At 32.5% G+C, this 57,671-nt stretch carries 57 protein-coding genes and 1 riboswitch (1 of these 58 running past the window's edge); of the genes, 16 read left to right on the forward strand and 41 right to left on the reverse strand.

Going from position 1 to position 57,671, the window contains the following annotated elements:
• The 3 genes in view from AST02_RS03535 to AST02_RS03545 are tightly spaced (at most 28 nt apart) and all read right to left on the reverse strand, a layout consistent with a single transcriptional unit that may run on beyond the window.
• A protein-coding gene (locus tag AST02_RS03535) for a toxic anion resistance protein (RefSeq protein ID WP_046465314.1) crosses the window boundary here: on the reverse strand, positions 1-1,062 show its 5' portion. Its footprint begins 72 nt before the window's first position; 1,062 of the gene's 1,134 nt are visible here — the first part of the coding sequence; the start codon lies at positions 1,060-1,062; its stop codon lies off the left edge, out of view.
• A gap of 28 nt (positions 1,063-1,090) precedes the next feature.
• Entirely contained in the window at positions 1,091-1,711 is a 621-nt protein-coding gene (locus AST02_RS03540) for a 5-bromo-4-chloroindolyl phosphate hydrolysis family protein (RefSeq protein WP_046465313.1), read from the reverse strand.
• Positions 1,712-1,724: 13 nt separating this feature from the next.
• The gene (locus AST02_RS03545; protein WP_046465312.1) at positions 1,725-1,994 is read right to left on the reverse strand and encodes an acylphosphatase; all 270 of its coding nucleotides are present in this window, start codon (positions 1,992-1,994) and stop codon (positions 1,725-1,727) included.
• 350 nt (positions 1,995-2,344) lie between these two features.
• On the opposite strand from AST02_RS03545, the gene msaA reads away from it, so the two are divergent.
• Positions 2,345-2,653 (forward strand): regulatory protein MsaA, encoded by a 309-nt coding sequence (msaA, locus tag AST02_RS03550; protein ID WP_002507638.1) that lies wholly within the window; start codon positions 2,345-2,347, stop codon positions 2,651-2,653.
• 182 nt (positions 2,654-2,835) lie between these two features.
• Positions 2,836-3,036: a cold shock protein CspA gene (gene cspA, locus AST02_RS03555; protein ID WP_002507639.1), complete on the forward strand. Its 201-nt coding sequence runs from the start codon at positions 2,836-2,838 to the stop codon at positions 3,034-3,036.
• Positions 3,037-3,516: 480 nt separating this feature from the next.
• Here the strand turns inward: cspA and lysA are convergent, their stop codons facing one another.
• The 10 genes from lysA to AST02_RS03605 form a co-directional block, all read right to left on the reverse strand.
• Positions 3,517-4,782 carry a diaminopimelate decarboxylase gene (gene lysA, locus AST02_RS03560; protein ID WP_069815665.1) on the reverse strand — a complete coding sequence of 422 codons (1,266 nt, stop codon included), beginning with the start codon at positions 4,780-4,782 and terminating at the stop codon, positions 3,517-3,519.
• Positions 4,783-4,785: 3 nt separating this feature from the next.
• On the reverse strand, positions 4,786-5,859 hold the full coding sequence (locus tag AST02_RS03565; RefSeq protein ID WP_046465310.1) for an alanine racemase: 1,074 nt from the start codon (positions 5,857-5,859) through the stop codon (positions 4,786-4,788).
• The gene (locus tag AST02_RS03570; RefSeq protein ID WP_046465309.1) at positions 5,856-7,013 is read right to left on the reverse strand and encodes an amidohydrolase; all 1,158 of its coding nucleotides are present in this window, start codon (positions 7,011-7,013) and stop codon (positions 5,856-5,858) included. The genes AST02_RS03565 and AST02_RS03570 overlap by 4 nt, the downstream gene beginning before the upstream one ends.
• A gap of 299 nt (positions 7,014-7,312) precedes the next feature.
• On the reverse strand, positions 7,313-8,032 hold the full coding sequence (gene dapD / locus AST02_RS03575) for a 2,3,4,5-tetrahydropyridine-2,6-dicarboxylate N-acetyltransferase (protein WP_046465308.1): 720 nt from the start codon (positions 8,030-8,032) through the stop codon (positions 7,313-7,315).
• Positions 8,033-8,054: 22 nt separating this feature from the next.
• Positions 8,055-8,777 (reverse strand): 4-hydroxy-tetrahydrodipicolinate reductase, encoded by a 723-nt coding sequence (gene dapB, locus AST02_RS03580; protein WP_046465307.1) that lies wholly within the window; start codon positions 8,775-8,777, stop codon positions 8,055-8,057.
• Positions 8,774-9,661 (reverse strand): 4-hydroxy-tetrahydrodipicolinate synthase, encoded by an 888-nt coding sequence (dapA, locus tag AST02_RS03585; protein ID WP_046465306.1) that lies wholly within the window; start codon positions 9,659-9,661, stop codon positions 8,774-8,776. The genes dapB and dapA overlap by 4 nt, the downstream gene beginning before the upstream one ends.
• 1 nt (position 9,662) lies before the next feature.
• Complete coding sequence (locus AST02_RS03590; RefSeq protein ID WP_069815667.1) at positions 9,663-10,652, reverse strand: aspartate-semialdehyde dehydrogenase; 990 nt, start codon at positions 10,650-10,652, stop codon at positions 9,663-9,665.
• Positions 10,653-10,707: 55 nt separating this feature from the next.
• Positions 10,708-11,910 (reverse strand): aspartate kinase, encoded by a 1,203-nt coding sequence (locus AST02_RS03595; RefSeq protein WP_069815670.1) that lies wholly within the window; start codon positions 11,908-11,910, stop codon positions 10,708-10,710.
• An 86-nt stretch (positions 11,911-11,996) separates the two neighbouring features.
• A riboswitch (Lysine riboswitch) is annotated at positions 11,997-12,175 on the reverse strand.
• A gap of 181 nt (positions 12,176-12,356) precedes the next feature.
• Positions 12,357-13,187: an aldo/keto reductase gene (locus tag AST02_RS03600; RefSeq protein WP_046465303.1), complete on the reverse strand. Its 831-nt coding sequence runs from the start codon at positions 13,185-13,187 to the stop codon at positions 12,357-12,359.
• Between the two features lie 245 nt (positions 13,188-13,432).
• Positions 13,433-15,034, reverse strand: a complete 1,602-nt coding sequence (locus AST02_RS03605) for an ABC-F family ATP-binding cassette domain-containing protein (protein WP_069815671.1) — start codon at positions 15,032-15,034, stop codon at positions 13,433-13,435.
• Positions 15,035-15,191: 157 nt separating this feature from the next.
• On the opposite strand from AST02_RS03605, the gene AST02_RS03610 reads away from it, so the two are divergent.
• The 6 genes from AST02_RS03610 (at position 15,192) to phoU (ending at position 21,067) form a co-directional block, all read left to right on the forward strand.
• On the forward strand, positions 15,192-16,091 hold the full coding sequence (locus AST02_RS03610) for a CvfB family protein (RefSeq protein WP_046465301.1): 900 nt from the start codon (positions 15,192-15,194) through the stop codon (positions 16,089-16,091).
• A 398-nt stretch (positions 16,092-16,489) separates the two neighbouring features.
• A complete protein-coding gene (locus AST02_RS03615; protein WP_046465300.1) occupies positions 16,490-17,440 on the forward strand; it encodes a PstS family phosphate ABC transporter substrate-binding protein in 951 nt (316 codons plus the stop codon).
• A 145-nt stretch (positions 17,441-17,585) separates the two neighbouring features.
• On the forward strand, positions 17,586-18,515 hold the full coding sequence (gene pstC / locus AST02_RS03620) for a phosphate ABC transporter permease subunit PstC (RefSeq protein ID WP_046465299.1): 930 nt from the start codon (positions 17,586-17,588) through the stop codon (positions 18,513-18,515).
• Position 18,516: 1 nt separating this feature from the next.
• Positions 18,517-19,428, forward strand: a complete 912-nt coding sequence (pstA, locus tag AST02_RS03625; RefSeq protein WP_002507653.1) for a phosphate ABC transporter permease PstA — start codon at positions 18,517-18,519, stop codon at positions 19,426-19,428.
• Positions 19,429-19,531: 103 nt separating this feature from the next.
• Positions 19,532-20,413: a phosphate ABC transporter ATP-binding protein PstB gene (pstB, locus tag AST02_RS03630; RefSeq protein ID WP_069815673.1), complete on the forward strand. Its 882-nt coding sequence runs from the start codon at positions 19,532-19,534 to the stop codon at positions 20,411-20,413.
• A gap of 3 nt (positions 20,414-20,416) precedes the next feature.
• On the forward strand, positions 20,417-21,067 hold the full coding sequence (gene phoU / locus AST02_RS03635) for a phosphate signaling complex protein PhoU (RefSeq protein ID WP_046465297.1): 651 nt from the start codon (positions 20,417-20,419) through the stop codon (positions 21,065-21,067).
• A gap of 113 nt (positions 21,068-21,180) precedes the next feature.
• Here phoU and pepF read toward each other — a convergent pair whose 3' ends face one another.
• Positions 21,181-22,989 (reverse strand): oligoendopeptidase F, encoded by a 1,809-nt coding sequence (gene pepF / locus AST02_RS03640; RefSeq protein WP_069815675.1) that lies wholly within the window; start codon positions 22,987-22,989, stop codon positions 21,181-21,183.
• A gap of 249 nt (positions 22,990-23,238) precedes the next feature.
• Here pepF and AST02_RS03645 point away from each other — a divergent pair, with 249 nt between their 5' ends.
• Complete coding sequence (locus AST02_RS03645; protein ID WP_069815677.1) at positions 23,239-23,586, forward strand: hypothetical protein; 348 nt, start codon at positions 23,239-23,241, stop codon at positions 23,584-23,586.
• 982 nt (positions 23,587-24,568) lie between these two features.
• Positions 24,569-25,090, forward strand: coding sequence for a DUF308 domain-containing protein (locus tag AST02_RS03650; protein WP_069815679.1), 522 nt, complete (start codon positions 24,569-24,571; stop codon positions 25,088-25,090).
• A gap of 353 nt (positions 25,091-25,443) precedes the next feature.
• Here the strand turns inward: AST02_RS03650 and AST02_RS03655 are convergent, their stop codons facing one another.
• The 11 genes from AST02_RS03655 to AST02_RS03705 all read right to left on the reverse strand — a co-directional run bounded on the left by AST02_RS03655 (position 25,444) and on the right by AST02_RS03705 (position 36,145).
• Entirely contained in the window at positions 25,444-26,703 is a 1,260-nt protein-coding gene (locus AST02_RS03655) for an aminoacyltransferase (protein ID WP_069815681.1), read from the reverse strand.
• Between the two features lie 30 nt (positions 26,704-26,733).
• Entirely contained in the window at positions 26,734-27,996 is a 1,263-nt protein-coding gene (locus AST02_RS03660) for an aminoacyltransferase (RefSeq protein WP_069815683.1), read from the reverse strand.
• Positions 27,997-28,290: 294 nt separating this feature from the next.
• Entirely contained in the window at positions 28,291-28,950 is a 660-nt protein-coding gene (locus AST02_RS03665) for a type 1 glutamine amidotransferase domain-containing protein (protein WP_069815685.1), read from the reverse strand.
• 132 nt (positions 28,951-29,082) lie between these two features.
• Complete coding sequence (trpA, locus tag AST02_RS03670) at positions 29,083-29,820, reverse strand: tryptophan synthase subunit alpha (RefSeq protein ID WP_069815687.1); 738 nt, start codon at positions 29,818-29,820, stop codon at positions 29,083-29,085.
• Positions 29,813-31,027 (reverse strand): tryptophan synthase subunit beta, encoded by a 1,215-nt coding sequence (gene trpB, locus AST02_RS03675; protein WP_069815690.1) that lies wholly within the window; start codon positions 31,025-31,027, stop codon positions 29,813-29,815. Before trpB ends, trpA begins: the two co-directional genes overlap by 8 nt.
• A complete protein-coding gene (locus AST02_RS03680) occupies positions 31,024-31,659 on the reverse strand; it encodes a phosphoribosylanthranilate isomerase (RefSeq protein ID WP_069815692.1) in 636 nt (211 codons plus the stop codon). The genes trpB and AST02_RS03680 overlap by 4 nt, the downstream gene beginning before the upstream one ends.
• Positions 31,656-32,438 (reverse strand): indole-3-glycerol phosphate synthase TrpC, encoded by a 783-nt coding sequence (gene trpC, locus AST02_RS03685; protein WP_069815694.1) that lies wholly within the window; start codon positions 32,436-32,438, stop codon positions 31,656-31,658. Before trpC ends, AST02_RS03680 begins: the two co-directional genes overlap by 4 nt.
• A complete protein-coding gene (trpD, locus tag AST02_RS03690; protein WP_069815696.1) occupies positions 32,422-33,438 on the reverse strand; it encodes an anthranilate phosphoribosyltransferase in 1,017 nt (338 codons plus the stop codon). Before trpD ends, trpC begins: the two co-directional genes overlap by 17 nt.
• Positions 33,407-34,003, reverse strand: coding sequence for an anthranilate synthase component II (locus AST02_RS03695; protein WP_069815698.1), 597 nt, complete (start codon positions 34,001-34,003; stop codon positions 33,407-33,409). Before AST02_RS03695 ends, trpD begins: the two co-directional genes overlap by 32 nt.
• Positions 34,000-35,406, reverse strand: coding sequence for an anthranilate synthase component I (locus tag AST02_RS03700; RefSeq protein ID WP_069815700.1), 1,407 nt, complete (start codon positions 35,404-35,406; stop codon positions 34,000-34,002). The genes AST02_RS03695 and AST02_RS03700 overlap by 4 nt, the downstream gene beginning before the upstream one ends.
• Positions 35,407-35,935: 529 nt before the next feature.
• Positions 35,936-36,145, reverse strand: a complete 210-nt coding sequence (locus AST02_RS03705) for a hypothetical protein (RefSeq protein ID WP_069815702.1) — start codon at positions 36,143-36,145, stop codon at positions 35,936-35,938.
• A gap of 239 nt (positions 36,146-36,384) precedes the next feature.
• Here AST02_RS03705 and AST02_RS14190 point away from each other — a divergent pair, with 239 nt between their 5' ends.
• Together AST02_RS14190 and AST02_RS03710 are read left to right on the forward strand one after the other, a co-directional pair.
• The gene (locus AST02_RS14190) at positions 36,385-36,480 is read left to right on the forward strand and encodes a type I toxin-antitoxin system Fst family toxin (protein WP_141714410.1); all 96 of its coding nucleotides are present in this window, start codon (positions 36,385-36,387) and stop codon (positions 36,478-36,480) included.
• A gap of 722 nt (positions 36,481-37,202) precedes the next feature.
• Positions 37,203-38,390, forward strand: a complete 1,188-nt coding sequence (locus AST02_RS03710) for an MFS transporter (RefSeq protein ID WP_069815704.1) — start codon at positions 37,203-37,205, stop codon at positions 38,388-38,390.
• 178 nt (positions 38,391-38,568) lie between these two features.
• On the opposite strand, the gene AST02_RS03715 is transcribed toward AST02_RS03710, so the two are convergent.
• The 5 genes from AST02_RS03715 to AST02_RS03730 all read right to left on the reverse strand — a co-directional run bounded on the left by AST02_RS03715 (position 38,569) and on the right by AST02_RS03730 (position 43,487).
• Entirely contained in the window at positions 38,569-39,606 is a 1,038-nt protein-coding gene (locus tag AST02_RS03715) for a M42 family metallopeptidase (protein WP_069815706.1), read from the reverse strand.
• 574 nt (positions 39,607-40,180) lie between these two features.
• The gene (locus AST02_RS03720; protein WP_069816475.1) at positions 40,181-40,438 is read right to left on the reverse strand and encodes a hypothetical protein; all 258 of its coding nucleotides are present in this window, start codon (positions 40,436-40,438) and stop codon (positions 40,181-40,183) included.
• 16 nt (positions 40,439-40,454) lie between these two features.
• Entirely contained in the window at positions 40,455-42,167 is a 1,713-nt protein-coding gene (locus AST02_RS14030) for an ABC transporter ATP-binding protein (protein WP_081333007.1), read from the reverse strand.
• A 39-nt stretch (positions 42,168-42,206) separates the two neighbouring features.
• Positions 42,207-42,347: a hypothetical protein gene (locus tag AST02_RS14285; protein ID WP_176721568.1), complete on the reverse strand. Its 141-nt coding sequence runs from the start codon at positions 42,345-42,347 to the stop codon at positions 42,207-42,209.
• Between the two features lie 207 nt (positions 42,348-42,554).
• Positions 42,555-43,487, reverse strand: a complete 933-nt coding sequence (locus AST02_RS03730; RefSeq protein ID WP_069815708.1) for a D-2-hydroxyacid dehydrogenase — start codon at positions 43,485-43,487, stop codon at positions 42,555-42,557.
• Between the two features lie 236 nt (positions 43,488-43,723).
• Here AST02_RS03730 and AST02_RS03735 point away from each other — a divergent pair, with 236 nt between their 5' ends.
• A complete protein-coding gene (locus AST02_RS03735) occupies positions 43,724-44,815 on the forward strand; it encodes a prephenate dehydrogenase (RefSeq protein ID WP_069815710.1) in 1,092 nt (363 codons plus the stop codon).
• A 238-nt stretch (positions 44,816-45,053) separates the two neighbouring features.
• Here AST02_RS03735 and AST02_RS03740 read toward each other — a convergent pair whose 3' ends face one another.
• Genes AST02_RS03740 through AST02_RS03755 form a run of 4 tightly spaced genes read right to left on the reverse strand, consistent with a single transcriptional unit; the run spans position 45,054 to position 47,800 of the window.
• A complete protein-coding gene (locus tag AST02_RS03740; protein WP_069815712.1) occupies positions 45,054-45,509 on the reverse strand; it encodes a hypothetical protein in 456 nt (151 codons plus the stop codon).
• Positions 45,510-45,529: 20 nt separating this feature from the next.
• Complete coding sequence (locus tag AST02_RS03745; RefSeq protein WP_069815714.1) at positions 45,530-45,757, reverse strand: non-oxidative hydroxyarylic acid decarboxylases subunit D; 228 nt, start codon at positions 45,755-45,757, stop codon at positions 45,530-45,532.
• Between the two features lies 1 nt (position 45,758).
• A complete protein-coding gene (locus tag AST02_RS03750; RefSeq protein ID WP_069815716.1) occupies positions 45,759-47,189 on the reverse strand; it encodes a non-oxidative hydroxyarylic acid decarboxylases subunit C in 1,431 nt (476 codons plus the stop codon).
• 17 nt (positions 47,190-47,206) lie between these two features.
• The gene (locus AST02_RS03755; protein ID WP_069815718.1) at positions 47,207-47,800 is read right to left on the reverse strand and encodes a non-oxidative hydroxyarylic acid decarboxylases subunit B; all 594 of its coding nucleotides are present in this window, start codon (positions 47,798-47,800) and stop codon (positions 47,207-47,209) included.
• 107 nt (positions 47,801-47,907) lie between these two features.
• Between AST02_RS03755 and AST02_RS03760 the strand changes: the two genes are divergently transcribed.
• On the forward strand, positions 47,908-48,792 hold the full coding sequence (locus AST02_RS03760; protein ID WP_069815720.1) for a LysR family transcriptional regulator: 885 nt from the start codon (positions 47,908-47,910) through the stop codon (positions 48,790-48,792).
• 304 nt (positions 48,793-49,096) lie between these two features.
• On the opposite strand, the gene AST02_RS03765 is transcribed toward AST02_RS03760, so the two are convergent.
• Positions 49,097-50,359 carry a Y-family DNA polymerase gene (locus AST02_RS03765; RefSeq protein ID WP_069815722.1) on the reverse strand — a complete coding sequence of 421 codons (1,263 nt, stop codon included), beginning with the start codon at positions 50,357-50,359 and terminating at the stop codon, positions 49,097-49,099.
• A 150-nt stretch (positions 50,360-50,509) separates the two neighbouring features.
• Between AST02_RS03765 and AST02_RS03770 the strand changes: the two genes are divergently transcribed.
• Entirely contained in the window at positions 50,510-50,695 is a 186-nt protein-coding gene (locus AST02_RS03770; protein WP_002507674.1) for a 2-hydroxymuconate tautomerase, read from the forward strand.
• A gap of 420 nt (positions 50,696-51,115) precedes the next feature.
• Here AST02_RS03770 and AST02_RS03775 read toward each other — a convergent pair whose 3' ends face one another.
• Positions 51,116-52,096 (reverse strand): LCP family protein, encoded by a 981-nt coding sequence (locus tag AST02_RS03775; protein ID WP_069815724.1) that lies wholly within the window; start codon positions 52,094-52,096, stop codon positions 51,116-51,118.
• A gap of 139 nt (positions 52,097-52,235) precedes the next feature.
• On the opposite strand from AST02_RS03775, the gene msrA reads away from it, so the two are divergent.
• Positions 52,236-52,739, forward strand: coding sequence for a peptide-methionine (S)-S-oxide reductase MsrA (gene msrA, locus AST02_RS03780; RefSeq protein ID WP_069815726.1), 504 nt, complete (start codon positions 52,236-52,238; stop codon positions 52,737-52,739).
• A 111-nt stretch (positions 52,740-52,850) separates the two neighbouring features.
• On the opposite strand, the gene AST02_RS03785 is transcribed toward msrA, so the two are convergent.
• Genes AST02_RS03785 through AST02_RS03805 form a run of 5 tightly spaced genes read right to left on the reverse strand, consistent with a single transcriptional unit; the run spans position 52,851 to position 57,649 of the window.
• The gene (locus AST02_RS03785) at positions 52,851-53,765 is read right to left on the reverse strand and encodes a D-ribose ABC transporter substrate-binding protein (RefSeq protein WP_069815730.1); all 915 of its coding nucleotides are present in this window, start codon (positions 53,763-53,765) and stop codon (positions 52,851-52,853) included.
• 17 nt (positions 53,766-53,782) lie between these two features.
• Complete coding sequence (locus AST02_RS03790; protein ID WP_069815738.1) at positions 53,783-54,724, reverse strand: ABC transporter permease; 942 nt, start codon at positions 54,722-54,724, stop codon at positions 53,783-53,785.
• A complete protein-coding gene (locus tag AST02_RS03795; RefSeq protein ID WP_069815739.1) occupies positions 54,711-56,204 on the reverse strand; it encodes a sugar ABC transporter ATP-binding protein in 1,494 nt (497 codons plus the stop codon). Before AST02_RS03795 ends, AST02_RS03790 begins: the two co-directional genes overlap by 14 nt.
• A 12-nt stretch (positions 56,205-56,216) precedes the next feature.
• The gene (gene rbsD, locus AST02_RS03800; protein WP_069815741.1) at positions 56,217-56,606 is read right to left on the reverse strand and encodes a D-ribose pyranase; all 390 of its coding nucleotides are present in this window, start codon (positions 56,604-56,606) and stop codon (positions 56,217-56,219) included.
• Positions 56,607-56,650: 44 nt separating this feature from the next.
• Positions 56,651-57,649 (reverse strand): LacI family DNA-binding transcriptional regulator, encoded by a 999-nt coding sequence (locus AST02_RS03805; RefSeq protein ID WP_069815743.1) that lies wholly within the window; start codon positions 57,647-57,649, stop codon positions 56,651-56,653.
• Between the last annotated feature and the right edge of the window lie 22 nt (positions 57,650-57,671).

Here is a 57,671-nt window from a genome sequence, read left to right on the forward strand (position 1 = left end):
TTGTTTACGTTTAGTACGGCCTTGTTCTTGGATTTGAAGTGTCTGTTCAATTGTTTCAATAATATCATTTTGTGTTGTTTTGAGTGTCTCGATATCAACGACACCACGTTCATTTTCAGTAGCTGTTTCTAACGCGTTTTGTTTTAATAATTCAGAGTTTTTTAATAGTAAATCATTTGTAGTATCTGTAACTGCCTTTTGAGCTGACACAGCATTACGTTGTCTCATCAATGTTAATGCAATAGACATTTGGTTTTTCCATAATGGAATACTCGTTAAAATTGAACTTTGAATTTTCTCAGCAAGTGCTTGGTTTACGTTTTGAATCATACGTATTTGAGGTGCTGTTTGAATTGCAATCTGTCTTGATAACTGCAAATCATAAATTCGTTTATCTAAACGATCTATAAATTGTTCCATATCAGATGCTGCTTGCACATCCATTTGGTTACCTGTCGTTTTTGCTTGTGTTCTTAGTTTAGGTACTTCAGTCTGTTGAAGTGCATGCTGTTTCTTTTTAGCTGCTTCAATATATAAAGACAATTCTTCAAAATAATCTTTATTCATATTGTATAATTCATCTAACATGTCTATATCTTTTTTTAAGTTATTTTTATGCTTATCTAACTCAATAGAGATACGATCAATCTGTGAACCTACAGATTGCATTTTAGAAAAGATTTCATTAACAGATGCTTTCGTACGTTTAAATATGCGTTTCAACTTAGATTGGTTTTCTGGATTAAGTTCTTCAGGATTAACTGACTTTAATTTACTCATTAAACCATTCAGAGACTCACCCACAGGGCCAACATCTGTTGTGTTAACTTCATTTAAAATACGGTGTGAGAACTGTGACATATTTGATTGTGCTTGTGTACCATAATTCAGTAAACCATCATTATCCATTGGCTTTATTTGTTCGCTCAACTTATCGATTTTTTGTTGTTCCTCTTGAGTATATTGCGTTTTATTATTGATTATTTCATTTTGATTAGCTGACTGTTCATCAATATATTTGTCCAATGGATGTGAACTTAAAAAGTCTTGTTCTTTAGCCATTCAATTTCTCTCCATTCTTAATTCTATGTTATTTATTTCTTTTTTGTTCCATTTTGTTTAATTCCATCTCTATATCTAACTGGCTATAGTCTTCGTTATTAATTCTCTTCAAGTCAGCAACTAAAGTTCTTTTCACTTCGTCTAAAGTAATTCTTGTTTGTTCTAATTTTTGTTTTTCTTCTTTAGATTTTTTAGGTGACTTAGATAATCTTGTATATGCTTCAATTAAATTTAATGCATTATCAATATGTGAATAGAAGAAACCTTCTACTTTGAAAAATGAACCTGGTTGTTGTTTCACTGCAAAATAAATTGCGCGAGAAATTCGGTATATTTCATTCACTTGTCTAAAATCTTTAATCGATCTCACATTTACAAATGTTTTCAAAATTCTTCTAATCTTATCTTGTGCATTGTTTAACTGACTATTTACAAAATGATAATCACGACGTGATAGACCAATTTCATTTAAATATTTTCTAGAAGTTAAACGTTGAGTAGGGAAGTAAATTGCCAAGAACGTTACCGCAGAAATAAGAAAATCAAATATAACATAAATATCAAGAGCAAAAACACTAGTAAACCATGCGATAACTGCTACTGGAAAAGCTATGATTGTCCCAAAAATACGTGAAATAGTATATCTCAAACTTCATCTTCCTTTATATAGTTTTAAAATCCTTTAATGATTCATCAATATTCAATTCTTCTATAGTATAATCTTCAACATGCGAGGCAGGTGACGCACCGTCTATAACTGCATTTAAAAATGGAGTTAATGCTTTTTCATTTCCTTGCGCATAAATATCAACATAATTATCAATATTTTCAACTGTGCCTACAATATTATACTTTCTAGCTATCTTCTGTGTATAGTATCGGAAACCTACACCTTGCACCATTCCAAATACTTTAACGTGTTTGCACTGCATATTATCACCTCTTAGTAGTATTATACGAAATTTTAGGCCACAAAACTAATATTTACGTTTGAGCAACGTATGTATATAGGCCAAAAGTATGAGTCAGATAACTTGATTTTGTATATTATCTAGTTAAAATATTACACATAGACAAATTGTGCGACTCTAATTAAATTATATAAAGTATATAACTAGTTCTATTCATATCTATTTATAACCGTGGGGGATTTTATTTAGAGTGGATGTATGAAGACCATACATAAGTATAATCAACTTGTTCTATTAAGCTTAAAATTTAGAACACGCTATTTAAATGTTTTGAAAATATTTTTGAGCTGACTATGAAAGGGTGAAATGAAATGTGGACAGTTGCAAAAATTCGGGCTGACTATGAAGGCTGGTGGTTATTTAGTGACTGGACTGATCATATCGTAGAACAACATAATTTTGAGACTTATAACGAGATGTTAAGCCAATATCAATCAATCATTTTAAAATGTAAAAAAGATTATGATAACTATTTAGTTGGAAAATATAATATTCATGCGTTTTATAATAATTGCGATTTAGGATTTTGTGAAGATTGCGATGAAGATTTACAAATATTCTATAGTTTTATTGTTTTAAATAATAATGAAGTATATTATAAATTACCTATTGTTGAATAAACAGTTTATTCAGATTTGTATTGCAATTTTATTTAAATTGCTTTATACTGTTAGTCAAGCAATAGTTTTATTCCATATTGCAAAGAATATTGTACTAACAGACTTGAACTGTGAAATTGTATTTTTTGTAATATGCGAATAACGCATATTGAATGAATATTAGTCTTGGAGGTTTCACAGTTATGAAACAAGGTACAGTAAAATGGTTTAACGCCGAAAAAGGTTTTGGTTTTATCGAAGTTGAAGGAGAAAACGACGTGTTCGTACACTTCTCAGCAATTAACCAAGAAGGATACAAATCATTAGAAGAAGGTCAATCAGTTGAATTTGAAGTAGTTGAAGGCGACCGCGGTCCTCAAGCTGCAAACGTTGCTAAACTATAATATAGATTTCTATATTGACTTTATTTAAAAAGAACCTTGTCAAAGGTTCTTTTTTTATATATAGGTGCCTTTACATTTTAAATATGTTAGGGCGCCTTAATGCATGCGACAAGCATGTAATCCTCTATTTCCGTCGATGAAATCGAGTTAGGCTTTCTTAATTCTTGCGACAAGCATGTAATCCGCTAATGCTTCTTAGATTACATTTTAATTATGTTAGGGCGACTTAATGCGTGCGACAAGCATGTAATCCTTTATTTTCGTCGATGAAATCGAGTTAGGCTTTCTTAATGTGTGCAATATACATATATTCATTCAATATAGGCATTTAAAGAGCTTTCAATTATAATCATGACCAATTAACCCAGAACTTTATATTGTTTGTTTAACACGCTTAAAACACCATTTTAAAAACATTAAAAAAGGTTGTTAGCATGCCCAGTAGGGAATAGCTAGCAACCTTTTTTCTTATATAGTCATTTATTTTGTATCATTAATGATTAATTGACGTAATGATTGACGCTTAATAACTTCTCTTGCTTTTCCATCTTTCAAGAAAAATACGGACGGTTTCTGCATTTGGTTATAATTTGATGCCATTGAATAATGATAAGCACCAGTTGATAAAATAGCTAAATAATCGCCACGTTTAACTGTACTTGGTAATTGTGCATCTTTGATAATAATATCTCCAGATTCACATAATTTACCTGCCAGTGTTACAGTTTCATCCTTTGGATCATTTCTATTAACCAGTAGAGCTTCATACTTCGCATCATAAAGAGAGGTACGAATATGATCACTCATGCCACCATCGATTGACACATATTTATTCACATTAGGAATATCTTTAATTGTACCTACTTCATATAAAGTAATACCTGCTTCTCCTACAATTGAACGTCCAGGTTCAATACCAATTTCTGGAATAGGGTAATCAGCTTCTTGTGCTATCGTTTTAATTGCTTCAGTTATTTCTGCAATACCATCTTCGATAGGGAAGCTCACATCACCTTCGACATACTTAATACTAAAGCCGCCACCTAAATTGATCAATTCTATCTGAATGTCATTTTCTTTCAGCCATTGGATAACTAATTTAGTAGTTTCAATCATAGCTTCAGTACCTTCAATTTGCGAACCTACATGGAAGTGAACACCTTTAAGATTTAAGCGCTTAGCATCTTTAACTTTTTTGACACCTTCAATCGCCAAACCATGTTTGATAGACAAGCCAAATTTACTATCTTCTTGTCCAGTTTGAATAAATTCATGTGTATGTGCTTCAACTCCAGGATTTAACCTTAACACTACATTCACTTCTTCACTTGCATAACGGTTAATAAGATCAATTTCTTCTAAAGAGTCAATCACAATATAACCCACTTTACTTTCTAAGGCATATTGTATTTCACGTTTTGTCTTATTATTACCATGAAAATGTATGTGCTGTGCATCAAAACCAGCAGCTAATGCTGTGTATAATTCACCTTCAGATACTACATCTAATTCGAGTCCTTCTTCTTCTACTAATTTAACCATTTGTAAACAAGTAAATGCTTTAGAAGCATATGAAATATTATAGTTTAATCCGCTCTTTTGAAAAGCTTCATGAAAACGTCTCATTTGTGTTCTGATTTGCGTTTCATCATAAACAATCGTAGGCGTCCCAAAACTTTGTGCTATCGTTTTAAGACTTGTACCTCCAATTGTAAGCTCTCCTTTATCATTGTATTCTACTACCATAATTTATCTATACTCCTTTATTAGTGAGTCATGATTCATCGCGCTTAATTGTTCAGAATTCGCGCCCACACCTTTAAATGTGAACTCATCTACGCGTATATCGTTATTATATAGTATCACTTCATCTTGTGCACGAACATTGCTATCTACTTCCACAAACATATGACTCATCATTAACGCACGTATAGGATAACGTTTACCGTTAATCAATGCTTCGTGTTGTGCTCTTGATTTAAGTATACCATCGCCGTAACCAACATCTACGACTGCTAACCTTGTTTCATCTTGTGTAGCTTCATAAGCAAAACTATACCCACAATAATCTCCTTGATTAACTTCACGCACTTGGATGACATTACCTTTAACAGTCAATGATTGTTTAATTGCTGTTTCCTCTACATGACTGTATGGTCTTGAACCATACAATGCAATGCCAACACGTGCGTGTGTATGATGGGGGAAAACACCATTTTCTCGATAATAACTCGCACTATTTTGAGCATGAATTAGATCAAACTGATAGCCCTCAGTCAATAAAGTATCTACAACGTCTAACCATGCTTTTCGCTCAATTTCATAATCAGGAACATCAAATTCGTCTGCATATCCAAAGTGTGTCCATAAGCCAGTTATTATCATGCGCTGTTCATTTTTATTTTGCGCATGATGTATAAGGACTTCTCTCATTTCTGCAATTGATTTCAATCCTGAACGATGTAATAAATTTTCATATTCTAAATGAACTTGAATATCATATAAATCTTCTACATGTTCATAATAGAAGTCTAGAGAAGGTAAAGTCATCTGAATATGATAGGCACGTAGTTTATCGAATTCATAAACTGCATTCATTAAAAATATCGTAGCGTCGGGTGCAAGTTTACGAATTCGGATTGCTTCTCTCAAAGAAGTTGTACTAAAAGTTTGGATACCAGCTTTTTTAAATTGTTGAACAGCAAATTCCAAACCGTAATGGTAAGCATTATTTTTAACTACAGCCATGAGTTGGTTATCTTGCGCTACATTTACTGCATTTTCATAAAATTTCTCTGTATCTACTGACCAAATGGCTGTCATTGTACACGCACCTCACTATAGGATTTTAGAAGTTGTTCATAATAATCTGCAATACGTATGAGCATATATTCATTGAAATTTAAATGAGAAGTGTGTAAGCCAGTTACATAACCCTTCTCCTCATCGCGTACACCAACAAATACAAAATAACTCGGCGCAAGTTGACTATAAAAGCTGAAATCTTCGCCAAATAAATAAGGTGTAGGTTTATCAATAATTTCAAAATCTGCATTTTCCAATCCATGTTCAACATGTTTACGTAGTAATGGATCATTATAAGTAGGTGGGTAACCTTCTTCAAACTTCACTTCACATTCTACATTAAATAATAAGCTGACACTTTCAGCAATTTTGGCCATTTGTTGTTTCACGATTTCTAAGTCATGAACATCATATGTTCTGATTGTACCTTCTAGATAACCATGACTAGGGACAGTATTAATCGCTTCTCCAGCTTCAAAATGACCCATATGGACAATATTTCGTTTTAAACCGTTCAAATGATATTGTTGAATTTGTCCTACTTGGCTTAATACATGTTGTAATGCTTCTCCACAAGAATGTCCTTGTTCTTTATCCGCAACATGACTAGAAAGGCCATTTAGATAAAATCTATATTCAGTAGCACTTGCCGTTATTTCTTCATCTCGTATAACAACTTTACCTTCATTTTCAAAGGGCATAACATGAATACCAAATACTGCTTCAATTTCATAATTTTTAAAGGCACCAGCACGAATTAATCGATTTGCACCGCCACCTGTTTCTTCAGCAGGTTGAAATATAAAAACGATACTTTGCGGTAACGTTCCTTGATCAGCCATCGCTTTACATCGTTTAACAAACAGCATTAACGCAGTAGTGTGCCCATCATGTCCGCAAGCATGCATCACATTATCTGTTAAACTTTTGTAAGCTACATCGTTTTCTTCAAAAATAGGCAATGCATCAATATCTGCACGATAAGCTATCGTATGCTCACCGTTCCCAGGTAAATAAGCAACCAACCCTGTATCAAGAGGGCGTTCATAACTGATACTTAATTCATCTAAGAAAGAAGCAATATAGGTAGTAGTTTCATATTCATGTAGACTTAGCTCTGGGTTTTGATGCAAATGACGTCTATGTGTTGTTACGAATTCTAATTCATTCATTTTAAATCAAATCCTTTTAGTTTTATTAATTAACTTCAGATTTTAATCTAAAGCACTTTGTTTATATGTATAAAAAATCGAAAACATAATATTAAAAAAATGAGGAGGTAAGACCGATTCATCAATGTATAATGGATAGCAACTTTTTAAAAGTTATAAACGCCATCATTAATTACATCTTGTCTCGTCTTAAACCTCCTACATTAATATTTATGGATGTTCATATTAAGAAGCATAGTTCTGATTATTCTAGAACCATAACTAACTTAGTAAAAGTGGAAATTGCATGAAATTAAGCTTTAGTCATTCAATTTTCTTAAAGCTGAAACGATTTCACGTTTCGAATCTTCAACTTCACTTGTCTGTTTAATCACTTTAGCAGGTGTACCTGCAACAACTGATCCAGCTGGCACATCTTGCGTTACGATTGCACCTGCAGCCACAATAGAGCCTTTGCCAACACGAACACCTTCAAGAATAACTGCATTCGCACCAATAAGTACATCATCTTCGATTACTACTGGTGAAGCACTAGGTGGTTCAATGACACCAGCTAATACTGAGCCTGCACCAACATGTACATTTTTACCAGTAGTTGCACGGCCGCCAAGTGTTGCATTCATATCTACCATTGTACCTTCACCAACTACAGCACCAATATTAATTGTTGCGCCCATCATAATCACTGCGCCATCTTCAATAATAGCTTGTTCACGGATGAAAGCGCCTGGTTCAATACGTGCATTTGTGTTAGTTAAATCTTTTAATGGAATAGCCGAATTACGACGATCCATTTCAACTTCTATAGTTTCAATACTAGATTGATTCGCTTCATAAAATGTTTTCCATTCATCAGCTTCACAGAAAATAACTTTTGAATCAGGTGAACCAAACACTTTGAAACTATCAGGGAAGGTTACATTTTCAAAATTCCCATTAATATAAACCTTTAGGGGTGTAGATTTCTTTGCATCACTTATATATTTAATAATTTCTTCTGCCGTTAAATGTTGTACCATAATTTAATACGCTCCTTAGTTTTTATAGGTTATCAAATGTATAATAATCATTTGCCTTGTTGATTAATTTTTCTGCTGCACCGATTGCACCATTTGCAAAAATATCTTTTGACTGTGCTCGATGCGTAATCTCTATTGTCTCATCAGTACCAGCAAATAGCACGTCATGTTCTCCTACAATCGTGCCGCCACGAATGGAATGGATACCAATTTCATCTTGTGTGCGTTTTTCAGTATGCTCATGTCTGTCATATACCGGTGTAGATTTTTCTCGCAAGTCATCAATCACATCATATAATTTTACTAATGTACCACTTGGCGCATCCACTTTTTTATTATGATGTGCTTCCGTAAGTTCAATGTCGAAATCTTGTAATAGAGGCACTGCTGCTTCTAAAATTTTTGTTAAAGCATGTACACCATAACTCATATTCGCACTGAAAAAGACTGGCATTTGATCACTTAATGCTTTAAGTTTATTGATTATTTCTTCTTTTTCACCAGTCGTTGCTATTACTAATGGTAAATTAAAGTCTTCATCCAATAATGGTAATAACAGTTCTGGGTTGGAGAAATCAATTGCAACATCTGCTTCTTTAGCATCTGCTATACGTTCAAAAGTAGGGTACGGGTAATCCTTGGTAGCATCTCGTACAATAACACCAATTATTTCATGTCCTTTTGCTTCAGCTAATCTTGCGACACGTTGGTTCATTGCACCATAGCCTATTAATACTATCTTCATACTTTGTCACCTACTTTAAATTGTTCATACGCTTTTTCTAATGTTCGACGGTCTTCATCTTCTAAAGTTACAAGTGGTAAACGCACCTCGTAATTTCCGAAGCCTTCTACCGCTGTGAGTGCCTTCACTGGAATAGGATTAACATCAACTGCTAATGCATCTAACAATTTTTGAATCGGTTGGAATTGTTTTTCAATATCTTCTCCATTTTGTTTAGCATCATATAACGCTTGAAAAGATTTAGGAATCACGTTAGCTACTACTGAGATAACACCATGTCCACCTTTATTAAAATACTCAACTACATTGTCGTCATTACCACTATAAAGTGTAAAGTCATTTAAGTTGATACGTGCTTTTACTTCTTCTAAATAATCAAAATCGTTGGTCGCATCTTTTAATGCAATAATATATTCATTCTTACTTAAAGTTTCAACAGTATCTGGTTCTATAGTCATATTTGTACGAGAAGGCACATTATATAATATGACTGGTAATTTAATCGCATCTGCTATTTTCGTAAAATGAGCAATTAAACCACGTTGATTCGTCTTATTATAGTAGGGCGTGATTAGCATAATTGCATCTGCACCAATTTCTTTAGCACGAACTGAAGCTTGAATTGATTTTTGGGTGTTATTCGTACCTGTGCCAGCAATTACAGGAATGCGTCCATTTACATAATTTACGACTACTTCTAATATTTGATCTTTTTCGTCATCAGTTAATGCCGGATTCTCAGCTGTAGTACCATTTACAACAATCGATTTCACATCATTTTCAATTAAGTATTTCAAATGTCTTCTAAGTGCATCATAATCTACTTCATTGTGTGTAAAAGGTGTTGTTAGAGCGACACCTACGCCTTCAAAAATATGTCCCATATTATTTTACTCCTTTCAAGCTCATAACTTGTTCAAGTATTTGCACTGCATTCAATGCCGCACCTTTCAATAAGTTGTCAGAAGTACACCATACATGGAATGTATTATCTAATGTTTCATCACGGCGAATACGTCCTACAAATATTTCATCTCTGTCTGTAGAATTAATAGCTAATGGATATACATTATTTTGTGGATCATCTTCAAGTACCACACGGTCATCATTTTCAAATAATTCTTGAATTGCACTCACTGTAGCTTCTTTTTCTAACGTTACACTCATGTGTACACTATGACTGTCTTGAACTGGCACACGTACACAAGTAGCTGTAACTTTCAATTCATCATCTTTTAAGATTTTACGTGTTTCGTCTATCATTTTTTGTTCTTCTTTTGTATACCCATCTTCAAGGAAAGAATCAATATGAGGTAATACATTATTATAAATAGGGTGAGGGTATGCTTCAGGGGCCTTACCATTTGCTCCCTCTGCTAAATCTTGTTTCCCTTTTACCCCAGAACCCGAAACTGCTTGGTATGTCGTATATGCAACACGTTTCAAACCAAATTCCTCTTGTAATGGTTTAAGTGGTACAACTGATTGTATTGTTGAGCAATTTGGATTTGCAATAATTTTTCTATCTAATACAGGTTCGTTAACTTCTGGAACGATTAAGTCTACACCTTCAGTCATTCTCCATTGACTTGAATTATCAATGACAATTGCACCCGCTTGTTCAAAAATAGGGGAGAAGTGTTCACTTGTACTTCCACCAGCACTCATTAATACATAATCAAATGATTCCTTAGCTGCTTCTTCTGTTAATTCTCTAACTGTATAGTTTTTACCTTGAAATTCAATGTTTTCACCTGCTGAGCGAGCTGAAGAGAACAACACTAACTCATCAAAGGCCACACCTTTGCGATCTATTGTTTCTAACATTTTTCTTCCTACTAAACCTGTTGCGCCTGCCAATGCTAATTTTGTCATATACCATACACTCCATTTTTATTATTTTAATAAATCTTAATTATATTCCGAAAATTCAGATATCAAAAGCTTGATAAAGGGTTCGAACAGCTCGTTCGCCATTCTCAGCATCTATCACACATGAAATACTTATTTCTGATGTTGTAGTTTGATAAAATGAAATATCGTTTTCAATTAAAGTAATGAATGCTTTTGAAGCTACACCAGAAATATCACGCATACCAGAGCCAATTAAAGAGATTTTAACGTATGCTTCATTAATTTTGAAGTCTAATGCATTAAACTGTTCTTTTAAAGTTTCTAATATGGTTGAAATCTGAAAAGCATCTGTATCTTTAATAGTAAAGGACATTTGTAATCCTTCCAAGTTAATAATCTGAGAAATCATATCAACATTAACTGAACCTTCTTCCAATTGAGTAAAGAGCTCAGTAAGTAATCTATTATCTGGTAGGGGATAACTAATTGTAACGTGCATCATATGTGTATCTAACGCCACACCTGTGACTGCTTTTTTTTCTAATAATTCTGCTTGTGACATAATCCATGTTCCTTTCACATTTGATAAAGTTCTTCCTAAATAAAGCGGGATATGATAGTTATTTGCTAATTCGACGCTTCTTGTTTCTAATACGCCTGCACCTAATGCACTCATTTCCATCATTTCTTCATAAGAAACGTATTCAAGCCGTTTTGCATCTTTATATAATCTTGGATCTGTAGCATAGACACCATCGACATCGGTGTAAATCTCACATGCCGTGTCATTACTTGCAGCTAAGGCAACAGCAGTAGTATCTGAACCACCTCGACCTAATGTCGTTACTTCAAGTGATTCATTAATACCTTGAAAACCAGCAACAACTAAAACATCATTTTCTGTAAATGCGATTTCGAATGTATCAGGGTTAATTTCTGCTATTCGACTTTTTAAATGATGTCCAATTGTCTTAATACCCGCTTGATATCCGGTCATCGCTTTGGCGTTCACCCCGATATCATTTAAAACCATAGATAAGTAAGAAACTGTCTGTTGTTCACCGGTTGTTAATAATAGTGCAAGTTCTTGATCTTTAGGGCTTGTAGTCAATGCAGAGACATTAGCCATAAGCTCATCTGTGGTCTTGCCCATGGCGCTAACAACAACAATAAGTTGTTCACCTTGATCAACTCTCATTTTCAACATTTCCGCTATATTTTTTATTTTTGTAAAATCACTTACTGAAGAACCTCCAAATTTCAAAACACTTCTGTTCAATTCTATATCCTCCTCAATCAATAGGGGAGAATCACAGTATTAAAAAAAGAACAAGTTCGGGATGCGAACTTGTTCTATAATTTATATACAAGTGATGCACTCCATTATCTTACAATAATGACAGACTCTTAGCTCTTAACCATAAAGTCCAACGTGTTATAAGCTGCTATTATAACTATTTCGGCATCTCACCCTTTCAAAATTAGCTGCTAGCAGGCAGGTTCTTCTAATATTTACTAATGATTGATGCGCCTCATCAAAACCATATTTAATTTTTGTTTGTTTATGATTCATATTATACATATGCTTATATGTACTGTAAACCGCTTTTATCAAGTTTTTTAAATTTACTGAAAAATACAACATTATATTTATACATTTTACGTTATAAGTGTAAATATAATTAAATCTGTTTAATGACAATCATTTTTCTATATTTTCAATTTTTAAAACTCTTCATATGTTGCAGGGTCTTGACCTTTTAATCTACCATCTTTTTGAGATAAGTTGTTTATTTTTTCTACATCTTCAACTTCTAAGTTAAAATCAAAAACATTTAGATTCTGAATTTGTCTCGTGATAGATGTAGATTTTGGAATTGGCACTACACCTAATTGAACGTGCCATCTTAATATAATCTGAGGTATTGTTTTATTATATTTTTCGGCAATTACAGCGATATCTTTATCTTTTATTACTTCAGATGCACGACCCAACGGACTCCATGCTTCTGTTATAATTCCTTTTGTATTATTATATTCAACCATATCTTGTTGATTAAAGTACGGATGTAATTCAATCTGATTCACAGTAGGTAAGACACCAGTTTCTTTTTCTAATTTTTCTATATGTTCTGGTAAGAAATTACAAACACCAATAGATTTAATAAGTCCCGCTTTTTGAGCATCAATCATCGCTTGCCAAGCTTCAACATATTTATTGTGTCTTGGGTTTGGCCAATGAATTAAATATAGATCAATATACTCAACATTTAATCGATAAATAGATTCTTGTATAGCTGTTAATGCTGCATCATAGTCTTGATAACGACCTGGTAATTTCGAAGTTACAATGATTTGATCTCTTGAAACATGACTTCTTTCAATTGCTTTACCCACTGTACCTTCATTTTCATAGTTATAAGCTGTATCTAATATTCTGTACCCTTGATTTAACGCATTAACGATTGCATGTACACCTTGCGCACCATTTAATTTATATGTACCGAAGCCGATTTGTGGTAAAAGTTGTCCATCAATCATATTTAAATTTTCCATTAAAATTACTCCTCCGTTCATTTGAATTAATTATGATTATATAATTCAAAAATTTATTTTGAAAGTAATTAGCCCAAACAGTGGGGCGCTTCACTCTAAATCAGATGAATAAAGCAAATGAAAAAGACACCTCTAATGCTTTTACAGCATTAGAGGTGTCCACATTTTAAGAGGAGTACACTACATATTAAATAGAATACGCTTCTTATTTATTGCGTTATATTTAAATCAATAACACATGGTTATTATTTTAATACACCAGTTTCTTCTAAATAAGCTCTATAAGTCGTTTCTTTAGAAAGACCACCAGTTGGATTTAAATCAATGACACGGTTTGCAATCGTATTGATGAATTCAAAGTCATAAGATGTAAAGATAATAGAACCTTTGAATGATTTCAAGCCATCATTGACTGCAGTAATACTTTCTAAGTCTAAATGGTTTGTAGGTTCATCCAGTAGTAACACGTTAGAACTTGATAACATCATTTTACTTAGCATACAACGTACTTTCTCTCCACCAGATAAAACACTCGCTTTTTTCTTAACTTCTTCACCGCTAAATAGCATACGTCCTAAGAAACCACGTAAAAATGTCTCAGTTTGTTCGTCCTCAGGTGCGTATTGACGTAACCAGTCAACTAAGTTTGTATCTACACCTTCGAAGTAGAATGAGTTATCTTTAGGTAAGAAACTTTGAGAAGTTGTTACGCCCCATCTTACTGTACCTTCATCTGGTTCCATTTCACCAGCTAAGATTTTAAGTAATGTTGATTTAGCAAATTCACTATCACCAACTAATACAGCTTTATCGTTAGGATCCATAGAGAATGAAATATTATCTAATATTTTCACACCGTCGATTGTTTTAGAAACATTGTCGACATGTAATAAATCATTACCAATTTCACGTTCAGGTGTGAATTTCACAAAAGGATAACGACGAGAAGAAGGTTGAATATCATCAATCTCGATTTTTTCTAATTGCTTCTTACGACTTGTTGCTTGTTTTGATTTAGAGGCGTTTGCAGAGAAACGTGCCACGAAATCTTGTAATTCTTTAACTTTCTCTTCTTTTTTCTTGTTTTGATCTTGAGCCATTTTCATAGCAAGTTGACTTGATTGGTACCAGAAATCATAGTTACCAACAAACAATTTAATTTTCCCATAATCTAAGTCAGCAATATGCGTACAAACATTATTTAAAAAGTGTCTATCATGAGACACAACAATAACTGTATTTTCAAAATTAATTAAGAAATCTTCTAGCCAGCTTATTGCAGGGATATCTAAACCATTGGTAGGCTCATCTAGTAATAATACATCAGGTTTACCAAAAAGACTTTGTGCTAATAACACTTTAACTTTTTGATTGTTTTCTAATTCAGACATTGTTTTATCTTGGAGGTCTGCTTTGATACCTAGACCAGAAAGTAGGGTACCCGCATCTGCTTCAGCATTCCAGCCGTCCATTTCAGCAAATTCGCCTTCTAGTTCTGCAGCTCTAATACCATCTTCATCGCTGAAGTCTGGTTTCATATAGATTTCATCTTTTTCTTTCATTACTTCATATAAACGTTCGTGTCCTTTAACAACAACATCAATTACACGTTCATCTTCAAATGCAAAGTGATCCTGTTTTAAAACTGCTAAACGTTCGTCTTTACCCATAGAAACATGACCAGTTTGAGCATCTAATTCACCTGATAAAATCTTTAAGAACGTTGATTTACCTGCGCCATTAGCTCCTATTAATCCATAACAATTGCCATCTGTAAATTTAATATTTACATCTTCAAATAGTTTACGATCACCAAATCGTAAACTTACATCAGTAACTTGTAACATGCATTTACTCCTTTTCGTTATCCTTTTCGTTAATCTACCGGACAAATTATAACACACTTATCAACTTGTTTCGACCATTCTCGATGTAGTGATGCTAGTTTCTTCATAGCATGTTATAATAAATAAGAATAAATCTGTATGTACGAAGGAGAAAAGTATGGCCCAAGATGAAAAAGATATTGTAGGTTCTATAGAATTTCTTAAAGTTGTTGGATTAGAAGGCTCAACATATAAGTTAAAAGGACCAAACGGAGAAGAAGTTAAACTCAATCAATCCGAAATTAAAGATGAAGACGAATTAAATATAGGGGAAGAATATAGTTTCTTTATTTACCCAAATAGATCAGGTGCATTATTTGCTACGCAAAATATGCCTGACGTAACAACTGATAAATACGATTTTGTAAAAGTATTAAAAGTAGATCGTGATGGTGCGCATGTCGACGTAGGTTTACCAAGAGAAGTATTAATACCTTGGGAAGATTTACCAAAAGTTAAATCAGTATGGCCAGTACAAGGTGATGAGTTATTCGTTACGTTACGTATTGATAGAGATAACAATATGTTCGCACGTTTAGCAACAGAAACAATAGTAGAACAAACATATAAATCTGTTTTCGACAATGAATTGAAAAATAAAATCATCGAAGCAAGACCATATCGTTTATTACGAATTGGCAGCTTCTTACTATCAAAAGAGGGTTATAAAATTTTTGTTCACGAAACAGAACGTAAAGAGGAACCACGTCTCGGTGAAAATGTAAAAGTGCGTATCATTGGTCAAAACGATAAAGGTGAATTGAATGGTTCATTTTTACCACTTGCACACGAAAGACTTGATGATGATGGTCAAAACATCTTTGACTTGCTCGTAGAGTATGATGGGGAACTTCCTTTCTCAGACAAATCGAGTCCAGAAGCTATTAAAGAAATTTTTAATATGAGTAAAGGTTCATTCAAAAGAGCAATTGGACACTTATATAAGAACAAAATTATCACAATAGATTCTGGTAAAATTGCTTTAACTAAAAAAGGTTGGGAAAGAATAGAAAAGTAATTCCTTCTATTATAAAGTGATATTTTCATCTAACTTGTTTCATAATAATAATGTCCACAATTTTTAGAATGAATTGGACTTCAAAATACAGTTCTCAACAAATCAATCCTGAAACTACTATATAAAAAATAGTAGTTTCAGGATTTTTTCTTTTTTTATATTACAATTTCATAGTTATTTGTAATATAAAATTCGACCAAAACGTTGTATTATCAATCTTTGCAAGTCACTCCTTTATTAATTCATAGCGTTTATAAACTTTGTAAATAGAAGCCACCTTAAATTAACAAAACATTTACAGTATCTATATTTGTATTTAATAAATTGTGTGTAATATAGGAACTGTAAGAAATACATATAACTTTTAAGGGTTATTTATTTATTAGGAGGATGTTTCAATGAAAAAATGGCAAGTATTTGGAACTACAGTAATTGGCTCTTCACTTTTATTAGGCGCTTGTGGCGGCGGAAATGCTGGTTCTGGTGGCGGCGAAGGCGAAGTTAAAGGCGACGGTTCATCAACAGTAGGTCCAATCATTGAAAAATTAAACGAAAAATTTGCTAAAGAAAATTCCGATGTTACAGTTTCATCTGGTACATCTGGTACTGGTGGCGGATTCGAAAAATTCATTTCAGGGAATACTGATTTTTCAAACGCATCTAGACCAATAAAAGATGAAGAGAAGAAAAAATTAGAAGATAAAGGTATCAAATATAATGAATTTGAAGTTGCAAAAGATGGCGTAACAATTGCAGTTAATAAAGAAAACGATTTTGTAAACGAATTAACTAAAGATCAATTGAAAGATATTTATTCTGGCGAAGCAAAATCATGGAAAGATGTTAATCCTGAATGGCCAGATAAAGAAATCAAATCATTTTCTCCAGACCAATCACATGGTACGTATGATTTCTTCACTGAAGAAGTTATGGATGACGGAGATATCAAAGCAGAGAAAAACGCTGATACAAACGTAATCGTTCAATCAGTTCAAAAAAATGAACAAGGTATTGGTTACTTCGGTTATAATTTCTTTGAAGAAAATAAAGATAAATTAAAAGCCGTTGAAATCAAAGATGATAGCGGTAAAGTTACTAAACCAACTAAAGAATCAATTCAAGATGGTTCATATGCTTTAAGTAGACCATTGTTCATTTATACAAACGAGAAAAAACTAAAAGAAAATGAAGGATTCCAAGATTTCATGAAATTTATCTTTGAAGACAAAGGTAAATCAGCTGAAGAAGCAGGATTTGTGGCTCTACCAGAAAAAGATTACACAAAACAACTAGATGAATTAAAAGAGATTACTGGTAAAGAAAGCAAAGACAAAGAAGAAGACAAATAACACATAGCTGTAAATCTTAAAGGTCGGGATTCTGTATTAGAAAACAAAGTGGCGATGGGAATAACGTCCACTTTGTTTCTCTATTTCTAAATATCCCAACCTTTTTTTAACAATTTCGGAGTCTATATGAAGGAAGGATATTAACATGGCGAATAAAAACCGCTCCGTAAGCGAAATGATTGAAAAAAATAACGCCAATAAAAATGGTGCAAGCGATAAAATTGTTCCTATTATTTTAGGTACAATAGCAATTTTTTCTATATTAGCGACAATCGGTATTGTAGTCACATTATTAACTGAAACAATTACGTTTTTCACTCGTATTCCTATTACAGAATTTCTCTTTTCGATGGAATGGACACCATTCTCATCTGATCCTAAATTTGGAATTTGGCCATTAATATTAGGTACATTGAAAATAACTGTAATAGCTACAATCGTAGCAGTGCCATTAGGTCTGGGTGCAGCACTTTACTTAAGTGAATATGCTTCGCCACGTGCTAAAAGTATTATCAAACCAATATTAGAAATATTATCTGGTATTCCAACAATCGTATTCGGTTTCTTTGCTCTAACATTTGTTACACCGTTAATACGTGGAATCTTTCCAGACATAGGTAGTTTCAACTCTATTAGTCCAGGTCTTGTAGTTGGTGTAATGATTATTCCATTAATATCAAGTATGAGTGAAGATGCAATGTCATCTGTACCAAACAAAATGCGAGAAGGTGCACTAGGTTTAGGTGCTACAAAATTTGAAGTAGCAACTAAAGTTATTTTACCAGCTGCAACTTCAGGTATTATGGCCTCAATTGTATTAGCAATTTCACGTGCAATTGGCGAAACTATGATCGTATCTCTTGCTGCAGGTAGTACACCGAGTGCATCACTTGATATAACAGGTTCTATCCAAACAATGACAGGTTATATCGTTCAAGTAGCAACAGGTGATGCAACATTTGGTACTGATACTTACTATAGTATTTATGCAGTAGGATTCACGTTATTCTTATTCACGTTAGTAATGAACTTGATTTCTCAATGGATTACGAAACGTTTCAGAGAGGAGTATTAATATGACTGAAACAAACAAAAACGTGCTCGTAGATCAACAAACAGTTGAAAAGAAACTCTCTGGAAGGTTAACGACAAATAAAGTTAATAAATGGGCTTTCTTTGCCTGTACTATGGTTGGTCTGCTCGTATTAGCCGCATTACTCATTGATACACTTATAAAAGGTGCTGGACACTTAACTCCATCATTTTTCACTAATTTCTCATCATCAACGCCTTCTATGGCAGGGATTAAAGGTGCCTTTATCGGTACAATATGGTTAATGGTTACTATTATCCCGATAACAATTACTTTAGGCGTTGGTACTGCAATTTATTTAGAAGAATATGCTAAAGAAAATGCACTTACAAACTTTATTAAAGTGAGTATTTCAAACTTAGCTGGTGTACCTTCAGTCGTATTCGGTTTACTCGGTCTTACAATTTTCGTAAGAGGTATGGGTATCGATTCAATTGCACTTGGCAACTCCGTTTTAGCGGCTGCATTAACAATGTCATTACTTATCTTACCGGTAATCATTGTAGCTAGCCAAGAAGCTATCAGATCTGTACCTAGTTCTGTAAAGGAAGCTTCATACGGACTAGGTGCCAACAAATGGCAAACAATACGCCGTGTTGTATTACCAGCGGCGATTCCTGGTATTTTGACAGGTTTCATCTTAGCACTATCTCGTGCATTAGGTGAGACAGCACCATTAATTTTAATTGGTATACCAACGATTTTATTACAGCTACCATCTACAATATTCGATCAATTCCAAGCGTTACCAATGTCAATTTATAGCTGGACAAAATTACCACAGGAAGAATTCCAAAACGTTGCATCGGCAGGAATTATCGTATTACTCGTTATATTACTATTAATGAATGCAATAGCGATATTCTTAAGAAATAAATATAGTAAAAAATACTAAATTTAAGACACGATAAATATTATTTAAAAAAGGCTAGTAAATGGGAATGTGCTGGGGTTTCAGTAAAACCTTAGCATCTAGCCTATAAAAAGGAGTTTTAATTATGAATAAACAAATTATAGATAATAACGATACGAACGATACAATAAAATCACATACCGACCGTAATGACTCACCAATAGCTACTATTGAACCAAACCATTCAGACAATAAAATCCCAGATAGCCAAAAGAAAATTGTCTATTCAACTAAAAATCTTGATTTATGGTATGGCGAAAATCATGCATTAAAAAACATTAACTTAGATATCTTAGAAAATAATGTAACTGCGATTATTGGACCATCAGGTTGTGGTAAATCAACATACATTAAAGCATTAAATCGTATGGTTGAACTTGTACCATCTGTTAAAACTGCTGGTAAAATCATGTACCGTGATAAAAATATTTTCGATAATAAATATTCAGTTGAAAAATTGAGAACAAATGTAGGGATGGTATTCCAACAACCAAATCCATTTCCTAAATCAATTTATGATAATATTACTTATGGTCCTAAAATCCATGGTATTAAAAACAAAAAAGTCTTAGATGAAATTGTTGAAAAATCTTTACGTGGCGCTGCAATTTGGGATGAATTAAAAGATGACTTAGACAAAAACGCTTATAGTTTATCAGGTGGACAACAACAACGTGTTTGTATTGCGCGTACATTAGCTATCGAACCAGATGTTATATTAATGGATGAGCCAACGTCAGCTTTAGATCCAATATCAACATTAAAAATAGAAGAACTTGTTCAAGAACTTAAAGAACAATATTCAATCATCATTGTTACGCATAATATGCAACAAGCTGCTCGTGTTTCTGATAAAACTGCTTTCTTCCTTAACGGCTATGTTAATGAATACGACGACACTGATAAGATCTTCTCTAATCCTGCAGATAAGCAAACTGAAGATTATATCTCAGGTCGCTTCGGTTAATCTATGGCGACAATTAGACATAAATATGAAGGCCAACTAGACGGACTTATTAAAGATCTACGTCGACTTGGTCTTTATGTATATCGTAATATAGAATTTGGACTAACGTCGTTAAGTGAAGAAGATCGTAATTATGCCAGACAAACAATAGCTAAGGATAAAGAAATCAATGAGCAAGAAACTGAAATTAATGAAAAAGTAATCATGCTTATCACTAAGCAACAGCCGATTGCTACAGATTTACGTTTAATGATGGCCGCTTTAAAAATCGCCACTGATTTTGAACGTATAGGCGATAATGCAGCAAGCATAGCGAAAATTAGATTACGTGCAAAAATTATTGATGAATATGTACTGACGAGACTCAACACCATGGGAAAACTTGCGCTCTTAATGTTAAAAGACTTAGATGATGCAGTAAAAGATAATGATATTACCTTAATAAAAGAAATCATTGATCGTGATAAAGATATTGATGATATCTATAAAAACATTGTAAACACAACGTATTTAATAGATAATGATCCTTTCGTTGCAGGGCAAGCACATTTAGCTGCAAGACATTTGGAACGTATTGGAGATCATATCTGCAATATAGCAGAGAATATTTATTTCTTTATTACAGGCGAACGTTATGAATCCTATAATAAATAAAAATGTTACACATAATAAAAGCATAATGGCTTTATAAAGATGACTCGCTTTCAGATAAATGAAAGTGGATGATCTTCAAAATTGCCATTGTGCTTTTTTAATTTTATAAAACGTTATTTCTTTTCAATTTCATCAGTTAATGTTTCTAGTTCATCAACAAGTTTGCCAATATAGCCAATTGTTGATTTTAATGGTTGTTCCGTACGGATATCTATACCTGCAATTTGGGCTAAATCTACTGGTGATTTACTACCTCCTGCTTTCAATGTATCTAGCCAAGCATCAACAGCTGGTTGTCCTTCATTTTGAATACGTTGAGACATCACTGTACCAATTGTTAAGCCCGCTGAATACGTGTATGAATATAATCCCATATAATAGTGTGGTTGTCTCATCCAAGTTAACTCTGCGCCTTCTGTCAGTTTCACACTGTCTCCAAAGAATTGACTATAGACATCAAGCATAATGTCATTAAGTATTGGGGCAGTTAATGATTCGCCTTGATCGACTTTATTATAAACTTCACGTTGAAAAGCAGCTTCAAGTAAATGCGTAACCATATTATGATAATACGTTCTTGAAATAATAGAACCTGTTACCCAACGTTTAAATTTAGCATCATTACTATTTTCAAATAAGTAGTTCGCCATAAGCATTTCATTCATAGTAGAAGGTGCTTCTACAAAATACATCGAAGCTTCTGATTCTAAATAATTTTGATGTTCCTGTGCTAAAGTAAAGTGTCCCGCATGACCTAATTCATGCGCTAACACGAAGGTTTCAGTCATTTTACCAGTCCATGATATAAAGACATATGAATGTGAAGCATATGGACTCGCACAATAGGCACCTGTTTCTTTACCTTTGTTTTGTGCAAAATCTATCCATCTATCTTTATAAGCAGCTTCAACCATTTTCAAATAATCTTCACCAAGTACATTTAAAGCACCATAAATATATTGTTTAGAATCCTCTATTGAAATTTCTGGCTCGTAATTTGGATCAATAGAAATTTTTAAGTCTTCAAAATGCATCACATCTAAGCCATGAACACGTTTAACTAATTTCGCATATTTTTGCATAATGGGTGCTAAATCACTCATAATTACATCAATTTGTCTGTTAAACATGTCTCGTGTCACTTCTTGCTCTTGTAGTAAATAATCAATAACAGAATCATATCCTCTTAAATCTGCTTCGATTTTCTCTTGTTGTACTTGCATATTATATGTCGCAGCTGTCGTGTGCTGATACTTACTTAATGCATTACTAAAATGTTTGAAACTTATTCTTCTAAACGCTTCATTTGGATTATCTTCATATTCATTCTCAAAAGTAGCATAATCTAAAGGATATGTTTGATGATCATATTCAAATGATTCAAAATCAATATCCAACATTTTTGTAGTTCCATAAAGTTCAAAAGCGCTCTCAAAAGTAGGGGACAAACTTGCTAATACTTTTTCAACTTCTGGAGATAATTGATGCGCCTTATTCGCTTTTAATTTCGTTAAAAAATGTGGATACTTCGAAGTTTTAATAAGTTGTTCAAGTGTTTGATCAGAAAGTTCTAATATTTCTGAAACTACAAATGAAAGTTCACTAGCGATTTTTCCATAAGATGTAGACAATTTTGCGCTTAATGTCTGTGCATGTTCATTAGCCGTATCAACGCTCAATCTTAACTCAGCATAATTTGCCATTCGATCTAATTGAATTAATAGTTCAGAATATGCGTCCAGTGCATCTTCAACAATATCTACTTCATTTAAGTGACCTGTATATTGTTGATTAAACGCCTTAGCTTGTTCTAAAGTATCATTCAATGTGTTATAAAATGCATCGTCAGAACTAAATAAGTCAGTTACGTCCCATGTTTCTTCAATTGGAACATTATTTCTAAATGGTAGTGTTTCAGCCATATAATCTACTCCTCTACATTTATATTGTATTCACAGTTAATTATACATGAATGACCCGTATAAATGATAATCGAAAGTTTATCTATGTTAAAAATGGGGAACAGTAAACCGAATTGGATTGACACGTATTTTTTATTAATTTAATATAAAATTATACTGCTCAAGACTGAATGTATTTATATAGAAAATATAGTATGATATATATAATGTAAGTAAAGTATAAATATTAAATAAAAAGGAGAGGAATTAATGACTATTTTTGATATGCCTAATTTTTTATGGATTACTGTAGTAGCTGTCATATTAGTAACAGTATTTTGCAATCTTGTCTTAAATAAATGGTTTACTGCACCAATCTTAACATTAGTAGTATTAGCAATATCAGCATTTTTAATACCAAATTTTCAAGATATTACATATGAACCTTTATTAGGTTTTGCTGCGTTTATGACTATATTAAGTTTAATCTTAAGCTTTGTAATATGGTACATGACACGTAACTGGAGACGTAAACGCCGCGAAAAGAAAGCTAGAAAAGAAATACGTAAACGTGGTGGCATCCCAAAAGATGAATTAGAAGATTATAAACAAAAATAAAAAATGAACTGTAGCTATAATCTAAGTTACAGTTCATTTTTTTAATTATATCTTTAAATTCAAGCTGTTGATTTAATAGTATGCTTAAGTAATTTTATATAACGTTTCAAATTTTGATTTAATAAAGCATTATATAAAAATTTAAACCTCAGCATATACCACATATGAGGTTTAAGCCAATTCAGTAAAGTACAATAGTAACAAGTTAATTAAAGCTATAAACATATAACGTAATAGATGGATCATGAACAAGAAAAAATTACATCGAAGTACTAGAAAGAATGATTGCGTTAACAAGCATGTATAACGTAATAGGTAGTGAGTTAACAATTAGGGCCTTTTCTTTTAAATACCATTAACTTCCTATAATATATATTATGTAAACTAAAAAGTAAATTTTAAAAGTTACATATCTATATAGCTATTTTTATCATATATATTATGTATTTAGCATTTCCTACATATTAGTCCTATTTTAGCTTTTTCATACATATACATAACGTTATATCATTTAACATTTACTTGATACTTATACGCATCTCACTTAATGTCTAATTATAATTGTACTTTACTAACTTTCAAACTACGTAAATACCTATACAAGTTTTGTTTTGACTGTATGCAGCTAAGACATTGTTTAGCTTGTTTTTATTTATTTTATACAATGATCTAAGCTCACAATTTTACGTGTATTTACATGGATAAAGATCCACAAACTCATATTTAAATGCTCAGAAATCGACTTCTCAGCGTCTTGCTTTTAATGAATTAGTGATTTTAAGCTTAAACAATACTTTGTTCTTTAATCTTGCTATTAGATTGATATCTCCTTCAATTTTATAGCAATCCTTAAAAAATGATCTTTTATTTAAACCATATACTTATAGGGTTACATAACATAAATATAGGCACCTATAAAAAACGTGTTCTTTTCTGTCATTTGGGTATATACTATTTAGATAATCATTTAGGAGTGAAATTTATGCAGGAACGTTCTCGAATCAAATGGTCTAGTTTAGTGATCGGCGTCATTTTTCTAATTATTGGCGTGTTTATTTTAAGTTTTCCTGAAGAAAACTTATTTGCTATTACATGGCTCATAGGACTACTATTTATTATTAACGGTTTTTTAGAAATTTTCGTTCGTCGTGTAATGAAAAAAACAGATAAAAAAGCCTCAACCATAGTGCTTGTACTTGGTGTAATTAATATTATTTTAGGGTTATTGATTTTATTTAATATCGTTACAAGTACGACATTTATCGTTTATTTATTTGCTATTTGGTTTATTATTAATGCGTTATTTAATATGTTTACGGTAACGCCACTTGAAAAATCAAATAAAGGTTTCCATATTGTATCGGTTATTTTGAACATTATTACAATTATTTTCGGTATTATTTTACTGTTTAATCCACTTATGGCGGCAATTTTAGTTGCTATCTTTATGAGTGCGGTGTTCTTTATTATTGGTATAACTTATATCATTAGAGCATTATCTTAATGATCCTTAACTTGCAAATAAATAGGGCGCATTTTTGAAAAATCATGCTAGAAAGCGCACTACAAGTCATCTTGTAGTGCGCTTTTCACATTTTCATAACTATTACATATATTGCTTTAAATATTTTATAAAAATAAATTTTACTATAAAATTATTATAGTGTAAGGTTATTGCATTGCTAAAATCCTATGCTATACTAAAAAATGTGGGAAACAACAAGAATTAACATCTCAGACTATTCCACATTTTAGTTCATTGTTATATTGGAATTGCCATCCTAATATAACTAACTTCAGAACGAAAGAAAGCATACTGATTAGGGCTTACATACCAGTATGCTTTCTTTTTTTATGCTATTTTTTAACTTTTTTTCTAACATTATTCAACGTATTAAATAACCAATATTTTGTTTTCTTAATTGGTTTATAAAAGTCGCCGATTAATTCTTCAATTTGCACATTAAATCCACGTTTAAAGCGATATACACCGTAATCTTCACTATTTTCAGTGAAATCGCCTGATAAACCATAGAAATTATAGCGACCATAACCATTGTCAAAACAATAGTTCAACATGTACCAGTGCATCATATAAGGTCCCATATATTGATTATATTTTTCTGATGAGCCACCAGAGAAGTAGTTTACTTCATATGCATTTGCAAAATATACACCAGCAGCTAAATTTAATATAGCACCATCTGTTAATCTTAATTCACTTGCATGCATTAACTCTTTTTTATCATGCTCTATTTGTTTATCCAGTTCTGTAATTTTCTTCAACTGTTTATCTGATTTATTTTCATTCTGCATGATTTGATCTCTACGTGATTCTTTATCATTAATACTCTCTTGTGTATTTTCAATATATTCATTTAAGTCTATATATGCTAAAGGTATTAACGCTTTATCACCATAATTATCAATGAAATTATAGAAATATTCATCTGTTTTAGATACGAAGCCAGCACGTTTTTCAGTTTCTCGATAAAGATCTAAGAAAAGACCGAATTCATCCCTATTTAATAACCTAACTTTAATACCAAAATTAATTGCTTTATTGATATTACGTTTTCTTTGGCTATCAAATTGTTTTTTTAAAGAAGCTGGCGTTTGGCCATCTAAGTTCAATACACCCATCCATCTTACTTGGCTAGATGTATCATATTCAGTCGTAAAGCCGTGATGGGTATACCCATGAGATTTAAATAAGTTGACTAATGCGTCATTCTTATCTGGTTCTGGCAATGGATTGATATCTTTATCGTATATTTTATAAATCCAGTACGGGTCCATTTTGGCATATAAACAATTATGGTGTTGAAGATAATGATCTAATTCACGTAAATAGAAATCTACTAAACCTAAATCATTGTAATCCATAACTGGACCACGATTAGAATAATAAACATAGCTCCCCATTGTAGGAATTTTAGAGAAAAGACTAGCAGCAATAACCTGATTGTCGTCATCTTTTAAGCCTAATAGTACAACTTGAAATCCATCTTCTTCTCTTGTCGCAATATTTTCTTTTACTTGAAAGTAATGACTCTCTAATGCCGGGTTTTGTACAAAATTGTCATACTCTTTGACGGTTAACTCTGTAAATTTCATTCTAGCTTAGTTCCCTTCTATAATTTATATCTACTTCTTAATATCTTTTATTTTTTTTAATGTCGTATAAATTTTGTACATTGGTTTATTAATAGGTTTTACAAAATCCCCAACGTATTCAACTACTTCGGCATTAAATCCTTTTTTAAATTTCACTACGCCTGCATCTTCTGCATCTTCTGTGAAATTACCACTGATACCGTAGAAGTTATATCTATCTATATTATGGTCAATAGCGTAATTAATCATCTTCCACTGAATCGCATAACTACCAGCAAAGTGTCTAAATTCATTTGAAGTACCACCTGCATAGTAAACTACTTCATAGGGGTTAATAATAAAGTATGCTGCAGAAATTGGTAATTCATTACCGTGTTCAGCCTGTAACGATTGCGCTTCTTCAATTTTTTGTTGATTTGCAATAAGCTGTTGTTCTAAATTATCTCGCTTATTATACGCTTTTTTATTTTCAGGTCGTTTTTCTATATCTTTAATCGCCTTGTTAATATCTTTACTTAAGACATCACGCTCTGCTTTTAATTCTTCGATATATTCATCAAAGTCCATATAAGCTAACGGGACCAAGATACGATTCTTATAATATCTCAATCTATTATAATAAAAGCTATCTTCCCTATCATCAAATTCTTTTGATTCAGATGTATCTTCCATAAACGAACGGAAGATTGGTAACTCATCTTCTTCTAAGAATCTTACTTTAACACCATTCTTTTGAACTTTTTTTGTATTACGTTTACGTAGGCTATCCATGCCGTTAAGTACATCTTTAGCTGTTTTACCTGCTAAATCTAATACTGAGTGATATCTAATTTGAAGAATTGGATCAAAACCAGTTAAAAATCCTTGGTGTTTGTATCCTAATTGTTTCATTTTGTCGAAAAACCAGTCATGACCAGCATTTCCTAACACTTCTCCATCATGATTACGATATTGATAAGCTAAATAAGGGTCAACTCTTAAATGTAAACCTTTATGTTTTTTAACATATTTAGTTAATTCATTAAAGAAGTAATGAACAAGTTCTTTATTTTCAAAATCTATAACAGGTCCTCTGTTTGTATAAAAATATTTATAAAACTTCATTACTGGTACTGCAGTCAGTAAACATGCTGCAATGACTTCATTTTCATTGTTTTTAATACCAACTAAGTGTGTTTCTGTACTTTCTGCAATTTTCAATTCGTAGTTTCCTACCATTTGTGTAAAATGACTATTTGGCATATTATCTGTAAATGCACCGAACTCTTTAGCAGTTAAATTCGTAAATTTCATTTTGTATACTCCTATTTGTTTATAGTTCTTTTTTTATTTGAGTTTAAACTTCAATCTTGATTATTATACAATAACCATTTATAAAACTAAATCAATAGCATATATAAATTCATTATACATGAACTTTATGTATGTCTTATTATATCATTACTTATATTTTAACAAAGAATAAGCAATTAAACACATTTGCCATTGTTATAACAACAAAAACTGGAAAACTTATTAAGTTTTCCAGTTTTCTTTATAGTTGGAGTGGAACATGTATATCTGTCCCACGCCTTATGATACTATGTTCTAATTTAAAGCGTCTCGTAATGTTTCACCTATTGCTACGCTTGATTGTGGGTTTTGACCAGTAATAAATTGATTATCTGTTTCCACATGTTCAGTGAAGTTGTCCTGAGTTACAAATTTGACGCCTTGATTTTCTAATTCTGTCTGAGTTAAGAAAGGTACTTTTTCCTCAAAGCCCATTGCACGTTCTTCTTCATCTGTAAATGCAGTTAACGTCACGCCCTTCACTAGGAAGTTGCCTTTCTTATCTTTAGCACCGACAAAAGCACTTGGACCGTGACATACAGATGCAATGATTTTATCATCTGCTTTAAAGTCAGCAAGTACAGAAGCTAACTTCTGATTATGTGCAAAATCAAATACTGTGCCATGACCGCCTGGTAAATATACAGCGTCGTATTGACTCACGTCTATATCTTCTATGCTTGACGCTGATTTCGTTTGCTCAACAAATGCTTTATATTTATTAAGTTCACCATTCTGTGTAGAATTGGGATCTAATGGGACTTCCCCACCATTTATTGTAGCGATATCTACACTAATATTTGCTTCCGTTAATATATCATAGGGTTCACTTGCTTCTTCTAACCATAATCCTGTTGGTGTACCATCTTCAAATTGATTAACACTTGTTATAATAAACAAGACTTTTTTACTCAAATTATGTCACCTCTTTTTAAAAATAAGAGAATAGCTATATTTAATTCATTGAAATTGCATGCTATGCACCTCAAAAATATATTCTCTCTTAATAGCGTACCCATAATTCTAACCTCTTACACACACAATGCTTTATTCACTTTTTCTATCGAGTGCATTTCTAATTGAATTAAAATAACTAACTGTGTCTGCTTTTGGATCTTTCTCTAATCGTTTAACAATTTCACTACCTATAACGACACCATCTGAAGCTTCTATGATATCTGACACATGTTCTGGTGTACGAATACCAAAACCTGCAACGACAGGCACATTAGAAATTGATTTTATATGCTTAATTCTATCTTTAAGTTCAGGATGGAACTTACCATTTTCCCCTGTTGTCGCATTCATTGTTACTGTATAAATAAATCCTTCCGCATCTTGAGCGATTTGATTACTACGTTCTTCAGACGTCGTCATAGCGATGAGTGAAATAATATTCACTTTTCTGTCAGGATGGCGTTCTTTTAATTGTTGCACTAGTTCATGTGGCAAATCAGGAATAATTAAACCGTAGACACCTGCTTTTTCACAAGCTTTAAAAAATGCATCTTCTCCGTAAAAATTAATAATATTATAATAAGTCATTAATACATATTTACTTGATATTGAATCACGATGTTCAGTTAGTTGATCTAAAATATACTGAATATTGACGCCCTCTTCTATGGCTTTGCTACCAGCGTCCATAATGACTGGTCCATCAGCCACTGGGTCTGAAAATGGTACACCTACTTCAACAATATCAGCACCTGCATCACTGACGGTCTTAAGATTTTCAATAAAAGATTTATTACCCATAATATATGGAATGAATAGTTTACGCATTAGAATCACCGTCTTCTTTCATATAATTTCTAATTGTTTCCATATCTTTATCGCCACGTCCTGAAACTGTAACAACAAGAATTTCATCTTTGCCCATCGTTGGTGCTAACGTTTCTACATAGCTTAATGCGTGTGCACTTTCAATAGCTGGAATAATACCTTCAGCTTTTGTAAATCTAACTAAAGCATCCATCGCTTGTTTATCACTTGCAGTGGCGAACTTCACTCTACCTATATCGTGATAATACGAATGTTCTGGTCCAACACCAGGATAATCTAAACCTGCAGATATAGAATGTGCTTGTTGAATTTGACCATTTTCATCTTGAATAAGATACATTTTAGTACCGTGCAATACGCCTTCTTTACCTTTGTTAATCGCTAGTGCATGTCTATCCGTATCATAACCTTCACCTGCAGCTTCCACACCATATAATTTCACATCATCTTGAACGAATGGGTAGAATGTACCAATGGCATTAGATCCACCACCAACACAAGCTACAATTGCATCTGGTAAGCGTCCTTCTTTTTCTTGAATTTGTGCTTTGATTTCTGTACCTATGATTTTTTGTAAATCCCTTACAATAGTTGGAAATGGATCTGGTCCTAAAGCTGAACCTAATAAATAATGCGTATCATCTACATGACTTACCCAGTATTGTAATGCTTTATTAACCGCGTCTGATAACGTTCCTTGGCCTTCAGTTACAGATTCAACTTTCGCACCTAACAATTCCATTCTAAATACGTTTAAAGATTGTCTTTTAATGTCTTCTTCACCCATAAATACTACGAGTTCCATATCAAATAATGCAGCAACCGTCGCACTCGCAACACCATGTTGACCCGCGCCTGTTTCAGCAACAAGTTTATTTTTACCCATTCTTTTCGCTAATAGTGCTTGTCCTAATGCGTTGTTTATTTTGTGGGCGCCTGTGTGATTTAAATCTTCACGCTTCAAATAAATTTTTGCGCCACCAAGTGCTTCTGTATATGAGTCAGCATATGTCAATGGCGTTTCTCGACCTACGTAGTCTTTAAGGTAACCATCTAATTCTTCTTGAAATTTCGGGTCCGCTTTTGCTTCTTGGTAAGCTTTTTTCAATTCTTGAATTGCTGGCATTAACGTTTCTGGTACATATTGACCACCATAAGCACCGAAGAAACCAAATTCATCTGCTTCTGTTTGTATGTTTTTATTCATAATTCATTTGCTCCTTTTACGAGTTTAATAATTGCTGTCATTTTTTCCATATCTTTTTCATTATTTGTTTCTATGCCACTAGCGATATCATAGCCTTGATGTGCTAAACCTAAAGATGCTATAGCTTGTATATTGTCGTAGTTCATACCGCCTGCAATTAAATAGTTAACATCGTTGATTGTTTTTAACATTTCCCAATCATATACTTTACCTGTACCACCATAAGACTTCGATGGTGTATCAATAATAAACATATCAATAGCATCTTTATAGTAATCAATAGCTGTCGCTAATGTTTGTTGGTCTGTTGCGGGTAAGGCTTTGATAACTTTAATGTTCGTATTACTTTTCTTGATAAAATGTACAGTTTCTAAAGGTTCATTACCATGGAGTTGAATTGTTGAAATCTGCGTCTGCACTATCAAATTGGTAATCGTGTCATAATCTGGATCGACAACGATGACTACTTTTTCTTTATCATCAGGTATAACTTTAGTCAATTGTTTGATGGTTGGAATATCTACATATCTTTTACTCTTTGGAAAATGAATAAACCCCATCGCATCAATATTTAAGTCTTTTGCTTTGTTTACATCGGCTAATGTGCGAAAGCCACAAAACTTTAACTTCATCGTTGCACCTTGTCTAATTTTAGACCTGGTAAGAATTGACTTAAGTCATCACATTTCATTAATGATTCACCAATTAATAAACCATCTATACCCGAATCAACGATATTTTGAACATCTTGCTCATCTTTGATACCACTTTCTGAAATATAGTAATAACCCGGTTTTTTATCTTCTAAAATCTCATTTGTATGCAAGACATTTGTAATGAAACGCTTCAAGTCTCTATTATTCACACCAATAATTTTTGGGTCTAGTTTATAGGCACGTGCTAATTCTTCTTTATCATGAACTTCTACGAGCACTTCTAAATTTTGCGATGTAGCGTATTTATATAATTCTCTTAATTCTGGATCGGTCAAAACGTTAACGATAAGTAATATTATCGAAGCGCCTGCTTTTTTAGCAACATCAATTTGAATCGGATCTACTACAAAATCTTTACACAATACTGGTAATGATGTTTCTGTTGTTAATGCTTGTAAACGTTCGTAGCTACCACCAAAATAGTGCTCATCCGTTAATATAGAAACTGCATTCGCACCATGAGCTTCGTAATCTTTCACTTGTTGCGCTAAGTCTCTTGCTGGTAATCCATCAAGCGTTGGACTTTTAGATTTAATTTCAGCAATCACTCCAAGTTGATTTGAATCATCTAAATGTGATTGGAATGTTTTTTTATGTGAAATATCCACTGCTTCTAGTGTTGATAATTTATCTTCATAATAGCCCTGCTCTAGTAAACCTCTTTTATATGTTACAATCTCATCCAATATAGTCATACGTTTTGCCTCCCATTTTATTATATTGCGCTAAAGCTTTGCCACTTTCTATTAATGCTTGTGCTGCTTTCACACCAGCTTCTATTGTTTCAGCTTTTTCTGCTACATAGAGTGCGATGCCTGCGTTCAAGATAACAACATCTCTCTTAGCACTACGATCTGTTCCATTTAATATATGTTTCGTGATTTCTAAGTTCTCTTGTGGTGTACCTCCAACAAGTGCTTCGTTTGGCGCATAATCTAAGCCTACATCTGTTGCATTCAGCGTATAGTGTTTAATTTCTTCATTTGCTGTTACTTCATAAATAATATTGTCGCCAGATAATGTAGCTTCATCCATACCATTTGCACCGTATACAACGATTGCTTTTTTACGTCCTAAATCTGCTAAGGTTTGTGCAATTTTTTCTAATTTTGATGTTTCGTAAACACCCATGACTTGATAATCTAATTTAAAAGGGTTAATGATTGGACCAGTAATATTAAATATTGTTGGATTGCTGATACCTTTTCTGATAGGTTGAATATTTTTCATTAGCGGATATGTTTCAGTAGCATTTAAAAAGACCAATCCATTATCGTCTAATTGTTTTGGTGTATCTTCAACAGTGCTTGATTTGATAGCCATTGCATTTAACAAATCCGTGCTTCCAGATGATGAAGTGACACTCTTATTACCATGCTTAATTACGGGTACACTTGCACTAGCGATAACAAAAGATACGGTTGTAGAGATATTAAAACTATTTGATTTATCTCCACCCGTGCCACAAACACACATCGCATTAGGATAATACGGTTGTTCACGATACATAGAATGAATTAAACTATTTGATATATAAGTTAGCTCCTCTTGCGTAGTTTCTTTTTCAGAAAACGTTTCGAGTAACTCAATTTTTACGCTGTCTTCTAAATTTTTAGAAATAAGTAATTCTATAAATTCATTCATTTGTGTTTGGTTGAGTGGTTTATATTGTTTTAACTGTGTTTGTAGCTCCATCCTCTGTTACCTCCTTCATTATGTTTAAAAAGTTATTAATGATTTGTTTACCATGTGCCGTAGCAAATGACTCGGGATGATATTGAATCCCATAATGCAACAATTGTGTGTGTTCAAATGACTGTATGCAATCTTCTGTTTGTGCCGTTATTGTTAAAGTTTCAGGTAATGTTTGAGGATTACTCATCAATGAATGATATCGCATAATTTCTGAATATTCTGGAATATCAGTGTATAACAAAGTTTCTTTTGTGATAAGCATTTGGTCTTTTTTACCATGTTTTATATAATCACATTGGATGACATCGCCGCCATGATAACAAGTCAATGCTTGCGACCCTAAGCAAACCCCTAAAATCGGTTTATTTTTATAATGATCAATGATTTGCATCAAATCATCTGTATCTAATGGATGACCTGGACCAGGTGAAATAATAACACCGTCAATATCCAGATTATATATAGATGGGTCATCCGGATATTTAACTATCACTGCTTCTTTCTGTGCAATCATATCTACTAAGTTATAAGTAAATGAATCATAATTATCAACTATAAGTATCATGGTGACACCTCCAATAAGCTTTTAGCTTTTAATTTTGTCTCTTCCAGTTCTTTTTCTGGAATTGAATCATAAACCACACCACAACCTGCTTCTACGTTAATGTGCGTGTCATCAATCATCATTGTACGAATCGCTAATGCGAAATCTAAGTCGTGGTTACAATTGATATAACCAATACCGCCACTGTATACGCCACGTTTTTGTGGTTGCACTTCATAGATACGTTGAATCGCTCTTAGCTTAGGTGCGCCTGATACAGTACCTGTAGGTAATAAACTCGCAATCACTGTCATAGGTGAATAATTGTCTTTAAGCTTTCCAGTAACTTCACTGACAATATGCATCACATGTTCATAACGTTCAATTGTCATTAATTTACCGATTATCGAAGTCCCTGTTTCACTTACACGATGGATATCATTTCTACCCAAATCAACAAGCATACTGTGTTCGCTTAATTCTTTTTCATCGTTTTTTAAACTGGCTTCGTTTACTTGGTCTTCTTCTTCAGTAGCGCCTCTTTTTATCGTTCCAGCAATTGGATTAGTCACTACGGTTTGCCCTTTTACTTTTACAAAACTTTCCGGTGAACTACCAACGACAATCGGCTGATCCATATTCAAGTAATACATATATGGACTTGGATTTTGACGTTTTAAATTTTGGTAAAGTTGATAAGACATAGCTTGTAATTGTTGACCAAAGTGATGTTCGTAACTATAAACGATAGATGGTACAACTTGGAACATATCACCTTGTTGAATGAGTGACTTCATTTTACTAATTGTATTAATAAATTGTTCTGGTGCAATATTTGACTTAATCTCTTTTTCTGTAGCTGTATGTTCAAGCTCAGATGGATAAATCGTAATTTGTTTTAATTCTTCTACGCGTTTAGCCACGCGCGCTTTTAATTGTTCATCATTTTCTTTTGAAAACAAGTTCGTTGCAATAACGTATAAATGCTCTTTGTAATGATCAAATATATATGCATCTTCAACCATATGAAACTTAGCATCATGTTGCGGATGATCTTCAAGATTGATTTGTTTTAGTACTGGGAATTCATGTCTTACTAAATCAAAACTACATGATCCTACAAAACCAGAAATAAAAGGTAATAACGCTAATGCTTCGTCTTCAATTTCTGCTTTATATTGATCAATTAAATCTTTCATTTTTTTATAAGGTTGCTCATGTTCTACTCTGTTTTCTTCTGGTGTACATACAGTCATTGTTTCATTATCCAACGTGATTGAACCGTAAGTATCGAAAATCACTATAGAATAACGCCCTTTTAGTTTCGATTGTTCTGAACTCTCTAATACGATTTTATTTTCTTTCAATCTTGCTAACGCTTCTGGTGTTACCTCTGCATTTAATCTTTGATATTGCACTTTCATTTTATTTTCCTCCTCATAAAAAAATCAGCATCCTTAAACATTGTTAAGGACGCTGACGCGCGGTACCACCTAAATTAGTAGATATACTTGCTTTAATCTACTCTCTCATTGATTTATTCATTTGTTATCCAACAAAACCCAATTTCAGTATATGTAGGTGTTAGTTTCCATCAACCACTAACTTTCTGCTTGCTACCTTTACATCACTTACTTCATTTTGCTTTCTTATTTTTTGGTATATAAAAAACACCACACTAACGCATATCTGTAAGGACGCGTTACCGTGGTGCCACCTTAGTTAACAAATTATTTGTTCACTTTAAATATTATAATTTTTAATTACATCTAAAAGCCCAATTCACATTATATGCAGTGCTAATTTCCATCAACCATTAGCTTTCTTCTTACTACATGTCATATATGCTACGTCATCTTTCAAATGGCAACCTAAGTTGCGAAAAGTAATTACCTAGTATGCTACAAGGATATTTTCAATTTGTCAACATTTGAATTTATCTTAATTACTATTTTACTTTAAACGATGATTATTGTTGAAATTATTTTGGTTATACTTGTTAAAGTTGGTTTTGAATACATAGCCACCAATGACTAGCATTAAAACAGGCACAATAATAATGACACATATCGTCAGACTACCAAAAAAGTTAGTGAAAAATGCTATAGCAAAAATGATGAATAATATTAAAAACAAAAGGTTTAAGCCTAGTGATTTTTTCATTAGATATCCCCCTTACTTAGAAAATAAAGTTAATATTCACGCTTATTTTTATCATAACTTATCGTCTTTGTACATGTAATCTGCTGAATTTCCATTACTATTTTGTGATATTTTATATGAAAATCAATGGTTTATTATCTATGAATCCAATGCTTAATCAACACAAATAGAATATAATATAATATTAGTGTCGTCTATCTCTAAGGCGTCAATATGACGTAAAGAGCAGGTGCATATTAATGATCGAAGCTCTTGTTCATACCACTGTCACAGTAATTAGTGGTTGCATCGTTACCTCATTTGCGTATTGGTTACGTAATCGCAATGACAAGTAAGAGGCGACATTAACAACCACACCAAAAACCCCCTCGCTATTAGTGGTAGCGAGGGGGTTGGTGCATTCAATGCACGAAACACTTGTTAAATATATTATAACATCGTATATAGTAAAATTGTAAAATTAAATTGAAGCTGCTAAACAAGAGAAAATATTTATTTTAGTAGTTATGCACATATCATCTAATTTTCAATGCATTATAATATATTGACATAAATTTTACTTTTTAAATATAATATAATTATAGTGTTCGATGCATCACTTTATAATTTCGAAGTATTAGATACATATACAAAAACTAGAAAGTAATAGTTACGAAGTCACTAACGAAGCACCTAAATCTTTGTACTTAGAATAAGTATAGAAGACAGAGAAGTCATAAATTATTAAATGTACTAAGAAAGAATATCAAAGACGCTTTGAAGAAGACTAGCTTTCTAATATTAAATCTAAATTCTCTTTTAATCTTAATAATGATGATATTTACAGGTAGACGTACGATAGTGTTATAGTTTTACACCATAATTAGGTTTCATTGTTCAATAAAACATTGATATTTGATTAATATTTAGTACATCCTAGTGGTATAAGAAAAGCTTATGTAATAAAAAAGTCGTCAATATAATGAAAAATAACGATTAATAATGCTGAATTATTATAAAAAATGTTTAGTAATAAAAAGAAAAATGCTACATACATAAAGGAGTTGTATAATTTCTAATGAGCTCATTTTATATAATCTCACTTTTACGGGGAATTATTATAGGATTTTATGCTCCTATTTGGATACTATTCCTATTTAACTGTGGTTATAATTTGTTTTTTATTGGGATTATAGGAACAATTTTTGAAATCATGAAATTTCTTTTTGAAATACCTTCAGGTGCAATTGCAGATAAATTTGGTGTGAGATTCAATTTAATTATTTCATGCACTTGTCTTTCATTAACTTGGTTATTTTTTCCGTTTTCGTCAAATATATTAATTCTAATAATTATACTATTGACTTGGACTCTATCTGAAACTATGTTTTCTGGAACTTTCGAATCATGGCTCAGCTATTCTGTGGGAGAAATTAACTTTTCTAAATATATGTTTAATAGCACAAAAATTTTTATTTTGTCTATAATAGTGATATCTCCATTATCAGGCTTTTTCTATAAAATTAATAATTACTTACCTTTTATCTTAGCTGGAACTATCTCTATAATATTGGTACTTTATTTAATTATCTGTATTAAAAATGACAAACTTCCTACTAAAAAGCATAAACAACAGCAATACCCTATACTATCAATTATAAAAGATGCAACAATCGTTATGATTAACAATAGAAGATCCTTTAATATCATTATAGCCAGTTTTTTCTTTGCCTTTGTGATAGATACAATTGATAGATATTGGCAACCGTATTTTCAATATATAGGGATAAATGAAATGTTTTTTGGTTTAATAACTACTTTTGGTGGAATAATTTTATTATTAGTTTTACAGTTATTTTCAAAATTTGATTCTCATTTTAATAAATCACCTGAAACTTACAATGCTTTAATCATATTTGTAACTATGATATTTATAGCATTACTCATATTAGGAAGAAAGTTAGTTACTATAATAAGTATTTCATTAGTTACTATCGTTGATGATCTTATGAATACCTTAATCAGCAATATCTTGAATCAAGAAATGGCAAACAAAACAACAAGTATGGCTACGATATTTTCATTGAATGGTGCCTCTGGTGCAATTGGAGAAATTTTATCAGGTATTATATTTGGTTATATAATAGTCAAAACAGGATATAATATTACTTTTATCATTTGTGTTTTAGTTCTCCTCATACCATTCACTCTATATTTGAAAAATCTAGTTGCAAACATTAAACGAAGACCTAATATAAACCCATAGTCTATTTTTAGCGTAATTGAATGCATCCTCTCTTATTTATAGCATTACAAAAACCCCCTCGCTATTAGTGGTAGCGAGGGGGTTGGTGCATAAAATGCAGATATCTTTGTTATTTATATTATAACATCGTATATAGTAGCATTACAAAATTAAATAGATAATCTAGGTTTCAATATATTTATAATTGAATCGGTGCTAAACAATAAGCATGTAACAATGCTTGTGTCGCTTTTAATGAATCAATATGCGTACGTTCTAGTGCATGTGATGATTCGATACCTGCACCGAATAAGCCATGTTTTATATCTGCGCCTGCTTTTAATGCTGCTGAAGCATCAGAACCATAATATGGATAAATATCAACTTTGTATGGGATTTTATTTGTTTTACATAAATTGACGAGTTGTTCACGTAATGCCTTATGATATGGACCTGATGCATCTTTAGCACAGATAGAAACCGTATATTCATCTGAAGCTTGACCGTCCCCTAAAGCACCCATATCGAATGCAATAAACTCAACAATATTTGATGAAATTGAAGCATTGGCACCATAGCCTATTTCTTCATTATTAGAAATGTAAAATTGAATCGTATGTGGTAATTTGAGATTTTCTTTTTTAACTGTTTTTAAAAACTCTATAATCATGGCAACACTTGCTTTGTCATCTAAATGACGTGATTTTATAAAACCCGAAGATGTGACTTGTGTTCTAGGATCAAAACTTATAAAATCTCCTACCTCGATACCTAATTGTTCTGTATCTGCTTTTGTATTCACCTTTTCATCTAGTCTTACTTCCATATGGTCTATGTTTCTAGGCTCATTATCATTATTACGATATACATGTACGCTTGTTTCATGTAGACATATTGTCCCTGTGTAAGTTTGTCCTGCAGAAGTTTCAATTTCGCAATATTCCCCTTCTATTGCGTTATAACTAAAGCCACCAATTAAATCTAATGCTAAACGGCCATCTTCCTTAATTTCTTTTACCATCGCACCTAATGTATCCACATGGGCTGTAATACATTTATGGTCTTGATCATTCTCGCCTTCTACAGTAATAATCAACGCGCCTTTATTAGTAATATGAGTCGTATAACCTAACTTTTCAACTTCATCTTTAACGTATTTAACTGCCTTTTCTGCATGCCCTGAAGGACTATTAATATTCGTTAATGCTTGAATTGTCGTAAAAATGGATTCTGTCATACTATCCCCTCCTTATATGTATATCTTTAGTTTAACTGTTATTTTCTAAAATTGGTAAGATTCCGAATAGAAATTCCTATTTGATAACAGTCATGCTAAACTCAAAAATTTTTACATAAATAGTATAAAAAGCTTTGAAATTGATTTACATTATTTAGGATTTATTATAAATTTTTTAACGAATTATATCTCATAATAAGGTGGCTGAATTATTTTGTAAAAATTAATTTTAAATATACTTATGTGGGCTTTGTTTATAAGAAGTATAGTGACTTTGATAAAATGGTTTAATGGTAACAGTGATGAAAATATTATAATTATATTTGCTTACTTTGCTATCCTAACTTGGGTAATCATTTATCTTGTGTATAGCTTGGTTAAAGATCATCTTTATAAGAATATTAAAAAATGAGTCTTGATAATAAATAATTAAAGACTCATTACAATATTCAGTATAAAAAAGTTTATGTATTTTATACTCGTGGACTTAAAGTTTTTCAATTTTAAAAATTAATATAAACTATTAACCTATCATGGTAGCCATCAATACCTGTATCTAATATTGCTACTTTCATCATATATTCTGCTTTAAGTAACTTTCTAAAAATGCTTGCAGCTTGTTCAGTTCACTTTGATTGTTTATGTCTACTTCCAAGATTTTATCTATGATTTTCTTATCATTTTCGAACCATTCTTTATTATCATGATATAAATTATTTAAACCCGTATTTATTTGAGCTATTTTTTTGAATTTCTTTTTTACTTTTTTAACTAAAAAGTATTTTTTGGTTTCTTCTTTTATAACCATATAAAGTTCCATTATAATTTCCATGAATATCATACCTCCGTTATTTAAAACGATTTTGACTATCAATAAAAAGTTTATATAACTTATGGGAATTATATAATTCATGATGGCTTCCTAAACCAGTTATAGAGCCATTTTCCATGAATACGATTCTATCTACATTTTTTATTGTCGACATTCTGTGAGCTATAATTAAACAAGTTTTATTTCTCATAAATTTAGTAATATTAGCTACCAAAATATTTTCAGTTTGACTATCCAAATTGGATGAAAATTCATCTAACAAGAAAATATTACTGTCTTTCATCATAGCTCTTGATAACGCAATTCTTTGTCTTTGTCCTCCAGATAAAAATATTCCATTTTCACCTGTTGCAGTCAAAAAGTTTTTGGGAGAGTTGTTAACTGTTTGTATTAAATCTGATTTATTACAAATAGTCTGAATTGCATCAAAACACACTATACTTTTTTTACCATAAATAATGTTATCTAATATGGTCCCGCTCATTATATTGTTTTCTTGAGGTACATAACTTATGGTGTTTCTCCAATCAATTATATTAATATCTTTTATATTTTTATCACCATAAATGATTTCACCTGCGTAATCTTTATAAATACCTAAAATCAAATCAAAAAGTGTTGATTTACCTGAACCTGATGGTCCAACGATAGCAATTGTCTCTCCTGGTTTTATTGTTAAATTAATATTTTTTAGTATAGGAGTTTTATCAAATTTAAAAGTCATATTTCTGATTTTCAATTCTTGTAAATCTAATTGAACCTCATGAAACAATATTTTTTCGGTTTCTAAATTATCAACAGATAACAGCTCATTAATTTTTTCATTGGCACCTCTTACTTTTTGCACTTCATTGTATAAAGTTGTAAATGAAATAATAGCTGGGATTATCTGTAATACATAATACAATATTGCGATAAATGTACCTGTACTAAGTGTGCCATTACTGATTCTAAATGTTGCATATCCTACAATGAATAATATCGTTCCTATTGTAACCAATGACATGATTGGTGCTATGACAGCCTTTACCTTTGCATCTTTCAACTCTACTTCAAGTATTTTCTCCATTATTTTATTAATCCTTTTATACTCATAGAATTCAAATGTATAAGCTTTCACCAACTTTATATTCGTCAAAACGTTATTTAATTTAGACGTAAAGATTGATAATTGATCTTGAAGTTTTAAAGAGAGTTTATATGTAATATTTCCGATTGGGAATATTATTAAGCAAACTATTGGGATAATTGCAACAGTTATAAACATGATTTTATAGTCTAAAATAAATAACATAATGAGTGCACCTAAAAAGGTTAAAGAATAATTTAGTGCATTGGGTATGGTATTAGTCAAAAAATAATTTAGTTCTTCAATATCATTTTTAATTCTACTAATTATTTCTCCACTTTCATATTTATAAATAGTCGCTAAATCTAATTTTAAAACATTTTCCCAAATACGACTTCTAATTTTTAACATAGATTTACTACCAATATATTTAAATAAATATAAGGAAATTGATCCTAAGATTGCGCTACTTATAAATAAAACTATAATTAAAATTATATCTAAAGACTCCAATCCCGTCCTTTGAAATTGGTCTATTATTGTTTTTAAATATATAGGCATTATTAAACCTAACAGTGTTGATATTATCGATATTATTAAACTTAATGCAAATAACTTTTTTGAAATTGAGGCTAATCTTATTAAATTAGTTATTTTCATTTTTATCACATGATTAGATCAGACAACTTAACATGATCTTTAAACATGAAACACAAAGCTATTACAAAACAAACACCTTGCTCCCTTATCAAAAAGTTGTTCTTGTCTAAATAATTTCCCCCTTTCTTTATTTTTCGAAATCTGACTATAACCATCCTTAATATTTTGTGATTTTCCCATAACAGTTTGTCTCCACTATCTTCTTATTCCAATTATACAATATCATTTTTTGAAAAAAGTGTTTTTTGAAGAATGTTATAAATTAATAGTGTTAATTCATAAAAGACACCTTTGCTTTTAATATGAAACTTTATTGCGATCAAGAGATAGTAAAAAAATCATACTTTGTACATTTAAAACACAAATAACTTATATTTTTATTACAGTTTAATAACCTCTACTGAAGTCTACTTGATTTGATAATGTTTTATCTCTCTCTAAATACTCTAATGTATTACAGAAGCATGAAATAGCATCATCTAAATCTGTTAATGCTGAAATATGTGGTGTTATCGTAACATCTTCCCTGTGCCATAACTCTGATGATTTTGGTAATGGTTCTGACTCAAAGACATCTAATACTGCATGTCTCACTTTTCCAGTATCTAGTGCCTTTATAAGATGATTTGTATCAACAGCCTGTCCTCTACCAACATTTATAAAATAAGCTTTATTTAAATAACTAAAGACTTGTTCATTAAATAGTTTTTCAGTTTGTTGTGTTAACGGTAAGGTGCTAATAATATAATCCGCTTGTTCAATCAATGGTTTGGATGTTTCTAACGTATTTACTTGTTTAAAGTACCTTTTGTTTTCGCCACTACTTGAAATACCGTATACAGTTGTGCCAAATGACGATAAAACTTTTGCTATTACTTTTCCAGTTTCACCAGTGCCGAATATCGTTATCGTTTGATCTTTCAAGGCAGCGGGTGTTTCGCATGACCAGAGCTTATCTTTTTGTTGTGATTGAAATAATATATGATGTTGCAAGTCTTTTAATATATAACTCAAACAATATTCACTCATTTTTTCTCCAAAGTCACTCACAGTTCGAGTTAATACCGTATTTGATTTCTTCCAACCATCTATTGCTAAAAAATTATTTACGCCTGCATTAAATGCATGGACCCAATTTACCTTAGAAGGATGAAATGCTTTACTAGGAGCAAAACCTACATAAGCATCCGCCCATTCCATATCACCTTCTGAAATCATATCAATCGATTGAAAACGCAAATGATACTTTTCTAAATGCAACAAATATTGCTGAAAAGCAGATTCATATTGACCAGCAATCAAAATATTTTGTATATTCAATTTCACCACTCCTGTATAATTTAAATGATTTTTATTTCGGTTTTATTCTTTCATATATAAATCTTTATTGAATTATCTCATACCATTTCATCATACAAAGTATATCTCAATTCATAAAATTATAACTTGCTTAGTAAGTTAAATCTTCATTTTCAGAGTTTAGGCATATTGCGAAATAACATTTGCTGCTTTACAATGTTACTATTCTGAAAATTTTGATAGAGGTGATTCGCACAATGAAACAAATACTTTTCGTTGGCTTAGGTCTTATTGGCGGAAGTCTAGCGAGTAATTTAAGATATTATCATGATGATATAGAAATCACAGCTTATGATGCAGATACCTCTCAATTAGATAAAGCTTTATCTATAGGTATTATTGATTTTCAATCGACAGATTATAAATCGAGCGTTGAAAGTGCAGATATCATCATTTACGCAACACCGGTACAACAAACAATAAAATACTTACAAGAATTACCAAACTATCATATGAAAAAGAATGTGATTATTACAGATACTGGCAGTACAAAGTCAACCATCCAACAATATGAACAACTTCTTTTATCTCACGATATCCATCTGGTTGGTGGTCACCCTATGGTTGGTAGTCATAAGTCAGGTGTATTAAATGCTAAAAAACATTTATTTGAAAATGCATTTTATATACTCGTTCATGATGAATCGGCTAATGACGCGGCTTTTGAAGAAATTCAAAGTTTGCTCAAAACTACAGATGCGAAGTTTATTTCTATAACTCCAAAAGAGCATGATTTCGTGACAGGTGTTGTAAGTCATGTTCCCCACATCATTGCTTCGAGCTTGGTACATTTAAATGCCAAACATGCTGATGAATCTACACTTATAAAAACACTTGCAGCTGGTGGCTTTAGAGATATCACAAGAATTGCGAGTGGTAGCCCTGTTATGTGGCGAGACATTACGATTGAAAATAAAAACACAATCTTAACTATTTTAAATGACTGGAAAACTCAAATGGAAGACGTTATTGCTCTCATTGAGCGTGATAGCTCTGATGACTTATATGATTTTTATAACGATGCTAAAATATATCGTGATGAACTACCCGTTAAATCACAAGGCGCGCTATCTATTGAGTATGATCTATATGTGGATATTCCTGATAAACCGGGTATGATAAGCAAAGTTACAAATATCTTGAGTTTACATAATATTTCTATAAGCAACCTAAGAATTTTAGAAGTACGCGAAGATATTTATGGTGCATTACGTATTAGTTTTAAAAACCCAGAAGATCGCAAGAAAGGTGCTGAAGCACTAAGCGATTTCGATACTTATATAGCCTAGTAAAAACGGTATGTGACCTTCGTTAATGCTGTACTTGAAGTATTAACGAAGAAATAATTATATTTAAACCGAAATTTTATTTTGAAATGCTTAAGAGACTCCTGTTCGAACAGGAGTCTCTTTTAAATATGTGTGCTGATAAGCATGAATTGTGTTAATAATTTTGATCTGAAAATCTAAACTTATCTGCGCTTTCAACAATAGATAGTTCTAATTTTTCTCTGTTAATTTATATATTTTAAACACTCAGTAATTCGCTTATTGTTATTTTCCAACGTTTGAGAACCTCTTCAAATTCATGTATTTCAACAGTTATACCTGAAGTAATATCTGCATATTTTGCTCTATCTTCTTTTACATTTTTGGTAAATGCATCAAAACGTATTCTTGAGAATTTTTCATTAGATATAGATGGCAATAATTTTGTATCAAGTTCAAAATAAAAAACCTTATTATTGTAGACAATTACAAGACTCGCCTTACCAATTTCAGATAAACTATTTGCAGTTTGTGTGTTTGCCCACAAAGCAATCCTAATATGCTCACTGTCTGTGGCAACAACTTCACCAACACTTACCATTGCTGTATGAGGATATCCCTCATTAGTAATAGATTGTAACATCATAGCAATATCCTTTTTTTCATCTAAATATTTGCCATCTAACAAACTTTTAATTTGTTCAGGTATTTTCATTACGCACACTCCTTTCTGACTTATTTATTGGTTAAATCAGGAATTGGTGGAATTTGAGCTAAGTTATCAAATTCAGTTGGTTTTAATTTAAAACGAGAATCATATTTCTCAGGATTTGTAATATTTTCACCTTCAGTGTTTCTCCATGAAAAAGTGCATGTGTTACAAATATATACTTCCCAAGCGTCATCTTTAGGCGCTTTAGTCAATAATTCTACTTCTTTTGAATCACATCTAGGACAAATCATATTAATCTTCCTTTCTCTTTACTAGGTTACCTAATTTTTCCATCCATTCATCTGCTTTTTCTGGTGTGCCAAGCAACTCAGTATCACGACCAACATCAGCGCCTACTGGTGTTGTAGCATCTATAACAAGTTTTGTATGCATACCTGCAGGCTCTGAAGAAGGATCTAACGGCATACCTGGCGCATATGGTACCTTAAACACATCTTTATCTGGTCTAACTCTTGTTGTTAAAGCCCACATAACTTGTTCAAGATTAAACGGATCTACAAATTCGTCTACTATAATTGCTATTTTAGTATATGGCATACCATGTGGTGTAGAGAGTAAACGCATCGCTACAGCTTTGCCATAACCACCAAGTCTTGATTTAGTAGAAACAATCGTACCAATACCATGTGTATACATTGCATTAACTGCTTCTACCTCAGGGAAGTCTCTTTTTAATTGTTTATATAATGGTAAACTTGTGTTCAATGCCATCAGATAATCAATTTCTGTCCAAGGCATACCTAAGTATAGATTTTCAAATATTGGATTATTTCTATGTGTTATTTTGGTGATTTTTACTGTAGGTTGTTTTCTTGAACCTGAATAACTACCAGGGAATTCGCCAAATGGCCCTTCAATTTCACGTTTACGTGGCTCAATATAGCCTTCCAATACAATTTCACTTCGTGCAGGAATATCTAAATCTCCATATTCACTTTTGGTTAACTCTATTGGTTCACCTTTTAAAGCACCAGCAAAGTCATATTCAGACTGTACATACTCTATTGGCGTACTAGCCATAAAACTCAACACAGGGTCATTACCTAGGCAGATTGCGATAGGTAGCGGTTCATTTTTTTCTTCTGCATGTTGTAAATGTACAGCAATATCATGGAAAGGTAATGGTTGAATACCTACTTTGTCTTTTCCTTTTACTTGGACACGATATGTTCCAGCATTTTGTTCTTCATAACTGTCTGGTTTATTCGGATCTTTACTGACGATTAATGCTTTTGACAAATAATATCCAGCATCAAATTCATTTATTCTAAATAATGGCAATACATCAAATAAGTTAATTCCGTCTTCTTCAGAAATTATATTCTCTTTTACTGGTGCGTTTTTTGCGTCTATCCATTTAGGTTTAATTGGATATTGATCCCACTTTTCTTTTAATGCAAAGAATTGGTCTTTAGTAGGAGTGTTTTTAGGTAAACCAAGCATTAATGCATGGTTTTGCCAACTTCCGTGTACATTTAGTACTACAGGTGTGTGATATCCTTTAATATTTTCTACTAAAACTGCCGGACCGTTTTCCATATCAGGAGCTGTACGGCCAATTGCGCTTAAATCAGGTTCAGGCATAACTTCATCTTTCACTCTTATTAATTGTTTCTCTGACTCTAACAAGTCTAGAAAACCTCTTAAATCTTTGTAAGACATTCGTTTCGCTTCCTTTCTTAACAATTAACATTTTTTTGTTCTTGCTTCGTAAATCCTGTCCAGACTTTTTCTTGTGGTAATTTATCTATTCCAAATTGTGAAATAAGACGATAAACAATATGGTTCACCATATCGTTTAAATCTTTTGGATGATTATAAAAAGCAGGCATAGGAGGGAAAATCGTTACTCCCATTTGTGACAATTTAAGCATATTTTCTAAATGTATATTATTTAGAGGCGTTTCTCGGGTCATTAGTACGAGTCTTTTTCTTTCTTTTAACATAACATCTGCAGCCCGAGTGATAAGATTATCCGCCAAACCCATACTTATAGAAGCTAATGATTTCATACTACATGGGGCTACAATCATGCCATCCACATTGAATGAACCACTTGAAATAGCTGCACCTAAATTTTTAGGTGAATAATAATAATCTGCAAGTTCACGAACTTCGCTTACACTATAATCAGTTTCTTCTTTAATAGTAGTTATTGCCCACTGTGACATTACTAAGTGTGTTTCAACATTTTTTGTATCACGTAAAATTTCTAAAAGACGAATACCAAAAATAGCTCCCGTCGCCCCAGAAATACCGATAATTAATTTCATTACTTATCCCTCCTCTCAACTACTAGTATAAAGCTGTTTGATGTAATACAATAAATATATATTAAATATTATTTTAATACTTATAAGGTATATAAGGAGAGGAATATATGGAGTTACGACATTTACGTTATTTTTTAGCGATTGCTGACGCTGGTAGTATCACAAAGGCCGCTGAGTCATTACATATTGCTCAACCACCATTAAGCAGACAACTTAAGGATTTAGAAAATGAGTTAGGATTTAATTTATTCGAAAGAAACAAAAAGAAGAAAGTGAAACTTACTGCACAAGGAGAATTTTTTCAAGAAAAAGCAAAACATATTTTAAATACTGTTAATGATGCAGTGAATGAAACACAAGAATTCAATGAACAAGTGAATCTTAAACTTGCTATAGGTACAACAATTTATGGTTCACAAACAATGTTTAAACAAATTGAATTATTTAAAAAGAAAAATGATAATATGCGTTTTAACATATGGGAATCTGATAGCATTAGCTTAATTCAATTATTAAAAGAAAGAAAAATAGATGTTGCATATATAAATGAATCATTGTCTGATAATGACATTGTCACAAAAACTATTATTAATGATTATTGCGTTTGTATCCTCCCTAACAATACCTTTGAACATATCGCAGTTACAGAAATTTCTATAAAAGAATTATCACAGCTACCATTAATTTTATTAACTTCAAATACCTTTTCAGGACTATATAGACAAATTATAAACACTTTTAATGAGCAACAGTTAAACGTTAATATTTTATGCGAATGTCATGATTCCTCAATGTTAATTCAATTATTATCTAGAGGGTTTGGTGGAACTATTCTTCCAGCGTCTTCAATAACTGAAGAAATCTATAAAGAATATACTATTTTACCAATAATAGATAATCCGTGGATTTTTCAAACAAAACTTGCTTGGCGTAAAGAAGGATATACCCCAAAAATCGCTAATGATTTTATTGAAAAGGCTTTAATTATTTAAAATACTAATATACTTACTTTATTAGTAGGAGCTGGGGCACTAAATCTTAGACAACTAAAAAAATGTTGATTTCTACGATTAATGAAGTAGAAATCATCATTTTTTTAGTTTTTATCTATGTTAGTAACTCGATGAACTACTATTCCCTTATATTTATCGCAATTAATGCCAGCCTTCGTTTTTGTTTAACTTTAGGGTATCCCCTGTACTGATTTTGTAACGTCCTGACGCCCGACAAAATAGTATGAGTGAGTAATTACATGCTCGAGCTACGCCTTCTAGGAAATCATGCACGTTCAAAACTTTACATCTTATGACCTGCCATGAGTCCTAAGCGGCCGTGTTTTGTACCCGCATCAGTATAAGATACAGCTTTAGATACGATGCCTCGACCAAATTTTTGATGTAAGGCATCAATGGTTTTTGCTAATTTTTCATTTCTTTTTCTTTCATATTCATCTATAAACAGGTTTAACTGTCTGTCTTTTTCATCTATAAATTTCGTTAATGAAACACTTACAGTTCTAAATAACATAGTATGATCACATAATTTATCTGCGAAATGTTCAACAACTTTATAAATTTGCTCTTCCAAATTCGTCGGATCCTGTAAGGTGTATTGTTTATTAACGCTACCTTCATCACTATAACCAAATGAAAAATGAATCGTTTTTGCTAATTGGTTTCTTGCCCTAACACGACTAGCAACATCTTCAATCAACTCACGCATGACAACCTTAGCTTCTTCATAATGATAATCGCGCATCAGTATTTGACTCTTACAAATCGATGGATTCATTACTTCATATTTATCTCTTACTCTACTTTGATCTATGCCATTCGCATGTAAATGCAAATCTACACCCACTATACCTAAATCTCTCTTTAAATATTGATACGGATAATTGGCTAAATCACCTATAGTAAAAATACCTCGTTTATTCAATTTTGCTTCTGTTTTCCTACTAATTCCCCAAAATTCACTTAACGGCTGAATAGGCCAAAGTTTATTCGGCACATCTTGGTAACGCCACTCTGCAATTAAACTAGAAGAATGTTTCGCTTCTACGTCCATTGCAATTTTACTTAAAAGCATATTTGAACCAACACCAATAGAACAGTTAATTCCTGTTTCTTCTTCAATCTCACATTGCAGCTTTTCACAAAATGAATGAATCGTAGTGCTAAAACGGTGATAGCTATCCGTAACATCCATAAAAAACTCATCGATACTATATTGATGTAGATCTTCCGGCGCTACATAACGTAAAGCAATTTTTGATATTGCTACAGACACTTCCAAATATTTTCTCATACTCGGATTAATAATATATATGTCGCTTCTATGTGGTATTTCGAATAGTCTCGACCCGGTTTTAATACCTAGCGCTTTTAAAGGCCCTGTGGCAGCTAAAACAACTGATCCTTGTCTCTTCGTATCGGCAACAACGGCTAATTTCTCCTTCAATGGGTCTAATCCTTTTTGAATACAAGACACACTTGCAAAAAAGCTCTTTTGGTCTATACACAATACATCTCTTTCTTCCACCAGATTATAATCATACATATCAAATACCTCCCTCAATTAATTCTATTATATACGAACACGTGTTCTCATTCAACACTTATAAGAACAAACGTTCTATTTTGATTGTTTTTAGAATTTTGAGAATTTTCATGATATAATAAGTTCAAATTGTTATAGGAGGAAATACATATGCCAATCGTTAATGTAAAATTATTAGAAGGTCGTTCAGATGATCAACTTAAAGATTTAGTCTCTGAGGTAACACAAGCTGTAGAAAAAACTACAGGTGCTAATAAAGAAGCAATACAAGTTGTTATTGAAGAAATGAAAGCATCACACTATGGTGTTGCCGGCGTTAGAAAATCTGACCAATAATACCATACTATATTTATACGTATAGAGAACGTAAACAGACCAAACGTTAATACATAGCGTTTGGTCTGTTTTGTGGTTAACACCAACTTTTTAGTAATGTTCGTTTTCTATGCGCTTTGTTACAACCAAGGCAGTAACTTGTGCTGACTCCTGCGGGAAAAGTTCAGACCGAAGACTACAGGCTGAGGCTGTACCCACGGAAAGCATGCACAAGAAACTATCAATAAAGATTTTACTCATAAAACAAAAGGTAGACAATCATAAAAATGATTGTCTACCTTTTTTGAGATTGGCAGTGGCTAACTGTATTAAAAATGCGTTTATATCAAGCTCTTGTATTCCATTTATAGTCAGCTTTGCCGAGCCAGGTTCATGCGACGAAATCTTGTTAAAAATAGATTTCTGTCCCACTCTCTCATATTATTCGTTTAAAAACTTCTGAACTTCTTCTTTATTTTTCGCTTTATCGATTTCTAATGCACTACCATCACCGAACGTTTGAATATCTTGGTAACTTCCTTCGACAGGTAAAGTTAGAGAATCAACATTTTTATCGCCTCGAATACCAAAGTTTAAACCTGCTTGCATAATTGCAGAGTCTGGCATGTTCGTATTCAAGTAACCTCTTAAAATACCAGCGACACGTGGCAATTTAGGAAGTGTATCGATACTTGCAAGTTCTCCTTTAAGTGCTTGCATCACTTGTTGTTGTCTACGGACACGACCAAAGTCACCTTCAGCATCATGTCTAAATCTAGCATAACCTAAAAGCTCTTTACCATTTAATCGATGGTGACCTTCTTTCAGTGATACACCTATATTTTTCGACATATCTTTTTCAACATCTATAGGTACACCGTTAGGTTCTAGTTCATCAATCATTTTTTCAAAACCAGTAAAGTCTAAAATAGCGTAATACTCAGGATCTACACCTAAGTTTTTCTTCAGCGTTTTTCTCATTAATTCTGGACCGCCTATAGAATATGCAGAGTTAATTTTATGCTGTCCATTTCCAGGAATATCAGCATAGATATCACGCATGACAGACATCATTTTCAGCTTTTTATGCACAAAATCATATTGAGCAATCATAATAGAGTCTGTTCTAGAAATACCACCTTGCTCCTTATCTGCACCTAATACCATGACTGTAATCTTACCGTCATTTTTTTGAGCGCCATTAAATTTATGCTCTTTCAGTGTCTTACCATGGTCTTTAGCATAATCAATACCTGAATTATAACCATGAATCGCATAACCAACCACTATCGCCAATAGGATAATGATAATTAAAATAATGAAAGGAAGCTTTCTAATCCGCTTCTTTTTCACCCTTCGTAAAGGGGCCTGTGTTGTTTCTTCGTTCTCATCTGATGTACTTCTTTTTTTGTCCTTATTCATTAGTATCAACCTTATATCTTCAAAATTGCACTTCTATGTACTATAATTAACATATATTAAAGTTATATAAAAAGAGTATAAAAATCAAGTAATATCTTAATATATGGTACTAAGGTCTAATACAGAAAGGATGTTAAGCATGAATATAAACAAAGCATACTTCGCCGGAGGTTGCTTTTGGTGTATGGTCAAGCCTTTTGACACGTATGAAGGTATTGAACAAGTAACCTCTGGTTATATGGGAGGTACAGTTGACAATCCATCATATGAACAAGTCAAGACTGGCAACACTGGGCATTATGAAACCGTCGAAATCGAATATGATGTCGCATTGTTTTCATATAATAAGTTATTAGAAATTTTCTTTTCTGTAATAGATCCAACTGATGACGGCGGACAATTTCAAGATAGAGGTTCGCAGTATAAGACAGCTATTTTTTATTCTAATGACAATCAAAAAGAAGTAGCTGAAACGTATATCGAAAAATTAAAACACACGATTGATAGAGACAAGGCAATTGCAACTCAAATCTTGCCCGCTTCTAAGTTTTATAAAGCTGAAGCAGAACACCAAGAATTTTATAAAAAAAATCCAGAACGTTATGCTGAAGAACAAAATGAACGTCAAAATTATAAGCAATAACAAATCAATCATAAAAGCCGGAGCATATCTACTATGCATCCGGCCTTTTGATATTATATGATTGAACTCACTTATTAGTCTCCCTCTAGCACTATAAGCTATTTTTTACTACTACTCTTGTTTTTTCATTTCTAATGGAATCTTATTCTTCTTCTCTACTTCCTTACCTTTGTGTAAATCTATTACTGTTTTCAAACTTTCTTCACCCATCAAATCAGGTTGTTGCGCGACCGTGGCATATAACTTACCTTTGTCTACTGATTTAATTGCATCTTCATTACCATCAAAACCAATAACTTTAATATCTTTGCTGCCTACCGCTTCTATTGCGCCTAATGCCATTTCATCATTTTGTGCAAAGATTGCTTTAATATCTGGATGTGCTTGAATAATATTTTGAGTTACATCCAATCCTTCTGTTCTATTAAATTTCGCACTTTGTTTGGATACCACGTCAAGTGAGTCATCTGCTACGTTATGGAACCCTTTACCACGTTCTCTTGTAGCACTTGCCCCAGGTATACCTTCTAACTCTGCAACTTTAGTACCTTCCCCAAATTTATCAACGATGAGGTTTGCAGCCATTTCCCCACCTTTAACGTTATCTGAAGCAATAAATGAAGCGACTTCCCCTTTAGCAACTTCCCTATCTAAGGTTACTACTGGTATATTCTGATCATTAGCTATTTGTATACTACCAGAAATTGCATCTGAGTCTGTAGGATTCACAATAAGATAATCTACATTTTGTTGTATTAAATCATCAATATCGTTTGCTTGTTTTGCTGCATCATCTTGCGCATCTGCAAACTTCACTTTAACACCTTGTTTTTTTGCCTCATCTTCAATACCATCTTTAATTTTCACAAAGAATGGATTGTTTAACGTTGAGATACTTACACCAATGACAATATCAGATTTTTTCTTATCTGACTTACCGTCATCATTATTTTCCAAAGGAGACTCAAGTGAACATCCTGTTAAAAATAATAAAATCGCAATTGCACTGATTAATATTTTTTTCATCTTGCTAACCTCCCACACTATTTATTCTTTCTATCAATTAATACAGCTATGATAATCACTACACCTTTAACAACCTGTTGATAGAATGATGAAACGCCTAATAAGTTCAAACCATTGTTTAACACACCGATAATAAGTACACCAATTAATGTACCGAGTATGCGTCCCTTACCACCCGTAAGTGATGTACCACCCAGTACAACGGCTGCAATCGCATCTAACTCATATGACATACCTGCTGTTGGTTGTGCAGAGTTTAAGCGTGATGTTAATATTGCGCCTGCCATTGCCGACATTAAGCCAGCTAAACTATAAATCATGATTTTTAATTTATTTACTTTAATACCAGAAATAAATGCTGCCTTCTCATTACCGCCCATAGCATAAGTTTGTCTACCAAATACTGTTTTATGTAGCAAAATATATAAAATGATAAACGTAACAAACATTGTAACTGCCGGAACAGGTATGCCTAAAAAGTAACCACGACCAAATAATTGGAATGCATAGCTCCCATTTAAGTTTGTAATCGGGTTACCATCCGTAATCACTAGTGTTAAGCCCCTAAAGACGGTCATAGTAGCCAATGTTGCGATAAATGGTGCCATCTTACCTAAAGTAATTAACAAACCGTTAATGGCCCCTAGAACTGCACCAAAGATACAACCGAGTAATAACGCAATCATTGAATCTACACCTGATACCATTAAAATTGCTACCATCGCACTTGATAACGCCAATGTAGAACCGACGGACAAATCAATACCGCCCGTTAAAATAACAAATGTCATACCAAATGCAATGAGTCCATTAATCGATACTTGTCTCAGTAAATTAAATAAGTTGGATGGTTCTAAAAATGCGCTGTTTAATGCACTAATGATAATAACTAATAAGATTAACCCAATAAATGGAATTATTTTTTCTAAATATGAAAATGATAGTTTAGACTGTGTCATGTACTTCCCCTCCAGTAGCTAATGTCATAATACGTTCTTCTGTTAATGATGCTTTCTCTAGCACGCCTGCAATATTTCCTTCATGCACAACGGCCACTCTGTCACTCATGCCTATAATTTCAGGTAATTCTGATGAAATCATAATGATAGACATGCCTCGTTCGGTCAATTCATTCATCAATTGATAAATCTCTCTTTTCGCACCTACATCAATACCACGTGTAGGCTCGTCTAAGATTAGGACATGTGGCGCAGTTGCTATCCATTTTGCAATAACAACTTTTTGTTGATTACCACCTGATAAATCAACACATGCATCATTTTTCTTACCTTTAATATTCAAACGTTGAATCATTTGTTCTGCATATTGCTCCATAGAAGCTCGTGTTAAAAAGCCGGATTTCGAAAAACTTTTCAACGCTGGTAACGAGATATTCTCTAATATTGAATCTTGCAAGACCAAGCCTTCTTCTTTTCTATTCTCTGTGATAAATGCTAAGCCTTGTTTGATAGAGTGATTAGGATTATTTATCTGTAGTTGTTTATCATTGAGAGTTACTTGCATATGCCCCTTATCTAAACCAAACACTACACGCATAATTTCAGAACGTCCTGCACCCATCAATCCACTAAAACCTAAAATTTCACCTTTATGTAGATTAAAGTGAATATCATTCAATTTATGTTCAGTAGAACTGAGGTTTTTTACAGAAAGAACAACTTCCTCATCTTGCGTGTAATGTCTGTCTGGGTATTGATTATCTAGGTCTCTACCAATCATTGCCTTAACAATTTTCTCATTTGTTGTATCTGCTGTTGCAGAAGTTAAGATGGAACGTCCGTCTCGCATTACCGTAATACGATCTGAAATACTGAAAATTTCTTCCATTCTATGAGAGATATAGACAAATGACACACCTTCACTTTTCAGTTTTCGAATTTGTTCAAATAAAATATCAATTTCGTTATTTGTTAATGCTGCAGTAGGCTCATCCATAATAATGACTTTTGAATCTTGCATTAAAGCTTTACTAATTTCTAACATCTGTTGCATACCTACAGATAAAGCACCCGCTTCTTTATTTAAGTCGATATTAATATTTAACTTTTTGAAAATAGCATTTGCCTGTTTTTTCATCGCTTTATTATCGACAACACCTAAGAACTTTGTTTCCTCTTTACCAAGAAATAAATTTTCTAACACTGTTAAATTAGGCCATATATTTAACTCTTGTTGTATGAACGACACACCATTAAGTTCCGCGTCTTTGGTATTTTTAAATTGAATCGCTTCACCGTTTTCTTCAACAGACCCACTATCCGACTTATATACACCGGTGAGTATTTTCATCAATGTACTTTTCCCAGCACCATTTTCTCCCATTAACGCATGTATCTCACCATCACCGATTTCAAAATCCACGCCTCTTAATACGTCATTTTGCCCAAACGATTTATATATTTGTTCCATCTTTATCATTTTATTCACCCCTTAAAATAAAACACCGCTTGTTAGTACAACATTAGCAAACGGTTTAGCTTCACCTGTGCGAATGATGGCTTTAACTGTTTTACTTTGTACTTTGAATTGCTCATGTGACGTTGTTTGAATTTCAATATTTTCAGCTGATAATGTCTGATATAATGCCGTGTTTTGCGTTATCATTTCTTCAGCTAATGTCATTTGCTCGATTTCCATATGCGTTTTTATAAGGTTAAATACTTCAATAAAAGAAGGCTTTCCAAATTCCAATGCCAGATCAATCTTTTTCACGCCTTCTGGAACTGGAAGTCCACAATCTGCAATGATAATTTGATCAGTATGCCCTAAATCACTTAACAACTTGGAAATTTCGCTATTTAATATACCTGTCTTATACATTCAATCACTCCTAAAATTTTATGTAACCCGTTACATGTTATGCATTAAAATCTCGTACTTTCCCTCCGCTTCACTGTAATCGCTACTTGATCAACGTGGTCCGCGTCTCCCTCCTCATACAAATTGAGGAGTTTCGATACAGCAAGTTCACCTATACGATATGCCGATTGATCTATTGTTGTAATTTGAGGAAATGTCATTTTTGAAAATGGTATGTCATCATAGCCAACAAGTTGTATATCTTTCGGCACTTTAAATCCATGTTGTTGAATCACACCCAATATTTTAATCGCAATCAAATCATTACTACATATAATGCTATCGATATGATTTTGACGTATTTGTTTAATAAATTGTGTTTCGTCATCTATTTGTTCTTCTTCACAACGACAATATGACACATTATGTTGGTTGAGTAATGTTTCTACGCCATTCACACGTAATTGGAATGCAGCTACATTTAAATCAGAATGCACGATTAATACGTGCTGTGCCTGTCCTTCAATGATTAATTGAGCTTGGAGTTGACCACCTTCAAAATGATTTGTAGAAATCCCTTCATTGCCATCATTAATACGATCAACAAATACAAATGGAATACCATATGAATGAAGTGTATTTTCAATTACATTTTCATTTAGCGCTGTGGAAATCATACCCGTACAATTATGCGCTACAAATGTAGAAAGATAATTTTTTGCTTTATCAATATCATTATCGCTATTACCTATCAATACTTGGTAACCGTGTGCCAAAGCTACATCTTCTACTCCGCGAGCAATAAGTGTGAAAAACGGATTACTAATATCTGGAAGTAATAATCCTATCATTTTAGATTTTCGCTTATATAACGTACGTGCCGCTTCATTCGGTTGATAATTCAGTTGGTTAATCGCACTTTCAATTTGTGCTCTTGTTTGTGCTTTTACGTAACCATTATTATTGATTGCTCTAGAGACAGTTGCTACTGAGCATCCTGCCAATTGAGCTACTTCTTTTATTGTTGCCAATGAAATCACCTCAATTTGTGTAACCGCTTTCATATTACCACAACTTTTTATAATT

The organism is Staphylococcus equorum, assembly GCF_001747895.1.
GTDB classification, from domain to species: Bacteria; Bacillota; Bacilli; order Staphylococcales; family Staphylococcaceae; genus Staphylococcus; species Staphylococcus equorum_A.

Bases quoted from the DNA above. Each gene is read 5' to 3' on its own strand.
- AST02_RS03545 (WP_046465312.1), bottom strand. From the start codon at position 1,994: ATGCAGTGCAAACACGTTAAAGTATTTGGAATGGTGCAAGGTGTAGGT.
- msaA (WP_002507638.1), top strand. From the start codon at position 2,345: ATGTGGACAGTTGCAAAAATTCGGGCTGACTATGAAGGCTGGTGGTTA.
- cspA (WP_002507639.1), top strand. From the start codon at position 2,836: ATGAAACAAGGTACAGTAAAATGGTTTAACGCCGAAAAAGGTTTTGGT.
- lysA (WP_069815665.1), bottom strand. From the start codon at position 4,782: ATGGTAGTAGAATACAATGATAAAGGAGAGCTTACAATTGGAGGTACA.
- AST02_RS03565 (WP_046465310.1), bottom strand. From the start codon at position 5,859: ATGACAGCCATTTGGTCAGTAGATACAGAGAAATTTTATGAAAATGCA.
- AST02_RS03570 (WP_046465309.1), bottom strand. From the start codon at position 7,013: ATGAATGAATTAGAATTCGTAACAACACATAGACGTCATTTGCATCAA.
- dapD (WP_046465308.1), bottom strand. From the start codon at position 8,032: ATGGTACAACATTTAACGGCAGAAGAAATTATTAAATATATAAGTGAT.
- dapB (WP_046465307.1), bottom strand. From the start codon at position 8,777: ATGAAGATAGTATTAATAGGCTATGGTGCAATGAACCAACGTGTCGCA.
- dapA (WP_046465306.1), bottom strand. From the start codon at position 9,661: ATGGGACATATTTTTGAAGGCGTAGGTGTCGCTCTAACAACACCTTTT.
- AST02_RS03590 (WP_069815667.1), bottom strand. From the start codon at position 10,652: ATGACAAAATTAGCATTGGCAGGCGCAACAGGTTTAGTAGGAAGAAAA.
- AST02_RS03600 (WP_046465303.1), bottom strand. From the start codon at position 13,187: ATGGAAAATTTAAATATGATTGATGGACAACTTTTACCACAAATCGGC.
- AST02_RS03605 (WP_069815671.1), bottom strand. From the start codon at position 15,034: ATGTTACAAGTTACTGATGTAAGTTTACGATTTGGTGATCGTAAACTA.
- AST02_RS03610 (WP_046465301.1), top strand. From the start codon at position 15,192: ATGGCCCAAGATGAAAAAGATATTGTAGGTTCTATAGAATTTCTTAAA.
- AST02_RS03615 (WP_046465300.1), top strand. From the start codon at position 16,490: ATGAAAAAATGGCAAGTATTTGGAACTACAGTAATTGGCTCTTCACTT.
- pstC (WP_046465299.1), top strand. From the start codon at position 17,586: ATGGCGAATAAAAACCGCTCCGTAAGCGAAATGATTGAAAAAAATAAC.
- pstA (WP_002507653.1), top strand. From the start codon at position 18,517: ATGACTGAAACAAACAAAAACGTGCTCGTAGATCAACAAACAGTTGAA.
- pstB (WP_069815673.1), top strand. From the start codon at position 19,532: ATGAATAAACAAATTATAGATAATAACGATACGAACGATACAATAAAA.
- phoU (WP_046465297.1), top strand. From the start codon at position 20,417: ATGGCGACAATTAGACATAAATATGAAGGCCAACTAGACGGACTTATT.
- pepF (WP_069815675.1), bottom strand. From the start codon at position 22,989: ATGGCTGAAACACTACCATTTAGAAATAATGTTCCAATTGAAGAAACA.
- AST02_RS03645 (WP_069815677.1), top strand. From the start codon at position 23,239: ATGACTATTTTTGATATGCCTAATTTTTTATGGATTACTGTAGTAGCT.
- AST02_RS03650 (WP_069815679.1), top strand. From the start codon at position 24,569: ATGCAGGAACGTTCTCGAATCAAATGGTCTAGTTTAGTGATCGGCGTC.
- AST02_RS03655 (WP_069815681.1), bottom strand. From the start codon at position 26,703: ATGAAATTTACAGAGTTAACCGTCAAAGAGTATGACAATTTTGTACAA.
- AST02_RS03660 (WP_069815683.1), bottom strand. From the start codon at position 27,996: ATGAAATTTACGAATTTAACTGCTAAAGAGTTCGGTGCATTTACAGAT.
- trpA (WP_069815687.1), bottom strand. From the start codon at position 29,820: ATGCGTAAACTATTCATTCCATATATTATGGGTAATAAATCTTTTATT.
- trpB (WP_069815690.1), bottom strand. From the start codon at position 31,027: ATGAATAAAAACATACAAACAGAAGCAGATGAATTTGGTTTCTTCGGT.
- AST02_RS03680 (WP_069815692.1), bottom strand. From the start codon at position 31,659: ATGAAGTTAAAGTTTTGTGGCTTTCGCACATTAGCCGATGTAAACAAA.
- trpC (WP_069815694.1), bottom strand. From the start codon at position 32,438: ATGACTATATTGGATGAGATTGTAACATATAAAAGAGGTTTACTAGAG.
- trpD (WP_069815696.1), bottom strand. From the start codon at position 33,438: ATGGAGCTACAAACACAGTTAAAACAATATAAACCACTCAACCAAACA.
- AST02_RS03695 (WP_069815698.1), bottom strand. From the start codon at position 34,003: ATGATACTTATAGTTGATAATTATGATTCATTTACTTATAACTTAGTA.
- AST02_RS03700 (WP_069815700.1), bottom strand. From the start codon at position 35,406: ATGAAAGTGCAATATCAAAGATTAAATGCAGAGGTAACACCAGAAGCG.
- AST02_RS03705 (WP_069815702.1), bottom strand. From the start codon at position 36,145: ATGAAAAAATCACTAGGCTTAAACCTTTTGTTTTTAATATTATTCATC.
- AST02_RS14190 (WP_141714410.1), top strand. From the start codon at position 36,385: ATGATCGAAGCTCTTGTTCATACCACTGTCACAGTAATTAGTGGTTGC.
- AST02_RS03710 (WP_069815704.1), top strand. From the start codon at position 37,203: ATGAGCTCATTTTATATAATCTCACTTTTACGGGGAATTATTATAGGA.
- AST02_RS03715 (WP_069815706.1), bottom strand. From the start codon at position 39,606: ATGACAGAATCCATTTTTACGACAATTCAAGCATTAACGAATATTAAT.
- AST02_RS03720 (WP_069816475.1), bottom strand. From the start codon at position 40,438: ATGGAAATTATAATGGAACTTTATATGGTTATAAAAGAAGAAACCAAA.
- AST02_RS14030 (WP_081333007.1), bottom strand. From the start codon at position 42,167: ATGAAAATAACTAATTTAATAAGATTAGCCTCAATTTCAAAAAAGTTA.
- AST02_RS14285 (WP_176721568.1), bottom strand. From the start codon at position 42,347: ATGGGAAAATCACAAAATATTAAGGATGGTTATAGTCAGATTTCGAAA.
- AST02_RS03735 (WP_069815710.1), top strand. From the start codon at position 43,724: ATGAAACAAATACTTTTCGTTGGCTTAGGTCTTATTGGCGGAAGTCTA.
- AST02_RS03740 (WP_069815712.1), bottom strand. From the start codon at position 45,509: ATGAAAATACCTGAACAAATTAAAAGTTTGTTAGATGGCAAATATTTA.
- AST02_RS03745 (WP_069815714.1), bottom strand. From the start codon at position 45,757: ATGATTTGTCCTAGATGTGATTCAAAAGAAGTAGAATTATTGACTAAA.
- AST02_RS03750 (WP_069815716.1), bottom strand. From the start codon at position 47,189: ATGTCTTACAAAGATTTAAGAGGTTTTCTAGACTTGTTAGAGTCAGAG.
- AST02_RS03755 (WP_069815718.1), bottom strand. From the start codon at position 47,800: ATGAAATTAATTATCGGTATTTCTGGGGCGACGGGAGCTATTTTTGGT.
- AST02_RS03760 (WP_069815720.1), top strand. From the start codon at position 47,908: ATGGAGTTACGACATTTACGTTATTTTTTAGCGATTGCTGACGCTGGT.
- AST02_RS03765 (WP_069815722.1), bottom strand. From the start codon at position 50,359: ATGTATGATTATAATCTGGTGGAAGAAAGAGATGTATTGTGTATAGAC.
- AST02_RS03770 (WP_002507674.1), top strand. From the start codon at position 50,510: ATGCCAATCGTTAATGTAAAATTATTAGAAGGTCGTTCAGATGATCAA.
- AST02_RS03775 (WP_069815724.1), bottom strand. From the start codon at position 52,096: ATGAATAAGGACAAAAAAAGAAGTACATCAGATGAGAACGAAGAAACA.
- msrA (WP_069815726.1), top strand. From the start codon at position 52,236: ATGAATATAAACAAAGCATACTTCGCCGGAGGTTGCTTTTGGTGTATG.
- AST02_RS03785 (WP_069815730.1), bottom strand. From the start codon at position 53,765: ATGAAAAAAATATTAATCAGTGCAATTGCGATTTTATTATTTTTAACA.
- AST02_RS03790 (WP_069815738.1), bottom strand. From the start codon at position 54,724: ATGACACAGTCTAAACTATCATTTTCATATTTAGAAAAAATAATTCCA.
- AST02_RS03795 (WP_069815739.1), bottom strand. From the start codon at position 56,204: ATGATAAAGATGGAACAAATATATAAATCGTTTGGGCAAAATGACGTA.
- rbsD (WP_069815741.1), bottom strand. From the start codon at position 56,606: ATGTATAAGACAGGTATATTAAATAGCGAAATTTCCAAGTTGTTAAGT.
- AST02_RS03805 (WP_069815743.1), bottom strand. From the start codon at position 57,649: ATGAAAGCGGTTACACAAATTGAGGTGATTTCATTGGCAACAATAAAA.